This window comes from Streptomyces sp. NPDC057623 (assembly GCF_042800355.1).
In the GTDB taxonomy this organism is placed as follows: domain Bacteria; phylum Actinomycetota; class Actinomycetes; order Streptomycetales; family Streptomycetaceae; genus Streptomyces.
On record NZ_JBHVGZ010000011.1, the window covers coordinates 68,545 to 126,215 of the forward strand.

Consider the following 57,671-nt stretch of genomic DNA (forward strand, 5'->3'; position numbering starts at 1 on the left):
GCAGCGAGTCGTCATCGGTGATCACCACTGCCTGCGAACGGTCGGCCGCCTCCCTCCACTCGTCACCGCGGACGCTACCGGGGGATGCCTCGACGGCCACGGCGACCGGCGCGGTCACCTCCTCCATGACCTGCTCGTACGGGACCTGGTCGCGCAGCCGCAGCAACACCTCGCCCGTGTGCCGTGGGGCGTACTCGGCGAGTCCGAGCAGTTCGTCGTCCGTGGTGAGCTTGAGGACAATCGGGATCAGGGGCTCGGCCACGCCCAGGTCGGCCAGTTGCCCCGCGGTGTACGCGGCGAACAGCGGGGCGTCGGGGGCGATGGCTTCCGGAACGGATGGTTCAGGACGTGCCCCGGGTGACGCCGTGCCCAGGACGTCGTCCTCCACCACCTGGAGGTCCACGTACTCGATCGCACCCGTGACCTGGTTGATGCCGTACGCGAGCCGGTCGAGGTTGCGGTGGACGTGGCCACGGTGCTTGACCGAGACCAGCAGCCAGTCATTGCCGCCGAGGCGGACCAGCAGGGCCCGGTACTCACGGTTGACGCGCGCCGACCACAGCCGCTCGTGTCCCTTGAGCGGCTTGAGGTCGAACCCGGGCGCTTCCGGGTTCTTACGGAACTCGTGCTGGAACTTGTAGACCGCCCCGACGATCGCCCGGTCCAGCTTGACGATCTCCTTGTCCGCCTTGTCGAGCAGGCGGAGGGTCGCGCCTGCGGTCGGCGCGCCGGTGCTGGTCATCGGTCCTGCTCCTCGTCGTCGGCGTTGTCGGCGTGGTGGCCATCTGCTTCGGCGTCGTCGTTGCCGGCCGGGCGACCGTCTGATTCGGCGGGCCCGGTCAGGGTGGCCGCGAGTTCCCGCGCGTCCCACTCCACCGCGGTCCGTACGGTCCACCCCGCCGCCGCGTACGCGTGGTCACGGTCCCGCACTTCGGCAAGGGCGGCTTCGTCTTCCTGCGCGGGGGCGAGAACGACACCGATGCGGTGGGTGGGCCAGGCCAGTTCGGCGGGCCAGGCTGCGTCGCCGAGTTCGAACCCGGCCACGGGAGCGGGCACCGCGGACCGGACCAGTACGTCGACGAGTTCCGCGAGTCCGGGCTCTTCGACGAGGTAGTCGACGACCTCGTCCCAGGCAGGATCACTCGCGGCGCCCGTCGCCGGCTCCGCAGGCAGGGGTGCCTCCACGGGCGGTACCCCGGTCTCGGCAGCCTCGGTGGAGAGCCCTTCCGTCTGCGGTTGCCGACGGGACTCCAGCCAGCCCACTCCCCCTGTCACGGCCAGCTCCACCGGGTCGAAGCCCGGCAGTTGGCTCGCCGCCAGCTGGACGCCGTCGCCCTCGCCCTCGTTGAGGAACTGAAGCAGATTGGTCCAGTACAGCCAGGCCTGCCACCGCCTGCGATGGGCGTTCTCGTCGCGGGCCGCCGCTTCCGGGCTGTCGTCGAGCACGGTCAGAGCGGTCCACACCGCGCCCGCCTGCCCCTTGCGCAGGTCGAGGGCGACCGTCAGCGGGCATCCGCTGCCGTCCTGGGTGGCCATGACCTGGACGGCACCCTGACCACCGGAGAGCCGCTTGCCCTGCAGCGCTTCGGCGATACGGTGCCCCACCTCGGGCCCGTCCGCCAGGGCACGGCTGGTCGCGGACACCGCGGCGAACCCCGCCAGCGCACTCTGGGTACGCCGCCGCCATACCCCTTGGTCCGGGGTGGTCAGGTAGCCGATCAGGGTGTTGACCGGGTTGGTCCACACGAAGTTGTTCAGGTCGCGCGGGTCGTCGCCGTGCAGCCGCCGGTGGATGTCCGAGGCGGTCTTCTGCGCCGTGTTCTGGTACGGCACCCATACGGGATCGGTGGGGGCCTTCGCGTTGCCGGTCCAGGCGCGTACGTCGTCCCAGGTCAGCTGGAAGACCTGCCAGCCGTGTCCGGCGCGCAGCCGCGTCCGTTTGGCGGCGTCTGACGCGATGCGGTTGTGCTCGGGACTCGCGTGGTAGCGGTAGCCGTCCAGGTAGACGGCGACCCGCTTGCGGTCATCGTCCAGGCTGCGGAAGACCACGTCGGGCACGGTGAATCCGAGGTCGGTCTGCGTCTCCATGCGCCAGCCGCTGACCTTGCCGTCGGGCGCGGTGAACCGCAGTGTCGTGTCGCGCTCACCGTCGGGTGTCTGCGCGGAGCGCACGCTCACCCCGTCGTCGCCTTCGGCCCAGGCGAGGAGCCCTCGGCGGAACAGTGCCTCCAGCTCGCTCTCGACCTGCTTGTCGAGACTGATGGCCCCGGTCGTCCCGGCTTCCTCGATGTCCCAGGCGTCACCGGTGCGGCCGAGGAGTTCACCGAGCATGTCGAGGGCGTGTTCGCGTGAGACCAGTTCGTACTCTCTGTCATCGACGTACCGCAGCAGGCACCGGTGGCAGGCGGGCCGCTCCTCACCTACGCACGGGCAGCGCTCGATGACCTGGCGGGCCCGGGTCAGCACGTCGTGCAGCCCGTCGGGTCCCGCGAGCCGGTGCAGATAGCCGGTGCCTCCGGGCAGCGAGTCGTACAGCACGAGGAAGTGCCTGCGGACGTCGCCGCCGGGCTCGGGCATCGAGTCGGTGACGACGGCCAGGTGGTCGGGGTCGCCGCCGTAGCTTTGGGCGATTCCCGCGAGGAGCAGCGCCTTGAACGTGGCCAAGCGCTCCTCGGTGTACGCGGTGACCGCGGGGATCAGAATGCGCAGCGCCTCGCTGCGCAACTCGTGGGCGAGCAGCAGTTTCACGCCCTGCTGCGCGGTTTTCGTCTCGTCGAGTCCGTCGCGCAGCCGGGGGCACCACGGGCGGTGGTACTTCGTGGCCTTGGAGGTGGCGAAAGCGCTCTGCTGTCCGGCCTGGGCGGCGGCGGGTCCGCCGTCGGGGTCCGCGTGTCCGCAGGAGTCGCAGACCCAGAAGGGGTTGAGCCGTACCTGGCGTCCCGCGAAGGCGTCCTCGACTCCGGTGTCCACCCGGGAGGCGCCGACGTTGAGGTGGCGGATCATGGCGTGCCGAGTGAGCTCCCAGCCGAAGGTGGCCTTCCTGTGCTTCCACCCCGCCTCGATGTGCTCGCGCGAAATGTCCACGGCCGGGACCACGGTGTAGAGGCGCCGTTCCCGCTCGTCGGTGTCGTCTCGTACCCGGATGTCGTCCCGCTGGTCGCGGGCCGTCACGCGATGCGGCACCAGTACCTTGTGCAGGCAGCCGACGTCGCCGATGGCCGGTGACGTGCAGCGCGGGCATGCGGTGGAGTCCTGGCGTGCCTGCTGCGTGCGGATGTGCCCGCAGTCGGGGCAGACCCGCCACCACAGCCACGCCGGGCGGTTCGGGCTGCCGATGTCGAGCCCGGTGACGCGGTGCTTGTAGCCCTGTACGTAGAAGTGGTTGCCGGGCGCGAAGTCGACGAGTGCCAGGCGCGCCGACCGCCCGTACCTGAGTACTTTGCTGTGGTGCTCGGGCTGTCCGTCCTTGCCGTCCTCACGCCAGGTGAGGGTGGCTTCGAGTTCGGTGAGCGAGTCGACGAGGCTGTAGTTGGGCAGCAGCCCGAGGTCGACGAGCGCGCCGTGCGCGGTGGTGCGGCTGATCTCGCCGGCGTGCCGGGACACGGCTCGCCGTTCGGCCCGCAGTTCCCTGCCCTGCCGTTCGTGTTCGGGGTCACCAGCCACCAGGGCCCGCAGCGCCGCGTCGATGGACGTGATGCGGCGCTGCATCTCGCCGCGCCGCTCCTCCCACTGGCCGCGGGCGTCCCTGAGGGCGTCGGCGAGACCCCCGGTCGCGTACGTGCGCAGCGCCTCGGCGGCCTGGGGGCTGACGCCCGTGCCCTTCTTCTCGTCGTACGGCGGGAACAGCTGCAGGAAGGTCTCGACGAGGCGGGGGCCCGCGGCCAGTGCCGCCTCCTCGAACTCGGTCAGCCACGCCGAGGCACCGAACAGGTCGTTGGCCAGGTGGGTCATCGGCCGGAGCGCGTCCCCGTCCTCGTCGGGCACGGGCAGGCGTCCGGCACCGGCCAGGTCGAGGAGGTGCGCGAGGTACTGGCGGCGCAGGATCTCGCTCGCGGAGAGGAAACAGCCGGGGGGCTGGATGTCCCCGGCGATCATCTGCCGGGGGTCGTCCAGGTAGTAGCGGTCGCGGGGGCCGCGATCGACCATGGTCAGCAGGTAGGCGTTGCCGGTGGCACGGCCGGCCCGGCCCACCCGCTGTACGTAGTTCGCGGGTCCCTTGGGCAGCGAGGCGAGGACCACGGCCGACAGGTCGCCGATGTCGATGCCGAGTTCGAGCGTGGGGGTACAGGACAGGACCTGCGGGTTGGCGTAGTGGGCCCGGGTGCCTTCGCGGAACGCCTTCTCCACGGCTTCGCGCTTGGGGCGGGTGAGGGTGCCGGTGTGCTCCGCCGTGTTGATGGTGAAGACGCCCGCGTCGCGGTACATCCGACGGTAGAAGTCCTGGGTGAAGTCCCGGCGCCGTACGCCGCTCTCCAGGTCCTGGCCGGTGCGCAGCAGTCCGCCGCAGCGGTAGCGGGGGCACGGCTGTCCGTGCCACTGGTCGGCCAGGGCGGGGTGGACGGTCTGCTCCCAGAAGCAGACCGGGCAGTGCGCGGAGGCGTCGGCCACCTGGTCGTCGGCCAGCTTGCGGACCTGTACGTGACCGGGCTGGAGGCCGTAGACGCGGGTCGCCCCGTCCTTGGCGGTGCGGGCGGACAGGACGCCCGCGTCGACGAGCGCGGGCAGCAGCCGTACGAGGAAGGCGTTGGCGGAGTCGGGGCGCAGGCCGAGGCTGCGCCGGGTCCAGTCCTGGTACCAGCCGAGGCGTCCGGTGACCACGTCGAAGTCGTCGCTGCCCTGCTTGGGGCTGCCGAGCAGGAACGCCGGGGCGGACACGCCGGGCGGGAACGCCGGCATCCCGGTCCTGCGCCCGCCCCAGACCAGCCAGCGCCGTACACCCGCCTCGTCCAGCCAGCCGTCGAGCCAGGCGTGCCGGATGGCGCCGCGTGTGCGCAGTCGTTCGAGGAGGCCGCGCACATGCCCGATCCAGCGGTCGGGGCCGGGCAGCGAGCCGTCCGGCAGCGCGATGTCCCCGGGGGTGGTGTGCAGGAGTTCGCGCACGATCTCGGCGACCGCGTCCGGGTCCTGGAGCGGGACGTCCGCGGCGACCGTGCGTGTCAGCTCCAGGGTGCGGCCCTGCCGGGACCTGAGCCCGAACTCCAGGACCGCCGCGAAGGCGAGACGCTGGGCGATGAGTTCCCAGGTGGCGCGGGAGCCGTGGCCGCGCCCGGAGAGCAGGGTGTCGACACCGCGCACGACGTGCAGGTCGGGCGGGATCACCGCGGTCTGGACGGCCTTGCTGTCCACGACGTCCGTGATGAGGTCGGCGGCCAGGTCGCTCAGCGCGATCGGCTCGTCCTCGTCGATGCGGCTGGCGAGCAGGGAGCGCAGCGAGAAGGTGTACGAGCGGTTGGCGACGTATCCGGCGCGGTGGGCGGCGTCCTGCACGGAGTCGTTGAAGAGGAGCGTCTTGTCCTCGTTCAGGTTCTTGTCGAGTTCGCCGCCCGTGAACAGCTGGGTGATGGAGGCGGCGGCGAGCGCGGCGAGCCCGGTTCCGAGGTAGCGGATGGCGTTGTAGGTGCGGCAGGCCGGGCACTGGTCGCCCCGCGCCGCCCGGTCGTCGCCGATGTCCGCCCAGACGAACGCCGCGTCGTGCAACGGCTTGGCGGTGTGGGGGCCTTCGCCGCCGCGCGGGGGGTCGAAGTCCGTTGCGCGGGACAACGGCCGTACCCTCCCCAGTGCTCCGTCGAGCACCATCACGGTCGGTCCGCTGCGCTGTTTCTCGGCCACGAACGCCGTGTCGTAGGCCTGCTGCGGGGTCGCCGCGATCATGTTGCGGACGCGGCTCTTGTCGCGGCCGACGGACGCCCGGCGGATCTTATGGGCGTTCATGTCCAGCTCCGCCGGGTCTGCCTCCGGGGAGAGCGCGGCCCAGCCGGAACGGCCGCACTCCCGGCAGAAGACGGCGGGCAGGAACACCTGGGCGGGCGGGGGCGCGCTGTCACCCGCGGGCGCGACGGGGCCGCCCGTATCGCCATCGGGGGTGAGGGCTTCCGTGTTCCTGCCACCGGTCTTGCGCGCGGTGAGCCTGCCGCCTCCGGTGACCCGTTCGTCGTCCCAGCGGAACTCCGCCCTCGCCGCGCTGACGCCACGCAGCACCCGGGAGACGGAGCGTACCCAGTGGTGCACCTCGATCGACAGGAGCGGGCGGGTGGGGTGTTCGGGGTCGCGGGCCGTGGAGAGCAGGGCGACATAGCGCGCGAGGGCCTGGGCGGCGACGGCCGGGCTCTGCTGGACCGCCATGCCCCAGTGGTAGGCGTAGCGCGGCAGGACATCCATGATCTCGGGTGTGGTGCGCGGCCGGCCGTCGAGGACCTCCAAGACGGCGGCGGTCAGCCGGTGGCGGCGCAGTTGTCTGCCGAGCTGTACGGCGTCGAGACCGCTTCTGCCGGTGAAGGCGGCGGCCAGTTGATCCAGCGCTTCGGGGTCGCGGGTGGGATCGCCCAGCTCCGCCACTTCGTGCGGGGAGGGGAAGGGCAGCCCGAAGTCGCTCTTCCCCGCGAAGTCCTGGGTGCTGCGCCGCTCCTCCCCCACCACCGCGTCCGGCGGGAAGGGCACCCCGAACACCTGCTCCGCCACATCCAGCATCGACGCGCCCGCCGTGCCCGGAGTTCCCTCGCCGAGGGTGGCAGAGGTGGCGACGGGACAGACCGGGCCCAGGGGCCTCCCCGGCTCGTTCAGGTCGGCGACGGAGCCGAGCCGGCGCAGCAGCATGGCCACGTCGGTGCCCTGGGCACCGTCGTACGTGTGGAACTCGTCGAGGACGACGTAGGCGAGCGCGGAGCCGTCCGGCTCCCGCCACAGCCGTTGGTCCTCGGGCCGCTGGAGCATCAGGTCGAGCATCTTGTAGTTGGTGATGAGGATGTCGGGCCGGGTGCGCCGGATCTCGTCCCGGTCGACCGCGATACGCGGGTTGGCCTGCTTGAACTCCTTGGACGCCTTGTCGCCGATGTAGAGCGCCGCGCGCACCCCGGCATCCCTGAGCCGGGCGTCCCGGGGGCTGTCGAGGTAGTCGTTGATGCGGTGGGCCTGGTCGGTGGCGAGCGCGTTCATCGGGTAGAGGAGAACGGCCTTGACGCCTTCCCTTCCTGCCTCCCGCTCTCGTCGGCAGTGGTCGAGGATCGGCACGAGGAACGACTCGGTCTTGCCGGATCCGGTACCGGTGGTGACCAGCGTGGGCCGGGCGGAGCCGTGCAGCGTCGAGAGGCGTTCCCAGGCCCGCTCCTGGTGACGGTGGGGGGTGAAGCCCTTGATCCGCGGCCACCAGGTGAGATGCCGCTGCCAGTCGTCGTTCTCGGCCGAGCGGAAGGGGGTGCGGATGCGCAGGTACGGGCCGCGGAAGATGCCGTCGTCGGCGTCGCCGAGGAACTGCTCCAGGGCGCTGCGGGTGCCTTCGTCCGCCAGGGCGTACGTCGTCGACAGGTACTGGCTCAGGCTGTCGCGTACCTGCTCGGCGGCGAGGGTCGGTCGCACCCTGCTTCTCCTTCGTTGCGATGTCTCGTCGGTGCCGCTGCCTGCCCGGCTCCGGGCCCCACCGTAATGGGCGGTGCCGACATCCGGCCCGGCGGTGGTGGCCCGGGCCTGTGCGTCCGGTCCGGTCAGACGCCGAGTTTGCGGCCGACGTGCGCGATGCGTACGGCCTTGTTCTCCGGCACGAGCCGGAAGTGCACCCGGCCGGGTCCCGGGGTGAAGCGGGCATGCGTGTCGAAGATCCGCGTCCGGCCGTCGAGGTCGGTGAACGCGCAGAGTTCCCGGGCGCGCTGCTCGCCCTCGCCCGTCACCCAGGAGTGCCACTGCGGTCCTGCGGGTTCGGTGTCCGGGTTCCAGGAGGAGACCGCCTGGTCGAACTCGGCCAGCCGTTTCGCCACCGGACGTACCCAGGCTTGCAGGAGACCCCGGAGTTGTTCCTCGACCCCGGGAAGGAACTCCAGGTGGGGGAAGAGGCTCGCGCGCCGCTCCCACAGGTCTGCCCCATGGGCCACCGCGTCGAGTCCGCCCCTGCGAACCAGCTCGACCTGTTGGGCGATCCATCGCAGATGCTCGTCGACGTGCGTCCCGCTCGACGCGTGACGAAGCTCCACGTCGCTGGTATGCGACGTGAACCCGCCGTCCTGTTCCTCGACCAGTTGCTCACGTTCCAGTGAGACCCGGTCGTCGCCCCAGCACGGCTCGACGGCTAAGGACACCCCGAGCCCGTCCATGAGGTGGGCCGCGCCGAGCCCTTCCACCGTCTCGCCCCGGTGCCGGTATTCGACGTCGTAGTAACCCTCTCCCTCGGGGAAGACGACGCGGTGCGGCCACTTGCTCTGCATCTGGAGCAGCCGCCGCCAGGCGTCACGGTTCCTCGGGTTGCCGTGCCACTTGCCGATCGGATGCCCGGCGGCGATCTGGAGCCCGGTGATCGGGTCGTTGCTGACCAGTACGGTGCCCGGCCGGTCGACCCGGAGTACCGCGAGCACCGCCCGCGCCAGTTCCGTCATGGCCCGCTCCGCGTGTGCCGGATCGCACCCGGTCCCGCATGATCTCTCGTTCAGGAACAGCAGCGGCACGTTTCCCCCTCCGTGTTGTCGTCCGCGCCCGTCGCCAGGCCCCCCGGCCGGTGCTCAGGCCAGCAGTTCGTCGAGCGTGTTCTCCAGCTCGTCGAAGAACCCCGCGGGCCACTGGTCGAGCAGCCCGTCGGCGTCGATGCGGGGACTGGCCACCTCGCTGCCCGTGGAACCGCCCCGGAAGTAGTGGAGTACGGCCTTGTCCGGTGCCAGCACCCCACGCTTGGCGGCGAGCCGCACCCCGTTGAGTACGTGATCGCTGTGCGTCTCCACGACGAGCTGCGCCCCTTGTGCGGCCGCCGCCGACACGAGGGCGGCCATCCGGGTCTGGCCACGCGGGTGCAGATGCGCCTCGGGGTTCTCCAGCAGGACCAGGGAGCCGGGCATGGCCGTCAGACAGGCCACGACGATCGGCAGGGCGTACGTGAGGCCGAAGCCGACGTTCGTGGGGCGCCGCCGGGTGCCGCGGGGGCCGTCGAAGCCGTACGAAAGGCGCACCGAGTCTGTGCCTTCGATGGTCTCGGCCTGGAGGTCCACGCCGGGGCACAGCTCCCCCATCCAGGCTGCCGCCTGGTCGAGCAGCCGGGCCGACTCCGCGCGCGTGTGTCGCAGCGGCCCTTCGGGGACCTCGTCCCTGGCGTGATGGCGCAGGAAGTTGACGGTGTGCTCGCCTCGCACGCCGAGGAAACCCCGCCCGATGGACACGTGGTGGTCGCGTGGGTAGAACTCGGCGGGCGAGATGCGGTCGGCGTGCAGATACTGGAACCCGGCGCTGAAGTACCCGGGGACCACGGCGGCGGCTCCGACCGGGGACTTCTCGGTCCCCTCGCTCGTCAGCGGGATGTCGACACGGGTCAGCGGAAGCAGATTCTGTTCGGCGTCGTAGGCCACGGTCCAGGAGTAGCGGTACGCGCCTTCACTCACCGCGAGGGTGATCTCCGGCTCGTCGCCCACGAAGTCCTCGTGCAGGACGTCGTGGCCGGTGCCGAGGGAGACGAGTTCACCGTTGAGGAGGAAGCCGTTGTCCACTGCCATGACCTCGCCGGAGCCCACCTCTTCCACAAGGTCCCGTACGTCGTCGAAGTCGCCCGCGGTGTACGACTGTTGGAGGAGGCCGAGGGCCTGTAGGACGCTGCTCTTGCCGGAGGAGTTGAGGCCGGTCAGCAGGGTGAGGGGCCCGAGCGGCAGGTCCACGTGCTGGAACGCCTTGTAGTTCCTCAGCGTCAGCTGGTCAATCACTGCCCACTACCCCCTGGAAGAGCTCCGCCATCGCGGTGAACCTCTTGCGCACCTTCTTCGTGTCGCCGGTGGCGACGGAGATGGCCCGGTCGAAGTCCCAGTCCTTCATCAGCCCGAAGAACCCTTCGAGCACCCTGTCACTCGACGTTACCAGCGTCTCACGCGCGTGATCGTCCAGGATGGCGAGATTGACCGCGACCGTCTCGAACAGGGCTTTGTTGATGGGCGACTTGGCCCCCTTTCCACCCCTCCATTTCCGGAACGCGTGATCGCCGAAGATGTCCGAAGCACAGCGCATGGCCTTGCGGAACTCCAGGGCCAGCAGCTCCCGTTGCGCTTCGCTCAGCCGGTTGATGTGGTGCATGGAGGTGACGAGGAACTGGTCGAAGTCGCGCTGTGTGTGCTCGGCGGGTTTGCTCAGCCGGAACGCCAGGAAGCGCAGCACCATCTCCCGGTCGGCCATCCGCTCGTTGGACACGCTGTGCCCGGTGGCGTCGCCGAAGGCCGGGTCCTCGGCGAGGTCGGCGAGGTAGCCGCGCACCGGCCCGTCGACCAGGGCGTGCCGGATCTCCTGCGGTGTGAGCGGCAGCCCTCCGGTGTTGATCCGCGAGAAGACGTTGAACTTCACGGCCTCCGGCGTGCCCTGCTGGATGATGTGCACCACCAGCTGGGTCTCGCGCAGCCTGATCTTCAGCCGCCCGCTCAGGCCCTCGTACCCCTTGCCGTGGTGGTCACGCAGATAGTCGAGGCCGCGCAGGGTCAGCGGCGGCATGTTCACCGCCTCCGGCGCCATGAACCGGGCGATGGCCGTGAGCCGCTGGATGCCGTCGACCACGGCCCAGTCGTCGTTCTCGTCCTGCGCCATGTGGAAGGACGAGATGGGGATGCGCAGCAGCAGCGATTCGATGAGCCGGCTCTGCTGTACGTCGGTCCAGATGCCGGCCCTGCGCTGGAAGTCGGGCGCGAGGTCGATCATGCCCTCCTTCAGCCGCGAGAGGAGCAGGTCGACGGTGGTCGACTGGGTCTCGATCTTGATGCTCTCGGGCCGGAAGGGTGCGGAGATCTCGTCGGGGTCCCGCGTGCTCGCGCTGGACTCTGTGCCCTCCTCGTCGGCGGGCTGCTCCAGCTCCACCCCGGTCGGCAGCCCGTCGCCGCCGACCTCGACGGGGCCGTGCAGCGAGGGGAACAGCCCGGGCTGGAGCAGTTCGGTGTCCTCCGGCGGGAACTCGTAGCGCCGGAATCCGACGTCCCGCCCGCGCCCGGTCGCCCGCCCGCTGCCACTGTCCTCAAGCCCTGCCATGACTCCCCGTCGCCTCCGCCGTCCGCCGTCACTGACCTTGATCCGTGGCCGGCTGCCAGTCTATGGACGGCGGGCGCGCCCGTCAGTGCGGCAGGTCCAGTTCGGCGCGGACCGTCTTGCCGACGGGCAGACGGTCGAGTACGGCCCACCGGTCGGCCAGCGCCTCGACGAGCAGCAGGCCCCGGCCGCCGTCGGCCAGGGCTGCGGTGGCGGCCTGGGCGGCCGGGGCAATGATTCCGCCCGGCCCGGCGGGACGGCGCTCTCCGCGCGGGTCCGCGACGTCGATCCGGAGGGCGTACGGGTCGAGGCTGAGCCGTACCTCGAAGTCACGGCCGGGAACGCGGCCGTGGGTGACGGCGTTCGCCGCCAGCTCGGCGACGAGGAGCGCGGCGGTGTCCGAGACGTCGGAGCCGTACGGGATGCCCCAGGCGTTCAGCCGGTGCACGGCGAGGTGACGGGCGAGGCGGGCGCCGCGCGGAGTGGAGCTGAAACGCTGCGCGAACACACGTACGGTAGCCGGCAGTTGGGGGGGCTGGACTTGGCGTCATGCTCCCAAACTGGCCGCGCGAGAACCCTGCACACCAGGTCAGCGACTCGCACTCTGTGTGAGAGTACGAGTACGGAGGGTGGACAGGGGTGGCAACTGACCGTAACCATGGCCCGTTGGAAGTGGTTCGCGGGGCAGGCGTACGGGAGGTGTCCTCGCATGACGGACGGTACGGGCGGGTCGGGCGGTACGAGCGGGTCGCCGGGCGGCGGTGAGCCGGAGGTGTCGGACAGTCTCAGGACGTTCGGCGAGGTCTTCAAGGCTTTCCGCAAACGAGCGGGCCTCACGCAGGAGGAGTTCGCCGATCTGGTCCCGTACTCGGTGCAGACGGTCGCCAAGATCGAGCAGGGCCGCCGGTTCCCGCAGCCGGACTTCGTGGGGCGGGCGGAGGAGGTCCTGGACGCGTTCGGGACGTTGCGGGGTGCGGCACTGCATCTGTCACGGCAGCCGGGGTTGGCCAGTTGGTTCCGGCAGTGGGCGAAGTTCGAGGCGGAGGCGGTGAGTCTGTACACGTACGAATGCCGGGTGGTGCCGGGCCTGTTGCAGACGGAGGCGTACGCGCGGACGCTGTTCGTGAACCAACTGCCGCCACTGGGCGACGACCAGATCGAGGCCCAGTGGATGGCGCGGAAGGAACGGCAACGGCTGCTCAGGGAGCGGCCGAACACGGCGTTCAGCTTCATCCTGGAAGAGCACCTGTTCCTTCGGCGGACAGGTGGGACGGAGGTGACGCGAGAGTTGATTGACCATGTGCTGGCGCTTGCGGAGTTGCGGAACGTGGAGGTGCAGGTGATGCCGCAGGTACGGGAGAACCACGCCGGGCTCGACGGCCCTATGCAACTGCTGGAGACCCCGGAGAACCGGTGGCTCGCCTACACCGAAGGCCAGGAAAGTGGACAGTTCATCCACCACCCCAAGGTCGTCAGCATGCTCCAGATGCGGTATGCCAGGATGCGATCACAGGCACTCTCCCTGGAAGACTCCCTGGGCCTGTTGCAGGAGATGCGAGGAGCGGTATGAACACGTCCGAACTGGCCTGGTTCACGAGCAGTTACAGCGGCTCCGATGGCGACAGCTGCGTCGAAGTGGCGTTGGCCTGGCACAAGTCCAGCTACAGCAGTGGCGGCAGTGGCGACTGCGTCGAGGTGGCCACGTGCCCCGACGCTGTACACATCCGGGACTCGAAGGTGCGGCGGGGCCCGCAGTTCGTCGTCTCCACAGAGACGTGGACGCTTTTCCTGTCGTACGCGAGGCAAGTCTGACGCCCCTGCAGCAGTGAGCGCCCCGCCAGGAGTCAAGTCCCGTGCGGGGCACTCTCGTTACGCCTGTTTCTCCTGCGCCTTCCGCAGCCGCCCCTCGAAGACAGCGTGCGCGGCCCGCATCTCCTTCTCACGGTTGGCTTTGTAGAAGGGGGCGGTGTAGCCCACCGGGGGGTCGGTGCGCTCGCCCTGGTCGTAGGCCACGAACTGCTCGTAGTGCTCCTTGGTCTGGCCGTGGCCGTGGGCGTATGGGTCCTTGGCTAGCTGACGTCCGCTCGCGTCGAACCACATCTGTGATTCACGGTCCGCAAGAATCGCGTACCTGGCTTTATGGATGGCGATCAACTCGTCGGCACTCATGCCAAGCCAAACCGCGACCAAGGCGTCAATCTCGACGAGTGCTGCACGCCTCTCGTACTCGGTACGCAAAGGTGTGGCGTGCCCCCAGGCCGACTTGAGGTGTCCGGCGAGCGGCGTGAGCCCAGGCCACTGCACGGCCCAGTCCTCATAACCAGGCCACGTCGCATCATAAAGATTCCTCCAGAGGGGAGCATAGGCGTCGGTGAGGCTGTTAAGACGGAGAGCACGGAGAAGAAGGGCGCTCGCGAGTGGGTGGGATGGATCGGCGTATGGCATCTTCTTAGCTTCGGCGACCTGGAGATGCGAACGCCCCGTGATTCGTAGCAGATAGTCGAATGGCAAGGAAGCCCAGAAACCTGAATTGAGTACCGTCACCCGGTCATTCCGCAGCGCCATCGATTGCACCGTATGGACGTGTGCCGCGCCTGGCGGGATAAGGGCTGCGAACAGGCTTCGCTCCGTGTTGAACGGGACCATAGCACGCCATGCAATTCTATAGAAATAGGTGTATGGACGGAAAAGCCACATACGCCGACGCAACAACTCCCTCTGCTCATCCTCAGGGACTAGCAATTCATCCCCTGTCAGCACGTCGCTTCGCTTTTCCCAATCCCCTTCCGTAGGACTCCAATTCAATTCAACGCGAGAATAATCCAGCCATCGATCTTGAATACCTTCATATCGCTTCACATCACAGTCACGCACGTAGTTTGTGTTCGGAACCGCCGAAGCAGACAGATCCGTCAGATCCCATCTAGACCAGTCCTGCCGTGAACGAAATGGAATGTTCGGCGCTTTGCTGAACGAGGTAGCGATACCCAAATGCGACCCTTGAAGGATCACCTCATCCCAACGGCTCGGCGCAGTCGTGTCCCAGCGGTAGAGCCCCAGTTTCTTGGTCGCCAAATTCTCAAACATGCCGATGGTGATGCGCGGATCGTGCTGACCAAGTCGCTCTTCCACAGCGGACAGGGCCGCAATGGCTCCCTGCTCCTCTGTAGTCAAGGGATGTAGCAGCGCCGCCTGCCGATACGGAACCTCCGTGTCCCCAGTCAAGAGTCGCCACTCAGCCAATGTGTCATCATTGACCGTAATTACCCGAGCTCGGTGTGGGCGAAGATCCCATCCCCCTGAATACTTCATGCCAGGCACTTCTCCCTCCCCGTCGTGGCTGAGGGATGCCAAAAGCGGTTCCACACCATACAGGCCGTTCAACGTGTAAAAGGAGATCTCCTCCTGAGGCGAACCATAGATATGCACGCCGAACTCAGCGGTGCGACTCGCCTCAAACGCCCAGTTGCCGACATTCACAAATCCAGCATGCAGTCGCAGGTGCCGATAAGCAGATTCCCGAATTCTCCCCTCCTTAACACCTCCAAAATGAGTGTCCGGGTGAATCAGACCTGCCGCACCTCCGGCGCCTAGATGCCGCCACACTCGGCACATAAACGCCCGGTAGAGATCTGGTCGCGTCCCGGCAATCAGCGGGTAGGTCGCCGACTCACTTAGGAACGTCGCAACGCCAACGACCGACACCATATCCGCAAAATAGGAAACACGCAGTTCACTGGAACTCAATACCACTTCCTTGCGATCTCGCCAGTTTTCCGCTGATGGTTTATCCGACAACTTGAACCACGGATCGAACTCGGCCAACGCTACGGCCTCATCCCAGTCCGGCCTTACCCAAGGCGGATTCCCCACCTGCAGATCAAACCCGCCCCGCTCCCCCCGAAACACATGCGCGAAGTGCAGCTCCCAGTGGAAGAACCCGTGCCCGTCCTCCGCCTTTATGTCCCGCTCGGTCGTGCCGGCGATGTCCTCGACCACGTCCAGCCACGGGAACCGCTCGGCCAGCTTGAACGGGCTGTCCATGCCCAGGACGCCGTCCAGGCTGCGCTCGTACGTCTCCAGGAGCGGCAGCGCCTCGTCCACCGGGAGATCGTCCAGGCCGTTCAAGAACGAGATGTTGCCCTCGGCGTCGCCCTCGGCGTCCCTCGTTCCGAGTGTCAGCTCCAGGAAGTCCAGCCAGTCGGCGAACGTCTTCAGGGGGATCACTCGGCGCCGCAGGTCATCGACGATCTCGGCCTGCCGGCCGGTCGCGCGCCGCCCCTTGATCTTCAGGCCCTTGATCTCCAGGCCCTTGTCGCTCTCCGCGCCGGCGGCGCCCAGTTCGTCCTGTTCGCCGTCCGGGTCGTCGAAGAGTCCGGCGGCCCGCCAGGCGAGGTCACCGGGCGCGGGGCCGGTCGGGACAGCGGCGGCCTCCGGTTCTGGTGCCGCCGGGGCAGGCGCCGTCCCCAACACCCCTTCCCCCGGCGCGTACTTCGCGTCGGTGCCGTCGATCAGCCCCACCTGGTCCAGCGGCCAGAACCACAGCGCGCACCACGCGTCCATGACCGTCTTCAGCCGCCAGTACGGGGTACCGGCCGCCGTCAGGTCGTCAAGGACGCGCTGCTTGTCAGCTGCCTCAGCCGCCGGCTCCAGCCAGTCCGCGCCCCAGACGTCGATCCGGCGTGACACCTTCCGCTCGGAGAGTTCGAGGCGCTTGGCGACCAGGCTCCACAGGAACTCCGCCCGGCGGGCCACCGCCTGCAACCGGCCCAGCTCGGTCTTGGCAGCCGCCTTGGCCCACCTGTCGTAGCGGGCCTGTCGCTTGTCGTGCGGCTCGCCGTCCCGCTCCTCGAACGGCTTGCACTTGGGGGCCTTCTGCACCCCCCGGCGCCACTGCCCGAGCGCCTTCGCCTCGTCCTCCGCCAGCTTCTTCGCCTCGGGCTCCCCCGCGACCGCGCCCCAGCCGAGCGCAGGGAGGAGGAAGTGGTGCACGGCACCGTCGGGCAACTCGCCGTCTCGGAAGGGGAGTTCGGTGGGCGGCAGCGGGACCTTCTTCGACAGCCACTGGCCGTGCGGCAGCGCGTCCGCGCCGTACACCTTGCGGCCCGCGCCGATGAGGGAGTTGCCGCGCCTGAGGTGCAGGCCGAACCAGGGTGCGCGCATGCCGGGGTGCATGGAGTTCAGCCAGAGGGAGACCTCGGCCAGCTCCACGGCGGTGGCGTTCAGGTCGACGCCGTACGCGTTGTGCAGGGCGATGTACGCCTTGGCCTTCTGGAGTTCGACCGGCCGGGCCTCCGGATCTACGCGGCGGCCCAACTCCCTTTCCCTGCGCCGCAGATACTCGGCCGCCACCTGGTCGATGGCCTCGTTGAGGAACGCGCCCGAACCGAGCGCGGGCTCGCAGATCTTCCAGCCGAGCAGCTCCTCGGCCGACGTGTCGGTGCCGTCCTGGTCGAGGCGGTGCTTGAGGGCGAGTTCGACGGTGACCTCGGTCAGGGACTTCGGCGTGTAGTACGAGGCGGACGTCTGACGGTCGCGGCCCGCCAGCCGGTACACGAACGAGCCCCTGGGGTGGACGACCCGCAGCGGGCGGCCGGTCTCCTCGTGGGGGCGCTCGACGAACACCTCGTCCGGGTAGTCCTGGACCCGGCCGGCGGGGATCATCCAGCTGCCGCCGGACGCGTCACCGCCCTTGGCCACCTCGTACAGGTCCTCGTCGGCGATGAAACCGGTGTAGGACATCAACCCCTCGTAGACCGCGCCGAGTTGGTTGATGCCGAGCTGGGCGTACGAGATGAAGCCGCCGCGTTCGCGTCCCTTGCCCTTGGTGAGCATCAGGCGGCGCAGCACCTTGTGCAGGGTCTCGTTGCGCAGCCGGGTGTCCAGGAACTCGGGCAGGTCCGAGCCCTCCTCGTACGCCGGGTTCTCGACCTGGTCGGCCGAGATGAGACGTACCGCGTCACTCTTGAACAGGTCGGAACGCAGCGGCTCGAAGCGCAGGCCGACATCGGCGCTCCGGGCGGCGACCTTGCGTGCACGGTCGGCCTCACGGATCCGTTCCGTGTACTCGTCCCGGGTGATGGCGTCTGCAGCGAGCAGTTCGGCGGCCTCCCGCTCGGCCTCGGTGGCGGCCCGGTCGGCGGCCTGGGCCTCCAGGTCCTCGGGCTCGCTGCCGAACTCCCGGTGGCCCTTCTGGACCTGCTGGAAGAGCAGGTCGAGGGACTCGTACAGATGGAACCCGCCCCGGGACCGCTCGCCCACGAGGTCGCGGACGACGAGGTCGCCGAGGCGCTGGAGGCCGTAGCCCCGGGCGTACTCGGGATCGTCGGCCGGCAGGATCCCGAGCGTCGGCTGGGCCTCGGCGTACAGCAGGAACAGGATGCGGTAGAGGTAGCGCAGCGACTCGCGTCCGAGTTCCTTGGCGAGGCGCGCCGGTTCGTCGATCTGTTCCGGGGTGACGCCTTGGTCCCGCAGCCGGGCGAGGACCTCGTTGGCGATCCACTCGACGGACAGGCGCAGCCCCTCGCGCAGTTCGGTGGACACACCGACCGCGTGCTTGCCCGACTTGTCGACGAACCCGGCCAGCGGTGCGGTGCCGCCCTCCTCGGGGACGCGCAGCGAGTCCGCGCCGAACAGCGCGGCCACCGTGTCGAGTTCACCGCCGTTGCGGACGTCGCGCCGGTTGAGCGCGGCGTCCAGGCCGACGGCGAGGTAGCGGCCCTCGTGCCAGGCGAGGCGGTCGGCGAGGACGACGACACCGCCGACCAGAATGAGGACGTAGCGCGGCGGCTCGTCGCACTCGAAGAGGAAGTCCGCCAGGGCCTTGGCGTCGGTCAGACGTGCCGACGCCTCCAACGCCACCGGGTGCAGCAGGCGGCCCGCGCCGTCCGGGTCGAGGGCGGCGTCCGGCTCGTCGGTCCAGCCGCAGGAGACGGCGATCAGACCGGGCTCGGTGTGCAGGACCTGGACCGGGTGGTCGTGGCCCGAGCGGTGGACCGTGACGGGCTGCTCGTGGGCCTCGGCGAAGCCGAGCGCGTGCAGGGTGTCCAGGTGCAGCTCGGTGAGACGCTTGGCCCAGTCGGAGGGAACCGGGGCGTCAGGTACGGCGAGGGCCTCCGCGTCCCGGGCGAAGTCGGCGCGGGACGCGAAGTAGGGGCCGTGCAGGGCCCGCAGACCCTCGCGAGGGGTGCGGACACGCGGCGGAACGGTCGCCGGATCCCGCCCTTCGGACTTGGCCTCGGCGACAGCGGCGGCATGGGCGCGCCGCTCCCGCTCCTCGGTCTCGGCCCACCGGGCCAGGAGACCGTCCTTGGCCTTGAGATCCTTGGGGAGAACCTCGGCAAGATAGTGCGCCGAGAGGTAGTCACCATGGTTGACCAGCGAGTCGTACGTCACGTCAGTTCTCCGCCGGGTCGAAGGCGTGGTCGGGGGTCCCGTGATCGGGGGCTTCGTCCGGGGCGGGCCTGTCCAGGACGGCGAGGACCCGCAGCAGGGGAAGCCCGGTGGTGTTCAACTGGTCGAGGAGGTCGGCCTGGTCGCCCGCGGTCTTCTCGACCTGCCGCTTGCGCCGGGCACTCTCACCGGACAGCGAGTCCAGGGACTCCTGACGCCAGTCGGCCAGCCGCTCACGGTAGTCGGCGAGCGGGCCGCTGATCTGGCGCGCCCAGTCGTCCTTGGACGTCTCCAGATGCTCGCGGGCCCGCGCCACCGCGGCGGGCACCAGCGACTGGAGGTGCGCGAGATCGCGCGGATCGCCGGTACGGGCCAGGTCGGGGCGGACCTTCGCCGCGCGCAGGGCGTCGGTCATCTCGCCCACGGGGGCTTCGGGGTCGGTGCTGACGGCCATCCACCTCACGACCGTGGGACGGCCGAGCGCGTTGGAGTAGATGCCCTGGATCAGGAAGGTGGGGTGCTCCACGTGCGGGGAGGTGATCACCGGCGCCTCCTGCCGCCCGAACTGCACGAGCACCTTGTCGGTGAGCCACTCCACGACCGGGTGGATGTCGCTCAGATACGAGACCGTGGGCCAGATCGTGTCCGTGGCCTCACGGGCCTCGGTCAGCTTGTCCTGGGCGAGGCCGCGGTCGAAGGAGAGGATCATCCGCTCGGCCACGCCCTGCTCCTTCAGATAGGAGGGCGGCAGGGCCTTCAGACGGCGCAGCAGGTCGGGGGCCAGGTCCGGGGAGAGGGAGAAGTACGGGCGCTGCTTGGCGTCCTTGCTGCGGGACAGGCCGATGACGTCCTCGGCGTGGTCCTCGTACAGCTCCGCGAGCGCCGTGTCGACGAACGCGGCCGTGTCACCGTCGAACAGCGAGGGGACCTCGGCGCGCTCCGGCAGCTCCTCCTCGGTGATGGTGTCGACCTGGCCGAACAGTCCCGCCAGGTCGGCGTCGTCCGCGGCGGGCGTGCCGGCGAGGAAGTCCTCGACCGTGCCGCCCTCCATCAACTCCCTGATGAGACGCCGCTCTTCCTCGTCGGCACGGTAGTAACCGGTCTCCGCCTCCGCCGTACCGCTCAGCTTGTGGGCCTCCTCCTCGCGGACGAGCAGCTTCTCGGCGACGGTCCGGTCGTCCTTGGCGCCCGGCTGTTCGGAGGTGAGGATCAGCGCCCGGAACTCCGGCTCGTGGCGCTGCCCGTACCGGTCGATGCGTCCGTTGCGCTGCTCGATGCGGATCAGCGACCAGGGAATGTCGTAGTGGATCAGGTGGTGGCACTGGCGGTGCAGGTTGACGCCCTCGGAGGCGACGTCACCGGCGAAGAGCAGTCGCACCGGAGCACCGGCGAGGCTGAACTCCTCACGGATCACGCGCTGTTGCTCCTCGACGATGCCGCCGTGCATGATGCGAACCGCCTCGTGGCCACCGTCCTTGCCGGGGGTGAAGCCCAGGCGCTGGGGGACCTTCTCGGCCAGCCACTTGAGGGTTTCGACGCGCTCGGAGAAGACCACCGCGCGCGTGGTGCTGCCCGGTCCGACGCCGATCTGCTCCAACTGCTCGACGAGGGCGTCCAGTTTGGTGGAGTCCCCCCGTGCGCTGCCGTCGCCCATCGAGTCGACGAGGGCGCGCAGCCGGAGCAGGGCGGCCTGCTCGCCCTCGATCGCCGGGTCCGGTCGCCTGCCGTCCTTCACCATCCTCTGTACTCGATCGCCAAGCGCGATGACGCGTCGGTCGACCATCTCTCCCAGCGCCTTGTGTGAGGAGAGGAACGTCTTGAGGACGTTGTACGCGAAGAGCGGGTCGGTGCTCACCGAGGCCCGCTCCTGATCCGCCGTGCCGAACTCGGTGCTGGTGGACGGCGTGGGCAGCCAGTACTCGGCGAGCTCCGCGAAGATCCGCTCCTCGGCCTCGTTGGCCGGACAGCGCAGCGAGCGGGTGGGGCCGCGGTCCGCCCACTCCTTGCCGATGCCGTTGCGGACCTCGGGGCTGATCTTCGTACGCCTGATGAAGAGGTGCCCGAGGTCCTTCGCCGGGTCGTAGTGGTCTCGGTCCACGATGGCAGCGGGGTCGAGCAACGAGACCAGGTCGGCGAAGGAACGCTTGTCGCCGTTGTGCGGGGTCGCGCTGGCCAGGAGCAGGGCGTCGGTGCGCGGGGTGAGCGTCTCGGCCAGGGCCCGGCGCTGGCTGCCCTGGTTGATGAGGTTGTGGGACTCGTCGATGACGACCGCGTCCCACTGGATGCGCTCCAGGTGGTGCCGGTACTGGCCGATGTTCTTGAGCGTATCGACTGAGATGATGACGCGCTTGTAGTGCGTGAACGGATTGCGGCCCGCGGGGATCTCGCGCTGGATGCGCTGGATGCCCAGCGAGTCGAGCCGCACCAGCGGAATCGAGAACCGCGTCCACAACTCGTGCTGGAACTGCTCCAGGACACTCTGCGGGGTCACCACGAGAATCCGCTCACCGCGGCCCCGGCGGATCAACTCGGCGAGGGTGAGGCCTATTTCGAGGGTCTTGCCGAGGCCGACGACATCGGCGATCAGGATGCGGGGGCGGAGGTTGCGCATGGACAGGGCGAGTTCCGCGGGACGCTGCTGGTAGGGCAGCGGGTCGAGAAGAAAGCGGTCGGCGAGGGCGAGCCCGCGCTCGGTCTGCGGCAACGGCGTCTTGCGCAGGACCGCTTCGAGGAAGAGCCGCCCGCGCCGGAAGTAGGAGGAGGTGTCGGGGACCAGCCGCGTCTTCTCCGGTTCGAGAAGCTCGACCGTGTCGATACCGGTGAAGAACACGGCCTCCTCGTCCCGGACCAACTCCGAAACACCGATGGCCTCGATACGGTCACCGTCGTGCTCGGTCCGGCGCGCGTTCCTGACCAGCCACTCCTCGTCCCGGACGAGGACCTGGGCCCCGGGTGGAAACCGATTCTGCCCCTGCTCTGTCACCCGTGGTCACTCCGTTGTCCATACCGGTTTACGTACCGGTGTCCATACCGGGAAATGTGGTCTGCTCGGTCCGCCCCGAGTCTTTCACGAGGCGTATGCGGGGCATGAGGGGATCCCGGTGACGAAGAGGCTTTCACCGGATGGGGTGGGCGACTCCTCAGAAACGGGCGTCGCTCGCGTAGGCGGCCCTCAGCGCCTCGGCGATCCGCAGCGGCGTGGAGAACCGGACACCCGGGCGGGCGGGACGGCTTCCCTCAGGCCTCTCCGACCTAGTAAACGGAGCGGTGGGGGCGAATTCGCCGGAGGGCGTATAGCCGCCTGGGGCATCGTCCCCATCCCCGTCCCACGAAGCGTCCTCCTGCTCGTGGTCCTGCGGCGGCGCCTCGTCATCCTCTTGTACGGCGATGTCCACCACGGTCGGGGTGTAGGTGGTCCGGGTCTCCGGAAGCTCCGGGGGCTCGGGCGGCAGCGGTAGCTCGGGCAGTGCGGTCTCGGGGGTCAGGGCCGTGAGCCGGCGCTTGGCCCGGACCGCGGTCAGACCCTGGCCTGCGATGACCCTCACGAGCTGCTCGGTGACATGGGTCAGCGTCGGCCGGTCGGCGAGGTCGAGGGCGAGCATCGCGGAGATCAGCGGTACCAGTTGGGGCGGCAGCCCGCTGAGGTCCGGCGGGACGGCCGGGTCCTCGATCCGGCGCGCGATCGCCTGCCAGCTGCTGCCGGTGTAGGGGTAGTGGCCGGTCGCCGCGTACAGCAGGACCGCGCCCAGGGCGTAGACGTCCGCGGCCGGATCGAGGTGCTGCCCGCCCTGGGTCTGCTCCGGCGACATGCACAGCACGGAACCCACCACCACACCGGTCGCGGTCAGCGTCGAACGCCGCTCGGCCAGCACCGCCAGGCCGAAGTCGATCACCTTGGGTCCCGAGGGGGCGAGCAGGATGTTCTGCGGCTTGAGGTCACGGTGCAGCAGCCCTGCCTCGTGCACGGTCCCGAGCCCCTCTGCGAGAAGCGCCCCGAGACTGGCGGTCTCCACGAGCGGCAGCGGCCCCCGCTCGGTGACGTGGGCCAGGAGATCGGGCCCGGGGACGAACTCGACGGCGAGCCAAGGGCGTTCCGCGTGGGCGTCCGCAGCGACGAAGGACGCGATGAACGGGCCGTACACCGTCCTGAGACTGTCCACTTCGAGCAGGAACCGAGCCCTGCTGTCCTCGTCGAGCACCGACGGCTTGATCACCTTCACGGCGACCAGCTGACCGGCCGGTGACTCCCCGAGGTAGACCTGCCCCATGCCTCCGGCACCCAGTCGGCACGCGAGCCTGTACACACCGATGGTCCGCGGATCGTCGTCCCTCAAGGGCTCCACTGCTTGCGGGCCTCCCCCTGCGCTCTGTCGGTCGCCTGATCCCCCACGCCCCCCGAGACGGTCGCCGGCCCGGTCGGCGCTCCAACAGTGTAGGTGAGCGGCCACATACAGCTCCCGTACACACAGAGGCTGACTGTCCCAGGTCGGGTTACGCCGCAGCCAGTCTCCGCCCCTCGATCCATGGCTACTTTCATGGCTACCTTGGTGGCTACGTTCCCAGCCGCGTGTACCGGTTTAAACCGGTACGGACCGGGGCCTGACGAAGCCCTTCCACCTGCGAGAAAAGGGCCCCTGACCAGCATGTTCCCTGGCCATGGGCCCTGAGCGGCAGACGAGTCGGGCTATACGCCGGGTTCTGCCCCGCTCAGGGAGTGATCACGCTCTGACCTGCATGTTTGCGGGCATCCGGCGGCTGGCTTCGCCCTCTGGGACTTCTCAGGGACTTTCGGCCGAGTCCGTGAACCACGCCTCGATGGCGGACAGCCCACGCGCGCCGGCCTGCGGCATGAAGTGCGTGTACGTCCGGAGCGTGAACGCCGGGTCGGAATGGCCCAGCCACTTCGCGAGCGACACGATCGACTCACCGGCTTCGAGCATCACCGAGGCGTACGTATGACGCAAGACGTGGAAGCCGTGCTCGCGGCTCGGCTCCCATACACGCGACGGCTTCTCGCCCGGCTGCCGTTTGGGCAGCGGCGGGATGACTCCCGCTGTCGCGAGCGCGGGCTTCCACGCCTTGGTGTTCCAGGTGGTGCGGTTGATCGCGCCGCGCCGGCCGGTGTACACGAGCAACGGGACGGTCACCTTGCGCCGGTCCTCGCGGGCGAGGTCGGGCTCCTCGGGGTCCAGCCACGGCAGGGTCACGTTGATCGGTTCGAAGTGCTCCTGGTACGCGAGGAGCCGCTTCGCGAGCACCTTCGGCAGGGGCGCGTCGCGTTCCTTGCCACCTTTGGGCGGGCCGAAGTACAACTGCGACTTGCACATGAGGACCTGCCGCTCTATGTGCACGGAGTCGCCTCGGATATCGCCCGGGCTGAAGCCGAACGTCTCACCCTGCCGGAGTCCACACCCGACCCCGAGGTCGAGCGCGATCCTGTACCGGTCGGCCAGCGCCTCCCGTACGGCGTCAACACGATCCTGCTGCCAGGCGCGAGCCTTGCGCTCCGGCTTCTTCGGCGGCTTGATCGAGCTGCTGCCCTTGCACGGGTTGCGGTACAGCCGCTTGTCCTCGACCGCGGCCTGCATGATCGCCTTGAGGTACACCCACGCGACATAGGCCGTGCTCGACGCCACCGCCCTCTGCACATCGGCCGACCACTTGCGCAGCTCCGCAACGCCGATGTCCCTGAGCGCCAGGTCTCCGAGCTGCGGCAGCACCTGCCCCCAGATCCGGTGCCTCATGCTTTCCAGCGTCTGAGCGGGGTGCACCTGGGAGGGCCACCAGTGCTTCTCGACGTACTCACGAAGGCTGATCGCACCATCGCGCGCGTCGACGAATTCCCCTCGACGCGAGTCGGTCTGCGTCTCGGCCAGCCACGCCTTGGCGTCCGCGACCGTATCGAAGGACCGGTCGCGGACCCCCGGTATCCCCTTGACGCGGTAACGCGTGCACTTGCCCCACAGCGCCGTGCGTTCACGCTTGCCCGTCTCCTTGTTCGGCCGCTTCTTGAGCCACCGGTCCTCGATGTAACCCGCCATACGCGACTTCTCCTTGGCCTGGTCATGGTTCTCTCCGCGCGACCTACGTCGCGATCAGACACACAGACGATCTCCGTGTGCATGAAATTCCGAGTGCTGCTGAACTCCGCGAAACCGTTCCCCCAGGTCAAGCAGCCGGGTGTCGTTCGCGCTGCTGCGGCGCTTTGTTCAGCGGGTTGAGAGCCGGGTTCGACCGCGAGTCCGCCTGCTGCTGTTCGTTAAGCCACGCATCGAGCAGGTCCCGGCGGTACATGACCCTTCCGCCAGGCCCCATCCGGAAGCTGGGCGGCCCTTGCCGGCGGTGGCGCCAGACGTAGAGGGTGTTCACGGAAATACCCATGTACTTCGCGGCATTCTGAACATTCAGGAAGGAAGCCTCGTCGGCAGGCTTGGACTGGTTACGCATCGCGTGTCTCCGGGATAGGCGCCGCCAAGGCAGCGGATGTTCCGTCCTCCCGCCTACCGCGCGGTGAAACCGCACGGAAAACTGCTGGCGAGCAGGATCAGAATCCGGAGAATCACCGATTTGGCACAGCTGTCCCGCGGTGATAGAGCAAAGTATGCGGCCGTCATCTGCTCACGTTCGAGACGTCGGGACTTGCGCCAGCAGACGTACGTACCGTCTCAGTGAAGCTGCTCAGTCCGCCTTGGCGCTGGAGGGCTGCGGCCAGCCTGCCTCGACGATGCTCCAGAGCATGGCAAGCCGAGGCCAGATGTGCATGGCCAAGGCTCCGGCCAGAGGCGCCGTCGGCACTCGAATCCGAGACCTACGCATTACGAGGGCCTGCAAGATCGTGACGGTCGCTGCCCCGTGATCACGCTCGATCCGCTTTTCCCTGGTCAGAGACTTGCAGAGCTCGGTGGCATGATGCTTGATCCAGTGGATGCTGAACCGTCCGCACACGCATCGCTCACGCATTCGGAGTGTCTGGCCGGGACTCCGGAGGCGACTTCCGCGGCAGCGGCCAACTCGCCGTGGGCGGCTGACCGCAGACTCGGTTGGGGACGAGAAGCAGATCGAGAACCAGGTCGAGCGCTGCCGCCCCGGGACCGCCGGCCGCCTGATTATGAGGGCCGAGGCTCAGTCGTCGTAGCACTCGGTGACGACGAACCGCGTCCCCTCAAGCACCCCTCCGACACGCGTCTCGGCCCACTTGGCAAGCAGGTCCGGCTGAACTTCGACCCGGTTCAACAGATCGGCGATCTCATCAGCGCCCGGCGATGTGGCGAGCACACAGCGAACTACCGCGCTACCTGTTGCGCTGCTGTAGTCCTCGTAGTCCTCGTAGTCCTCGTCGGGGTCATCGGGTACCCAGCGGCCGATCTCGACGTGCCAGGAATCGGCGCCGTCGTCACCGGGCTCCGGCGCATGGACAGACAAGTAGTACCCGTCTGAATCGTACGGCTCAGCGAAGATCGCAAGGTTGGCCTCTTCCAGCCCCCCAAGCATGTCAGGGAACCGAGAGCAGGCGGTGACCAGCACCCGCAGGTTCGCGACGGCCTCCTCACGCTCCTCGGGAGTGATCCCTTCTTCGAGACGATCCAGCTGCTCACGTGCCTCACGGCTCAGCATGTCCACGCCGCCGTCATACGTCACGAACGGCTGGCCGAAGTCCCAGGAACGCCGACCCTCCGTCTCGGGCACGGAAGTTCCCTCTGAGTACTCGGTGAGCGCCTCGGACAACTGCCGTGCTTCCGTTTCCAGTTCCGCGTTGATCGCGATGTGGATGGGCTCAGGCACCACCGTCAGGGCTTCGTCCAAATCGGCGAGCGCCTGGTGGAGTTCCAGACAGGTGTACTCGTACCACAGGCTGTGCGCACCGCTCAGAAGGTCAGCGCGCGAAGCCCGGTCGGTCAGCGCTGCAAGGTGCTTCGTCGGATAGTGCGCCACCCCGCGGTCGCGACGATCGTGAACGCTCACCGGGACGGTGGTGAGGGCGGAGATCCGATTGAGCGCGTCAACGATCGGTGCCGCAAGGGCGGATGTGGCGAGGCTCGTTACAGTCGACGACTCGACCCCGCCCGGCCCCTGGTAGGTCGCCAGGATCTGCGTCTTCCCGCGGTTCGCGTGCTGAGAATAAACGGTCATGGGAACGCCTTTCGACCACCGAGCCGAGACAGCATGGTGGTCACGGAAGAATGCGGAGAGAGGCGGTGGCGAGGGCGCGTTCCGACGCTCCGTACCTCGAAGAGACCGGCGGTGGCCCAGGTACTGTCCCGAGCTCCTTGCCTGCGTGCACCTTAGGTGTACGTGTCGCGTGCCACAACCAGATTGGCTGGGTTTGCGGGAGCAGGGGGCTGCCGGCTGGTCGGCGTGGTCGGTGGAGAGACCGGAACGCTGCATTCGGGCCTCCGCAAGGGCGAGTCTGTGGCGGGCTCGCTAACCCCTCGGGCAGCGCGGCCCGGCGACTTGGTAGTAACGCTGGGGCGGCGCCTCCTCGCGGAGATCGTGGTGCTTCCCTCCGGCGAGGTAAGCGAGTTCGGCAACGGCGCCGGGGGCGGCCTGCTGTAAGGCTCCGTTCGGGAAGCGGACGCGGAGCATGGAGGCGGCAGTGTCGGCAAGGTAGGCGGTGAGAGTGGTCAGGCCGTGGCCGCCACCGAGGCGCTCGTCGGCCGCGCTGAAGGCTGCGGTGATCCGACCACGAATGCTCGCAGAGCTCGCAGCACGAGTACCTCTGCTGCCGCCTGCGACCAGAACGGTTGACACGCCAGGCTCCCATGCCGCACTCCACCCGTGGCACCCTCACACCACACACAAGAACCGCACAACTGCACAACCCACGCCGCGATCCCAAGGGGGGACTCTTGCGCACCACAACGGCGGCAATCATGATCGCTTCCCTTACGCTCACTGGCTGCGGAATCGTCGACAGCAGCGACTCTGTCGAGCCCACCGACAGCATGACGTTCTGCGCCCAGCTCGGCGCCCGCATGATGACCATCGTCAACACCGATGAGAGCAACCCTCCGGACCCTGCACGCGTGGCCCAGACGGACCAGACGATGCAGGAGACCGCTGACCGCATTGCAGCCACCGAGGACGAATGGGGCGGCCTCGGCAACCTCACTCGCTCGTTCCTCGCCGCCGACGACCCGCAGACCATGCAGACCTCCCACGCGGGACTACAGCTTTACTGCAACAAGCACAGCCTGTCGCCCTTCCCGCAGAGCTGATCCGCTTCGCGCGCAGTAGAGGCCCCCGGCACGGACAACACGACCACGCAGGGGGCCTTTCGCATGTCCTGGCCCAGCGGTCACCCGCAGGAAGCAATCCGTCCGGGAACTCCTGACAAACTCACGCAACGCCAGCACACTGCTCCACACGCCATCACACCAACGGGAGCGCGCATGGCCAGCAACCCCTACTTCAACCAGCCCTTAACGCCGGCCCGGCCGCGCATGTTCAACTCCACCCTCGCCAAGGTCGTGTGGACGCTCGTGCCGATCGTCACGCTCGGCCTGGCCGCCGCCGTCCCATTCGTCGTCGCCGCGGTCAAGGGCGTCGTCAAGCCGTGGCTGGCGGTTGGCTACGTGGTCGGCGAGATCGTGATCATCGGCGTGGCGATGGCGATCTCTCCGTCGCCCGACGACAGCAACCCGTTCGCGGGGTTCCTGTTGGTGCTCCTGATCATCACGGCGGCGACACACACGGCGCTCCTCGACAACGAGAAGATCGCCATCGGGAAATAGGACGGGCCGAAACCGTCCGCCTGCCGGTGTCGAGCAGGCGGGCAAGTCGCCTGAATGAGACGCCCATTCCTCCCCGAGTGCCTACCGAGTGCCAGCACCGCCTGGAGCCCGCAGGTCGCAGCCCGCAAACCACCCGACCACGCAGGAAGCGCCGATCACACTGGGGCTCCCCCCAACTGGTCGACGCCGCTGGCTGACTGCAAGGTGTGCGCGGGCCCTCGTCCGGCAACGCGACCAGGCCGGGCAGAAGCAGGATCACTCACGCGCTACGTACCCCCGAACGTCAAGCCGTGACCGCGCTGCACTTGCGCCGGTACTGCGACGGCCTGATAACCGACCTGGATGTTGCCGTGGCGGTCAGCCACGAGTTGGGAATGTCTGGACCTGGCTGGACGGTGCGGGCGCACCGCGAGCACGCGGACCTTGTTGACGTGGACTCCGCGCGGTCCGCATCCTGGCTCGCGTTCTGATCACTCGCGCCCTACAACGCGACGACTGACCTCCCCGTAGATCCCCGCTCCCGGCGGCGGCGACCGTCGCACGAGTGCCCGCCCGTCCTCTCAACACCTCAGGCGACACTAGAGGGCGGGGCGGGTACAGCCCGGCCGGTTCGCGTCTTCCTGCCAGGGCCTCGACGCTTCGAAGGCCCCGCGCCAGCGCGGACCCCTTGGCGGAGACGGGCAATCGGACCATCACCTATTCAAGGTCACAATAAAGACACATATCCTCCACTCGGGGCGCACACGGCAGGAGGATGCCGATCACGCACTAACCGTCCCTGGGGGACTCATGAGTGACGCCACGCCACCACCCATGCCCGACTTCCCGCCCCCGCCGCCGACACCGAAGAAGTCCCGCACCAACGCCGTCATCATCGGCTCAGCCGCCGCCGTGATCGCCGCTGTCGTAGCGACCGGCATCATCGTCGTGCAGTCCGGAAACGACAACAGCAAGCCAGCAGCCACCGCCGCGCCGAACACCACGGACGAGGACGTCACGGCCGCTGACGCCGACGAACCGACCCCGGAGCCGACTTACGAAGAGGTCGGTGTCGACAGCTTCACGATCGAGCTGCGCACCACCGAACGGCAGTGCTTCGGGTCGGCGGGCTGCAACGTGACGGTCGAGCCGGAACTGACCTACTTGGGCGACAGCGGGGCCATCGACCCGGATGCCGTGTACGAGATCACCTACGAGGTCCGGGGCGACCAGTCAGGCCCGGTCATTGAGACGGCCGAGCTGTCGGACCAGACGAGTCTGAACTACACGCCGTCAATGATCAGCACTGCTTCGGCGGGGACGAAAGTGTCAGTGAAGATCACTGACGTGTTGGAGCGAGGGTACTGAGGCGCCGCAGGCCAAGTGTGAAGCGACCCCGCCCGGTTTCCCGGGCGGGGGGTCGTCATGCGGTGGGCTACTTCCCACGCGGCTTACGCGCCTTCCTGAAGCTCACCGGCCCTACTGCCCCAACGAGTCAGTCACAGGCTCCAGAAGACCCGCCAGGCCCCCTCCCGGCTGCCAGTCCCGGGCCGGGCGTGACTCTAGATAGGCCCTCTTGGACTCGAACCCATCAACCAATGGATTGAAAGTCCTGGCCAAAGCATGACGGATGGTTTCGGAGACTCTCTCAGTGTCCGGAACCACCTGGCCAGGAGGACTTCGCCGTGTATCGGGGTTTACCGCCTGATGGCTCCTGCCGGACCGTCCGCTCACGCATCGCTCACGCAGAGCACCCCACACGAGCTGCACGGAACGCCCGGACGGGCCACGCTTGCGGATCCATCCAAGATCACAAAAAGTAGGCTCGACCCTACAGACACCGGCCCGTTCGACGGGCAGCCTGGGTGCATCGGCTCAGCCTCATTCCCTTGACGCGGGATCTCCGAGATCAGCAAATGCATCAGCTCTGATTCTGACCCGCCCCCTCACGGCGGCGAGTCTTGTACGCGGTGCCTCAATGAGGCTCGGCTCGTTGGATTCAGCCGCGTGTCCGTCTGATGGCGTGGGTAAAGCCGGGGGTGATCACGAAATGTACCTCGCGTGGTACAGACTTCGCGGTGTGAGACGGAGAGGCTGGTACCCGAGGTGGGGAGCAGCCGATGAGCGGGTTGGCGGTGGAATTCGAAGTCGTTACTGCCATTTGTGCTGTGCGGGTTCTGATTCGCCAACTTTGTGAGCTGTTGGTGGACGTCGAAACGCAATCCGCGCCTGGCGCTCCGTGCGTGACGCCTTGCGGGACGAGCAGGAGGAACACCAGGGCTGACCTCGGCGCTCACTCCGACTTGGCGGCGAGCGGTCGGCACCAGGCCAGGGCGCTCGGCAGCCGAGACCGCTGGGCTGGATCTCTGCGGCCGGCCTGGTGGCGGAAGGGCGCAGCGTTCCGTTCCGGAACAACCGCAGGTACTGGTCAGTTCTAAACAGGCACTGCTGATCATTTGCTACGCGTCTCTGTCGGCAGCGAGTGACGGCGCACGATCATCAAGGGCGTGCGGACAACGGCGACAGCTCGGACTCAACCCAAGCGTCGCCGGGACGCTGCAGAAAATCCATGAGAGCGGCGCACGGAGCAATCTATGATCGTTCGTCATGGGCGTCTACATAAGCCGACATCGGACAGATGCGACACCGAAGCGAGCATCGGAGTCGGATGCCGAATTCTTCGAACGGATCGCTGGCCCGTTCTGGGACCAGGTTCGAGATGTGATCAACGAGTGGTGGTCACGCCTGCCCCCCGATGCTCAGGCCGGCCTGCGCAGTCGGCTACGCGATCGAAATTCCGACGCGAACGTCTTCTCCGCGTTGTGGGAGCTGTACGTGCACGAGATGCTGCTCGGCTCCGGTTGCACCGTGGAGATCGAGCAGCAAATAGGCACAGGGGGAAAGTACCCAGACTTCCTGGTCACCCGTGGCGATGAGCAATTCGTTGTCGAGGCGATCTGGACGGCCGAGAATCTGGACGCAACCGGGAGCCGCTCGCTCCCGCCTCAGGTGGTGGACGCGATTGACCGTGTTCCGAGCCCAAACTTCTACGTGGCGTACAAGGTTGACAGCGTTGGCTCGACCACACCGCAGCAACGGCGGTTGAAGAACGAGCTGACACGATGGCTGGCCAGCTTGGACCCCGACCAGGTCACTGCCGAGTATGAACAGAAGGTGCCGCTACCCAGGCATTCCTGGCAGGAGGCGGGTTGGCGCCTCAGCTTCGAGGCGATCCCCCGCAGCCCCGGCAGGCGAGGCGATCCGACGAGCAGGACAATCGGCTTCCATCCCTCGGTGTGGGTCGCCGATGACTCAGATCGGGTACTCAAAGCCGTGAGAAGGAAGGGCAGGAAGTACGGCGACTTGGGGCTACCATTCATCGTGGCAGTTGGCAATTCTGCGGTCTTTCCCGAGGATGAGGACACCGAAAGCGCGTTGTACGGGACCTCGGTCGAGTACGCCCACCACACCGGATCAACGTTCGGTCGCAATGCCGACGGCTACTGGACTGCTGCGCAAGATCAGACCCATAGCCGGGTCAGCGGCGTACTGACCGTCGACAATCCGGCACCTTGGACCTGGGCGAAGAAGGTCCCAGTCCTCTGGCAAAGCCCCGCACCTGACTCGCTCCCGGCTCCCGTTCTCCCCACCTGGGAAACTGCACAGTTGGTCGATATTCGCATCGAACGCCAGCCAGCGGCTCGCCCCATCCACACGTCTCTCGGTCTGTCTGAGGACTGGCCGATCGGAGATGCTTTTCCCCGGCGTCGGCCAAGCGCCGAAAGCTGAGATCGGACACCAAACGGGCGGATGCCCCACGTATGGAGAGTGCCCGGGGACCAGAGCAGGTCCCCCAGTAACCGGCTGCCCTGTGAGCGCGCGGGCGACCTGCCAGATGGCAGCATGCCCCTGCACTTCACGTGGGATCGCGGACTTGTCGACTGGCTACTGCTCACCGTCGTACGTGACTCAAGCGCAAGTCCGCCGATGCGTAACGACTGATCAGCCCCGTTCTGCCGCAGGAGGTGAGCGCATGCCCATCTCCCTCAACTCGTCGAAGACCACGCTGGCGTCACCCTTGGTCTGTACACGGACACCAGGAACTGGCTCCTGCAGCCCAACGCGCGGCAGCGCGGCGAGGTCGCCGCCACCACGGTCTCCGACCACTGCGGAAGACCGGTGTTGTCGAGTTCTCCGTGTACGGCGCCGTCGGCAACCTCGCGCTGCACGAGCGCGGCGACTTCCCCGGTCAGCAACACGCGCGAACGCATCAGGCAGCATCACGGCCAGTAGCGGGACTTCGTGATCATCGAGCGCCGCATCCCTGCCATCAACTGAACAGCGGAGACCGCGCTCAGGAAGCTTCGGCGGGCTGGGGATTCCAGAGCTCGGTGTATCGCTCCACTTCCTCGGAGCTCAGTTCATTGTCGCCCTCGGTGCGCAGCAAGGTGGTGTCCCATGGCCGGCTGCCATCGTTGCGCGGGGTAAGCAGCACGCCGAGGGTGGAGCTTTGTTCGGCCAGGCCGGTCTGCTGGTGGAGTTGGTGGTGGCGTAGCAGTACGTACGACTGGAAGGCGGCTTCCACCTCGGGACCGAAGCGCGTGGCGCATCCGAAGATGAGCTGGCGGGTGCCCGACGGGTCGATGGAACGGCGCCAGCGCCACTTGGATTCGTGGTCGGGCACCCCGCGCACGTCGGCCAGCATGTCCAGCAGCAGTTGTCCCCACTCAGCGCGCGCTCCGACCGGCAGCTTGTCCAGGTCGGAGAGCAGGAGCTGCCGGTTGGGCTCGCTCATCTGCGATCGGATGGCGCTGGTGGCGACGTCCTCCATGATGATTCGCATAACCCGGTGAGCATGATCCGACCCCACTGGGGCCTGCGGGAGCAATGGGGTGGAGAAATGGGTCCCGCCGAGTCCAGCGACATCGGGGTTAAGGGGGCCGGGGGGTGCCTCGGCGTCGGCCGCGGCGAACTCGTAGTACCGCACGGGCTCTTCGCCCAGGGCTACGGGAGGCTCGACGGCGGCGCGGAAGAGGTAGTCCAGGACGGCGGTGGTGGAGCGCAGCTGGTCGAAAAGGAAGTCCCAGTCCCGCCGCGTCAGGGCGATCGTGGGCATGCCGATCGGCTCCAGCAGGCAGATCGTGCCCTCGGGTACTTGCTCGTGATCCAGCAGAAACACCCCGATCCACTCGTAGGCGTTGCCGTCGACAGACAGCGTGCGATCGCGGCCGTTGGCCATGTCAGCGGGCAGCATCCGCAACTGACGCACGGTGCCCTTGGCCTGACGTAGAGCCTTGGTCGCCACCTTCTGTATCCAGGCCACCTCGCTGTCCGCATCCTTGGGCTGGATCGTGCGCGCCTTGACCTGGATCACCGCGCCACGTCCTCCGGCAAGCAACAGCCTGTCGCCGAGCTCGCGTCGACCGGAGCCCTTGCTAGTGTAGGCGGACCGGAAGACGAAATCGGACAGACCCCAGGTGGCAGCGGCGGTATGTGCCGCCGCCTCGGCACCCGGGCCGTGCTCCACGCCGGACGGCAGCGGTAGCGCCGGACGTATGCGCCGCACGCACTGCCCGTTCGCGGTTTCCACAATGAGCGTGAACGCGTCGGGGTCGTCGTCCTGGATGAACCGCCACAGCGCGGAAGAAGCCTGATCAGTCACGCCCTCCATTAGACGCAACGCACGGCCGCCGGCACCTGCCCTTTTCTCGTAGCACTTGTCGCTCGGCAGCCTTCCGGCCCGGCACGAAAATGAGGGCCACCCTGCAGGACGGTCGTGCGGGCGTCCCAGGCACGCCGAGCAAGGCCGGTGCCCACGGACCCGAAACACGATATGCCCCAGCTGGGCGGCACCTCTATCCTGGTTCGTTGCCCACCTGGAGATAGACGCCATGACCGCCCTGACAGACCCGCTCACCGAGGAGCAACGGCTCCTCCTCGACATCGTGTGGACGACGTTCGTCGAACACGAGCGCTTCCCGAACTTTTTCCACGTCGCTTACCGCATGCGAAAGCACGGCCACGACGCCGCGAGGGTCCTCTACAGCTTCCCCGTGATCGGCCAAGACCAGGTCTCAACCGGCTACCGGGCCGTCGGGTGGTGGGGGCACGGCTTCACCCCGCAGTCCGACGGGCCGGTGTACCTGACCATGGCGGGGCTCTACCACCTGCAGCATAACCAGATGGCCCGCGATCTTGCCCGTGGCCTGCTGGCGTATAGGCAGCAGATGACCTGGGAGCAGGACAAGATCCTCGACAGCCCCTTCGACCTGCCCGATATCGACGTGAACCTCGGCGACGTCCTGAAGGAGATCGACGGCACCAGTCCCCTGTTACAGCGCATGACGGAGATCGCCGACCGCGAGTGGCCGGGCATGCGCTTCAACAAGACATCCCTCACTGGCCGACTCGGCGCGCTGCCATCCGCGGACTGCGACACCCTCGACCTCTACCTCGCCGATATCGCCGCCCACCTGTCGCCCCCTGCGCCGCCGGAGGCGCTGTCCTTCACCGAGCCGCGCGCCTTGTTGCGCGCGCTGAACTTCCTCGACGTCACCTACGAGCTGGTCTTCGGCGAAGCCCTAGTTATCCCGCCGCCCATGGATCGCTCCAGCCTCCTCGCCTTGGACGTCGACGACGAAGCGGCCTACAACTCCGGGCTGGTCGTCTTGACCGACATCCTGCGCGACTTCAAGGTGCCCGGCCGCAGTCCAGGCTCGGGCCTGCTGCGACTAGAGGAACATCTCGCCGACAAGCTACCCGCGCTCGACCGCGACGCGGTCCACCAGGCCGTACAGCTCCTGGACCAGATCCGTGTCATCCGCAACTCCGCCGTCCACCCCAAGCCACGGCCGGAACTCGCCACCGCCCACCACGCGCTTGGGCTGGGCTTCCCGGTCCGCGACTTCACCGCTGCCTGGGACAGCGTCCGCGCGCACGCTGAGCGGGCCGTGAGCAACCTGCAGGAGGCGATCCAGTCCGCTAGGCCCTGAGACCAGTCGCCGCGGAGGGTGTTTCTATCTGTTCGGTCAAGGTCTGTGGGCTTGGTCAGGAGAAATAAGGTAACCAGAAGGGGCACGATCTTGATGGGTGGTTCCGGACGCTTCTTCGGTGTCCGGAACCACCTCGTCAGGTCAGGTTCGATGTGACCTTCGATCCGATCCCTCGCGGCCGCCGCTGCATCGTCCGCTCACGCATCACTCAAGCACCCAACGCGTTCTACCGTGGTCGAGGGGCCGACTCCGATCACGCCTCGCTGCTTGGGCCAAGGGGGGCCTCCTCTCGCAGAGCCACTCCGAAGGGACCATTACTCGCCAAGTCCGTATCACCCTGGGCAAACTGCTGATCCGATGGGAAAGCCGCTGGCAAGATGGCCGCTTGGGAGGACTGCGCGGCAGTCGGGGGAGCAAGGAGCAGTGGGTGGGGACGACGATTAACGGCCGGTTTCTGTTGCTCCCTCAGGAAGCCCGCCCGGGGGGTTTGTCCGAGGTCCGCAAGGCCGTGGACATCAAGAGCGCTGGCGGTGACCACGTCGCCGTGAAGCTGCTCAAGCAGCGCGAGGACGACGCGATCACCCGGATCTTCCTGGAGCGGGAGACCTCGGCGCTCAAGGCACTGAACCACCCCCATATCGTGCGGATGCTCGACTCCGGCTGGGATCAAGGGCTGGAGCGGTACTTCATCGCCCTGGAGTGGATTGACCGCAGCCTCAAGGACGAGATGGCAGATGGCCGTCCCCTTGACTGGCCGGCCTACTTCACACGCATAGGCGGACCGTTGGCTTCCGCTCTCGCGTATGCCCACGAGAAGGAGATCGAGCACCGCGATCTGAAACCGGGAAATGTCCTGCTGACCGGCGACGGCATGGTCAAGCTCGCCGACTTCGGGATCGCCAAGATCTTGTCCAAGGCCGTAGCCGTGACCGACGAGACGGTCGCGGACTTCCGGTCCGCTCTGTACTCGCCGCCCGAGCAGAGTGAGGCAATCCCGTACGTCCGTGACGTGTACGCCTACGCGGTCCTGGCCATTCAGGTCCTCTCCCGTAGCCAGGCACGTGACTACCACGATCTGGCGACGGTACTCGACGGTCTGGAACTCGACACCGAGATCCGCAACGTCCTCAGAACCTGCATCGACCTCGACCCGAAGAAGCGGCCAGCCAACGCCATCGTCCTCGAACACCGGCTCCTGGAGGCCGAGCGGGTCTGCGAAAACCGTGATGCCCGCCAACGCAACGCGCTCTGGCTGAAGATGACCCGTCGCGCGGCCGAAAGCTTGAGCACCATCTCGGCTGGAGAAGAGCTCGACTGGGATGCGGTGAAGAACACGGTGCTGGCGGACATCTCCGGCACCGTTCACGTCGACTACGGCTACAACGCGCAGAGCGACGAAGTCGACACCGGCACGGTGCGGGTGTTCGGCCAGAGTCTGTTCCTGCGCCTGGTCAACGACGAGGATCAAAGCGACCGATGCGTCATCGTTTCGGCCGAGGAACGAGCAGAGGAATGGATGGCCAAGCGCCGTGCGTCCGCCCTCAAACTCGGCCCCATCCTCACCTGGACGTTCAACGACCCGGGCGAGGACCCGGCGTACGACGGCCTCAACCTGCTGCTGGACAGCCTCAATGAAGAACTTGACGCACGCGAGGCACAGGCCAAGGAGGGTAAGCGCCAGCAGCTCGGCGACCTGTTCGACGGCTGGCGCCGCGTCCTGGAAGCCCGCGAGGAAGCGGCGGCCAACGGGCGGCAGCCGATCCAGTATGAACGGTTGGAAGGCGGCGGCCGCACCCGAGTCTTCCATCTCGCCGCGCCCGACACCACCGCCGAAATCGGTGAAGAGTGGTCCGTCGCAGAGTACCCCTACAGTCGGCCCATCGACCGTGGCGAGATCACCAACCGCACTGACGACACCGTCGTCCTGCGAATGACGCGTCCCCAGGCCGTCCTGCCCGCCCGGGGGGTGCTGCTCCCCTTCCTCGGGCCCAGCCAGAACGCGATCAACCGGCAGCGCGACGCTCTTACCGCGGTCGCCGCCGGCCAGACCGCAAATCTCGACCTACGGCAGATCATCGATAACCCCGGAGCCCTTGAGGTCGGCCCGCCCGCCGAAGTCACCACCTGGGTCCGAGCCGACCTCGACCAGAGCAAACGGGACGTCGTCGCCCACGCCCTGGGCACCCAGGACCTACTGCTCGTCGAGGGACCTCCCGGCACTGGCAAGACGACCGTGATCGCTGAGATCGTCGAGCAGACTCTCAGCCGGCATCCCACCGCCCGCATCCTCATCGTCAGCCAGACCCACATCGCCATCGACAATGCCCTCAAGCGCCTTGAAGACGCAGGCATCACCGAACTCGTCCGCCTCGGCCGCGTCGACGATCCACGCGTCGCTGAAAGCGCACAGTCGCTGCTACTCGACCGGCAAGTCAAGAAGTGGACCCAGGGTGTCCGGACGCGCGCAGAACGGCATCTGGAGAGCGTGGCCGCCAACAGCGGCCAGCAGCCCAGCCACCTCAAAGCGGCCCTGGTGCTGGAAGAACTCGCCGCCGTGGCCGCCGACCTCGGCCATGTGACGGCCCGCCTCGACGAGCTGGCGAACCAGCCTGTGCCTGAGCGCACCACCTCCGCCAGAGAGCTCGGCGAGGAAGTCGTCACCACCCGAGCCCGTCGAGAACAGCTCCTCGAACAGCGGGCAGAGCTGTTCGCCGAAGTGCAGACCATGCTCGACGGCGAACTCACCCTCCGCGAGGAAATGAGCGCCGCAGACGCCCGCGACGTGGTCGAGGCGCTCCTCGGCCCGGCCGGGACCGGCAGGGAACTGATGCACCTGTTGCGCCTCCAGGGCGAATGGCTGCAGCGAATCGGCACCGACCAGAACCTGATCGCGAGCTTCCTGCGCACCCGGCGCGTCATCGGCGGGACCGCGCTCGGCTTCCTCGGCCACCCGGCGGCCCGGGATCTCGAATTCGACCTGTGCATCTTCGACGAGGCGTCCAAGGCGACCGCGACCGAGGCGTTGGTGCCAATGGCCAGGGCCAAGCGGTGGGTGCTGGTCGGCGACACCAACCAGCTGCCTCCCATCGATGAGGATCTGCTGCGCGATGAAAAGATCATGGCCGATCACCAGCTCATCCCCGAGCTGGTGAAGACCACCCTGTTCCAGTACTTCGCCAACTCCACCAAGGCACCCGTCAAGCACCTGCTGCGCGAGCAGTACCGGATGACCCCGGCGATCGGCAACATGATCAGCAGCTGCTTCTACGACAACAAGCTGATCTCGCCCAATGACCATGTCCTTCCCGGCTACAGCACGGTCAACAAACCCGTCCTGTGGCTGGACACCAGCGCCCTGCCGAACCGCCGCGAGGACGAGCAGTCCGCCGCACAAACCAGCGTTTCCAACCGCCTTGAGGGCCAACTCGCGATGCGACGCCTGGAAGTCATCGACCGGGCCATCGACAAGGGGGTGATCAAGACTCCCGACGGCAAGCGCCTCGACGTCCTGCTGATCGCCCCCTACGGCCGCCAGGTCGAAGAACTCACCAAACGACTAGCCTCCCTGAGACTCAAGCACATCGCTCCAGAAGTACTCTCCGTCGACGCGGTACAGGGGCGAGAATGCGATCTCGTCGTGTTCTCCGTGACCCGCAGCAACATCAGCGGCCGCTTCGGATTCCTTGGCCAGCCCTACTGGCGCCGCATCAACGTCGCACTCTCCCGCGCCCGCTACGGCTTGATCATCGTCGGCGACGCTGGCTTCTGTCGCAGCAAGCCCGGCGCCCTGCGCGACGTCCTCGACTACATGAGCGGCCACCCGGAAGACTGCGAGATCCGCAATGCCTACCTCTAGCCCCGCCTTCGGCGACGACAGCCTCCTGGCCCTCCGCTTCCACAACACCCGTCCCGGACTCGAACTCATCCAGATCGCCGACGCCGCACTGCCTGTCGCCCGGATCACCGCCGAGGTCCTCGCCCAGGACAGCAAAGACCTCCCGCTTATGGAGGAATTCGTACTGCGGCTGGTCGACCACAACGTGAGCAACGCGCGTGGTATCGCCGGCCTACTCGGCCTGCCCGAAAACATGGTCGACCGGACCGTCGCCGTGCTGTTCGGCTCAGACGACCTCAAATGGGCCCGCCCCACCCCCGCAGCCGCAGGCCGGGCCCCCGGACTGCGGCTCACAGACAAGGGACACCTCACTGCCCAGAAGGCCGCCGCGGTAGCACCCGTGCGGGTCAACCAGCCGCTCGTCTACGACCAAATGCTGTGGAAAGTAGCCCCCTACGACCGCCGCACCACCATCCCGCGCGGGCAGGCCGAGGAAATCGGCATGATCATGCTGCCCGCCGCAAGGTCCGGGCCCGTCAACGACGGAGACATCACCGCAGCGGAAATCACCGCTCTGCTGCGCGAGAATGGCAACAACAAACGCGAAGTCCTCCAGGTCAAAGGCATCTCCCAGGCCCCGGCCCGCCGTGTCCTGCCGGTCAAGCTCCTGGTGTATGCCGACGCGGACCGCACCGACGTCGAAGTCGGCATCGTCGTCGACGGCGAACTCAGTCAGGCCCACGAACTCGCTCTCATCGGCCACGGTGGTGCCAAGGCCCTCGGCATCACTGTCGCGCCGCCCCCCGAACGCCCTCTTCTGGACCCCGACCTCGAAAAGGCCCGCGTACCGCTGCAAGAGGTCACCCAGCACCGTGCAGAACAGGCCGCATTCCAGCTCGGCGCTCACGCCCCCATGCCCGGTCCGCCGGCAGTTCAGCAGCCACAGGCAGACGAGATCCGAGCCATCGGAGTCTTCGAGCATCCGGACGTCCTCGACGACGCACTCACCAACGCCCGCCGCCGACTCTTGATCATCTCCCCGTGGATCAAGAACGCGATCATCACCACCGACTTCCTTAGCAAACTCGAACGCCGGGTCAAACAAGGCGTCAAAGTGGACATTGCCTACGGCTACGAGGAAAACGACACCAAGACCGACCCTGCCTCCGTCCGTAAACTCACCAACCTCGCCGACCGTTACCGCGACAAACTCAGCTTCACGCGTCTGAAGAGCACCCACGCCAAGGTCCTCGTCTACGACGACGTTTGGGTGACCACGTCCTTCAACTGGCTCTCTTTCAAAGGTGATCCCGAACGCACCTACCGCATGGAGGAAGGAAGCCTCGTCCGTAACCGCCAGATCGCCGACACCCAGTACTCCCGCTACCTTGAGTTGATCGCCGACCAGCGCCGATAACTGTCAGCGGTGGTGCCTACCGCATGCCGCTGCACGTTTACACCGGGTCTCGTGAGTGTCGGTCAGTGGCTGGCTGGGATCATTACGGTGAGGCCAGTGACGGCTGGCTCTGTCCGAGGTCCTCGTACCCCCACGACTCGTAGAGCGCATGGACCTTTCCGTCCCCAGCAGCCGGGTTGACCATGAGCGCGACGTACGGCTCCTCGCGTGTGGCCAGCAGGGCGTCATGGATACGGCGGGCGGTGCCGGTCTTCCGCCAGGTTGGCCGGACGCCGATCTCCTTCAGGGCCACGGCTGGACGCTCGGTGTACTTCTCGGACGGCGTCGGGGGTGCGCTGCCAGTAGCGGTCGCCGTGCTCGATGGTGTTGCCGTAGGCGTAGCCGACTGGGTGCCCGTCTGCGTACGCGAGGACGGCTGTGAACCCTGGCTCGGTGCTGTGCCGGTCCAGGCGCTTGCCGAACGCGGTGATCGCGTAGTTCGGCAGGTGGAGGAGCAGGGCGCGGACTTCGGCGTACACGTCGAGGAGGTCGCCGCGGGCGGTGTCGAGGGTGGTGAACGTGCGCAGTTCGATGGCGGGCGCCGTGGTCATGCGGCCATCCTCCAGGCGGCGGTGTGCTCGGTCCAGGTCTGCGCGGTGGAGCTGCCCGGTGCGATGGCGCGCAGTGCGGCGCCGAACTCCTGCAGCATGCGCGTGACCCGGGCGTGCTGGGTGGCGGCTTCGGCGGGGACCTTCATCGCGGTGGCTGTGGCGGCGTCGGGTGCGCCCTGGGCGAGCTGGGCGTGGGCGAGCCGGGTGGTGGTGATGGCCCTGGATCGGATCATGTGGGGCCGGAGGGCGGACAGGCAGCGGTGGGCGTGATACTCGGCGGTCGAGTAGTCGCCGAGCGCCAAGTGCGCCGAGAGGGCCAGGGAGTCCAGTTCGGCTTGGTCGTAGAAGGCGACCATCCACACCGGCCGGTAGCCGGTGGGGTCGGCGCGCAGCATGGCGTCTTGCGCCTGCTCGAAGGCCCGGCGGGTGCCGGTGCGGTCCTGTGCTGCGCCCGTGGATGGCGCCCTGGCGGGTCAGGCCGAGGGAGGCGAACAGGGGGTCGCGGCGGGTGAGGTGCAGGTTGCGGGCGACGTCGTTGGCGGCGAACGCGTCGGCGGGTCGGCCCATGTGGCGGTACATGGTGCCGGCGTGGCTCCAGATGCGGAACTTGATCGCTTGGTCGCCGGACATCTCGGCGAGGGCCTGGGCTTCGCGCATGTGCGCCTTGGCGATGTCGTAGCGCCGGCCGTCGATGGCGGCCCACATCGCGGAGGAGCGGAAGGCGGCTGCGGAGGCGTAGAGGTTGCTTCGTACGCGCTGGGTGGCGCTGCCGGCGTTCTGGAGATTGAGCGCCTCGTCGGCGAGGGCGGCGGCCCGTTGCTCGATGCCGAGTTGTCCGCCGTGGCGGTGGTCGCTGGCGATGATCTCGGCGAAGCGCTTGTTCAGGCGGTTGACGTCACTCATGCCGATACGGCGCGCCGATGCGGTGCCGGGTGCGGCTACTGCGGCGGCAGCCGCCGCGATGCTGCCGACGAGGGTGCCGCGCTTCATGTCGGGGTCCTCCTGCTGCGGCGGGGCCGGGGTGGACGAAGGCCGACCCCGTGGCACGAACCCTAAAGCGACAGCGAGTAGTCCTGGCGGGATCTTGGGTGGTTCCGGACGCCGCTCCGGGGTCAGGAATCGCCTGGTCAAGGCAAGTGCTGGGTGCTACACACCCTGCTACGGGCTAGCTTGTGCCACACCGTCCGCTCACGCATCCGACTCTCTGGTCAGAGCGACGCCGCCCAGGTTCAACCGTCCGTCTTCGCCGGGGTGAAGTAAGCGCCGTCATGCGAGTCGCAAGCTTCGTTCGGCATGCAGTACGGATCGAGGCGAAGGGCCCTTGCTTGTCAGTGCGTGCGGGCACAATGAAGGGTGCAAGACCGCGAGGGCTCACCGCCAAGGAGTTTGCATGGACGCCGAGTTAACAACCTTCGCCCAGACGGCAGGGACGGCGTTGGTCGCGCTGATCGCCACAGACGCATACCAGCGTGCCAAACAGGCAGTGGTCGAGCTGTGGCGTCGCGTTCGTCCTGCGGAGACCACAGCGGTCAGTGATCAGATGGAAGAGACCCGCTCTGCTCTGATGCAAGCCCAGGCACAGGGAGACGAAGAGCGCGAGAGGGAACTCGCGGCTTGGTGGCAAGAGCGTCTAACGATGCTGTTCGCTGCCGATCCGTCCGCTATCGGCACACTCCACCAGGCATTGGCTGACGTCGTTGCCGACGAACCCCACCATGATCGGACTCGGATCGACAGCATCCGGATCACAGCCAAGGCGCGCGACAGTGCCCGTGTCTTCCAAGCTGGGCGAGATCAACACATCGTCGACCGTTGATCGCCAGCCTGGCCAGGGACGGAGCCGTCGGCAACGGCCATCCCGGCTAGACAAAGCAGTTATGCCAAAGGATCGGAGCACGCGTTGCTGCCTCGCGACAGTGACATAATCCTCCATATCAGACAGAAGGCAAAGGTCTCTGGTCCCGGTCATGTCTACCAGGCAGGTCGGGACCAAGTGGTGAACGAGTCCAACACCCTCAACGTCTACATGGGCGCGCAGCCTCTATCAGACTCTGCTCCGGTACCCGTCAAACCTCCCCTAAGCCTGCGACCACGACGGCTACACGGGCGCGAGAGCCAGTTTGAGAAACTGGGCGCTGGCGACCTACACCCCCTCCTAGGGAGCATTACCGTACTCCATGGAATGGGTGGGATCGGGAAGACCGCATTGGCCTTGACGATCGCCGGGGTTATGCGCCGCAATGGCGTACGAGTCTTCTGGGTCCAAGCATCACAGGTAGACAGTATTCGGGCTGCGCTACGCCAGATCGCCCTACAGCTGAATGGCTGCGAAACCCAAGCGCGTGAACTCGCTGCAGGCGTCCTCAATGCAGCAGACCTGGCTTGGGAGGCTCTCCACGCAAGCACGAAGCCTTGGTTGCTCGTCTTGGACAGTGCAGACAACCCGACTGAGATCGAAAGCGAGTTAGGGCCAGGATGGCTAGAAGGGTCTGCATCTGGAGCGGTTCTAGTCACAACCCGACAGGGGAGTGCCGACCTCTGGCCAGCCGAAGCCAAGTTGGAAAAACTTGACGCATTGGATTCCTCAGCCGGCGCCGAGATGCTGCTCGACCTGGCTGGAAAATCGGAAGCTCATCCCTCCGAACGTGATGCTGCACGGACCCTATCCGTGCGCCTTGGGGGCATCCCGCTCGCTTTGCGTCTTGCTGGGCTTTGCGTTTCTCAGCCCATCTCTCCTCTACGTGACTTCAAGGCATTCCACAGTGCCTTGGAGAGAGATTTCGAGGCCGTTGTTGACCGCGCCGCTGACGCGTCACTTCGCCCTCAAACGGACGACGACGCTCGCAACCTTGTGATGCAGACCTGGGAGATTTCGCTGGATGCATTGGAACAGCAGGGCATCCCGTATGTGAGATCAATCATGCGCGTCCTATCTTGTTGGGCAGCCAGGCCCGTCCCAGTAGAACTACTCTCTCCGAAGGTTCTATTACGAACACATGGCCAGGGTGGCGGTCCATGGAACGATCTCGTCGTAGAACGCGCATTGAGAGCTCTTAACGCCGTCGGACTAATCGACAGCGTCGACGAGAACCCCGTGGCTCGTCCGGTAGAAGACAACACCTTTTATCACTGGCCCAGCGAGAATCGTGCACATAGGTGCATCGTCGTACACCCGCTGGTGGCTGAAGTGAATGCCGCACATCTGGAGCGATCCCCCGATCGGGCTCGGTCATGGGCCGCAGCAGCTCGGTGCATTGGGGCGCTTCGCGGTATGTGGGAAACGGAGGTCACTGTAGGTCACTGGCAACTCGTGATTCCCCACGTCGCATCCATGGTGGCACGACTCCCTGCAGCACACGGTGAGCTTTTCGAAATCATCGTCGACATACAAAAGTACCTTAGTAAGTATCTCAGCCTATCCGGCCAATACGAAACCGGATACAGGTCTGCGGTGATTCTTTATGAACGGCTCGATAGCTTCCGCCCCAGTGACAAGATTCGCTTTCTGGTCCAATTCGACTACGCAGAATGGGCCTGGCACATGTCACGTCTGGAAGAGGCCGATGCGCTGATCACAGAAGCATGCCGTCTGGCCGACAGCTCAGTGGGATCTGACAGTTTCCTCGGGCTCATGGCTCGCGAGCTGGCCATCGCGATCCACGCAGAGCGCGGATTCCTGGAGTCAGGAGAGAAGTTGGCGCGCGAGCTATGCGACGAACTGGAGAGCAGGCCAAGGTTTTTGCAACTCGCGATGCAGGCACGGCATCACCTCGCGACCATCCTCAGAGAATCTGGGCGGCTCGATGAGGCAGAAGGCAATTCCCGCCGAGCCGTACACCTCATGGAGCAAATGCAAATCCCGCCTTTCACACACGCCGTAGTCCGCCACGAACTGGGCGTCATCCTGTGGCATCGAGGTCACCTTAATCAGGCACTTCAACTGCTCCAAGAGGTCTTGCGACTACAGAAGACGTTCCTTCCTCCCTGGCATCCTTCAACCCTTGTCACTCGATATGACATTGCCTCCATTCATGGAATTCAAGGAAATCAAATTCGGGCACTGGTGGATTTCACGGATATCCACCTAATCGAGCAAGATCTACTTGGCATAGACCACCGCAACACGCTGCAGACAAAACATCAAATAGGTCAAATCCTGGTAGAGTTAAAAGAACTGGACGAGGCAGAAGCCACTCTTCGCGCAGTGGAGAAGGGATATCAATCCGGCGGGCTGCAGGACCGCTCAGCAGATGTCCTTTCTACCGAGCATGAAATAGTCCACATCAAGGCTCAGCGAGGGCATTATGCTGAAGCCCATCGGGATTGGCGACGGATCCTGGAAAAGGAGCGACATGATTTAGGGCCAGACCACCCTTCGACACTAAGAACTCATTACAACTGGGCAATCTGTTGGGCATCTCTGGGATTTCCAGGAATCGCCTGCACAGAAATGAAAAAGGTCCTCGTAGCTCGCCGCCGCGCGCTAGGAACAGACCACTTTGAAACACGACAGGCTGCCCGCATGCTCGCCGACTTGGGTCGTCTTCCTCCGGAGGGCTGGCGCTTCGGCGGATACGGCAGACGCAACCTGCCAACGAACCGTGAAGAGCGCAGGACCAACGGATCTCCCTCGAACTTTCCTCGGGATTAAGGCGACGAGTCTGCGGTTTTGGGTTCGCTGATTCGGAGGGATGTCCCCGCGGGTCTGCGTATTCAGCTCCAGCCGTTGAGTGAGACCTGCGGACCGTTGGCAAGGTACTGATGGAGGGCACTCGCCGTAGTATCGACAAACTCACCTGGGATCACGTCGGCAGCGACCCAGCAGACCTGGGCATGCTTGCGTGGTTCCCGATTTTCGGGTTCGCCCCTCCATTCATGGGCGGCGAAGACCACGGTAAGGAAGCCATTGGGCGCCTCGACGCCCCAGGCACCGTGGATGATGTGGGCCACCTTCAGGGCCTCGGGCTTCACAGCCAGGCCGGTCTCCTCGTACAGCTCGCGTACGGCGGTCTCGGTGATGGGCTCACCGGGTTCGCTCTTGCCGACGGGGAGGTCCCACATACCCTGAGCGAACTTGGCGTTCTGGCTGCGTTGGAGAAGGACGACGCGGTTGGTGTCTTTGTCGTGGACGATGACAGCGGCAACCAGCAGGGTCATGGATTCGAGGGCGGGCGGCAGGGCTTTGGGCTGGTCGTCGGTTGTCCGCTGAGCCACGGCTTGTGTCCCTTCGTCGGCCGGATGGTGGCAGCTTAGGCCAGTGCTTCGCGTGCGCGGCGGGCGAGTTCGGCGGCTCCGGGCACTTTGCGGCGCTGGTAGATGGAGAGTGTGGAGCGGAGCGAGGTGATCGCTTTGCGGGTGCGGTCGGAGGTCATGCCCTCCATGAGGGTCAGGGCCTGTGACCAGGCGGCTACGGCCTCGTCGGCTCGGGCCTGGGGCTGCGAGGCTGTCGCCGAGATCGGCGTGGGTGAGGGCGTGGACGCGCTTGTACTTCTCCGGGTCCCAGCGCACCAGGGCGTCGCGGTGTTGTTGCTCGGTACCGACGTGGTCGGCAAGGTCGGTCAGGGTACGGGCGGTGTGGCTGGCGACGGTGCCGGCGGCCGGGCCGCTGACGCGGGAGTAGCTGGGCTGGGGGCCGTCGTCGCGCAGGAGGGCGTCTTCGGCGGCGAGCAGGGCGCGGGCTGCTGCGGGCACGACCGGGTCGCGGTGAAGCGACTGCGCGAGCGGATCGACCTGGTGCGCTACCGCATCTTCGATGGCGGGCTACTGAGCCTGTTGCTGATCGAGTCCGCACCTGGCTCTCCGAGCCAGGCTCCGGCTCGGCCTCAACATCGGGAGCGGGAGATCACAGCCGGTGCCATCGGCGGGGACGGGAAGCCGTCGTTCCAGGCGGTGCCGGGCGCATCCCCGGCCTGCCTGCGGGACCTGTACGCCGAACTGGACGAGGCTCTGACTGCGTGGGGCGAGGTCGAGGTATCTCCGCTGATGCACTACATCGCCTACCGCCGCATGGTGAACCTCGCCTCGGTAATCTTCCGCCCGAAGCACGAGGTGATCCTCGTCTACCTCAGAATCGACCCGGACACGGTCGAGTTGGAGGAGGGCTTCTCTCGCGACATGCGTGGCATCGGCCACCTCGGTACGGGTGACCTGGAGATGCGCATCGGCTCGGCGTCCGACCTGGAGAAGGCCAGGCCCCTGATCCGGCGGGCATTCGAGGCGGCCTAGCGTTTCTCGAGAACCGTCCGGATGGTGAGCGCGAATCTCCCCTCAGGCAGGCGATGCACGCTTCTTCGATCTGGTGCGTGTCGGTCGCGAGCGAAAGCCCTCTTCCCTCCTACCAGCACAAGGAGCAGCTAGTAGTACTCCCGGATGTATCCCAGTGCCTTCCCGAAGACATCCTGGTCGCGAATCTTGAACTTGATGTAGAGCGCCTTGCGAAGCGCCTGTTGGACGAGGCGATCGCCTTCGTTGGTGTCCTGCCAGCCGTCAAAGCGGACGGTACGGACGACGGAGTCGACCTCGTCGACGACCTTCTCGGCGATGATCGGGGTCTCCTCGCCCTTGAGTGACTCGAAGAGGTCGGTCAAGGCGGCCTTTCCGCGCTCCTCGCGGGGCACCTCAGCGGCGGCTTTCTCCGCTGCGACTGTGTCTCGCGCCAGCGCGAAGAGCTCCTTCAGGAACTCCAGCGATGCCTGCTGGGAGTGGGCGTATTTCTCCCGCAGGGCATTCAACCGCTGGCCAAGTTCGATGAAGGCCGGGTTGCCGACATGCTTGGCGATGCGAGCGGTGATCCACTTCTCGACTTCGACCGGGTCGATGTCCTTGCGATTGCCGGTCATCAGGTCCTCGATAACCTGCGCATCGAGGACGATGGTCTCCAGGTCGGTGCGGGGGACCTCGACGGTGACGTGCTCGTTTATGAGCTCGAGGGTCTTCGCGCCCAGCGTGTGCCAGACCAGTCGGCCGGTGACGTCGGTGGGCTGTACGGACTGGTAGACGTCGGTCAACCAGCGGTAGTCCGACTCGTACTCGGACAGGATCGGGTCCGGGGAGAGGGTCTCCCACAGCTGGGCAACGACGCTGTACGCAGCCCCGAAGGCGTCGCGCGACTCGTCGGAGTCGATCGCGGTCTGCGCCTGGATCAGGCCCTCATAGCCGCCGACGGTGCGGTTGACGCCCGGGAAGAACGCCAGAGCAGCCTCGATCGCGGGGCCGAGTTGCTCGCGGAGTACAGCGATGTTGGAGATGACCTGCTGGACGGACTTGTCGTCGAACTCGAAGGCCTTGGCGACGTCGTCGAAGATGCCGAGGTAGTCCACTATCAGGCCGTGGGTCTTCGCGGGCGGGTAGACCCGATTGGTGCGGCAGATTGCCTGGAGCAGGGTGTGCTCGCGCAGGGGCTTGTCAACGTACTGGGCGTAGAGGATCGGGGCGTCGAAGCCGGTGAGCAGCTTCGCGGTCACAATGATGATCTTCAGCGGGTCGGCCGGGTCGTTGAAGCGGGCGGTGATCCGCTCCAGCTCCTCCCGGCCCGGCGTCCACTGCTTCCACGCTAGCTTGTCACCGCGACCGGCGGACATCACGATCGTGGACACGTCCGGACCGAGCAGGCCGTCAAGCTCTTTCTTGTACGCCACGCAGGTGGCCTTGTCGTAGACCACGACCTGCGCTTTAAAGCCCTGCGGCTCGACCTTGGTGGTGAAGTGCTCGACGATGTCGGCGGCGATCTTGCGGACCCGGTCGGGGGCCTTGATCAGCGCCTCCAGGGAGGCGGCCTTCTTCGACAGGGTGGTGCGGTCCTCCTCGGTGAGCCCGTGACGGTCGGCGAGCTCGGCGAAGGCGGCGACGATCGCCTCCTCGTCCAGGTGGATCTCCGAGAGGCGTGGCTCGAAGTGCAGCGGCAGGGTGGCGCCGTCGCGGATGGAGTCGGAGAAGGAGTAGCGCGAGAGATACCCGTGCTCGTCGGCCTCGGAGCCGAACCACATGAACGTGTTGCGGTCGCGCTTGTTGATCGGCGTCCCGGTCAGCCCGAACAGGAACGCGTTAGGCAGTGCCTCGCGCATCTTGCGGCCGTAGTCGCCCTCTTGGGAGCGGTGGGCCTCGTCGACCATCACGATGATGTTGTCGCGCGCGTCCAGCACCCCGGGTGCTTCGCCGAACTTGTGGATCGTGGTGATGATGATCTTCCGCGCCCCCGCGCCCAGGAGTTCCTGTAGCTCCCTGCGGGACTCGGTGGAGACCAGGTTCGGTACGTCGGAGGCGTTGAATGTCGCGGTGATCTGGGTGTCCAGGTCGATCCGGTCGACCACGATGATCACCGTCGGCGAGGTCAGCCCCGCCATCGCGCGCAGCTTCTGCGCGGTGAACACCATCAGCAGCGACTTCCCCGACCCCTGGAAGTGCCAGATCAGCCCCTGCTTGATCCGCCCGTGCAGCACCCGCTCCACGATCAGGTTGGTTGCCTGGAACTGCTGGAACCGCGCGATCATCTTGATCTTGCGGTGCTTCTTGTCGGTCGCGAACAGCGTGAAGAACCGCAGGAAGTCCAAGATCGCATCCGGATCCAGAACGCCTTCGACCGCCTCCTTGACCGCCGCGAGGCCTACCTTCACCGGCGTGTGGTCGTCACCGGACTCATCCGCCCGCCACGGCCCCCACAACTCCACCGGCATCCCGACCGACCCGTAGCGGAAGTCCTTGCCCTCGGTGGCGAAGTTGAGCACGTTCGGCACGAAGAACGCCGGTACGTTGGCCTCGTAGTCCTCCTTGACCTGCGCGGCCGCGTCGATCCAGGAGTACGCCGGCCGTACCGGCGACTTCGCCTCCCCCACGACCAGCGGGAAGCCGTTGCACCAGATCACCAGGTCGAAGCGCCGCTCCAGCCGTCCGACCCCGTAGGTCACCTCGGTGGAGACGATCCAGTTGTTCGTACTGTGCTCGCCGGGGTGGTCGAAGTCGATCAGTTTGATGGTCACATGCTGGCCATCGGGCCCGAACGGCCTCGACTTCTGCCCTGTGAGCCATGCCGCGAACTCCTCGTTCGCCACCACCGGATTCGGCGTGTTGCGCGCGGAGACCAGGATCGCCCGCAACTGGTAGATCACTTCATCAGCCAGACGCGGATCCGCCTCAATGGTCGGGTTGAGGCGGATTAACGCTTCCCGCACCTGCTGCTCCAGCATGACCTCATCGGTGCGCCGCGGCAGATGGCTCCCCGGCACGAACCGCACATCCACCGACTCCACCAGATCCCGGACGAAGTCGCGGACGGTGTTCGCCTCGTTGAAGGTCACTCGGCACCTCCGAAGATCTGGGCCAACACGGTGCCTCGTGAGGTATCCAGTGCGAGGAGATCGGACTGCGCCAACTCCGCCGCTTCATCGAATCGCGCAAGCCTGTCAAGGAACTTGTCCTGTTCCTCAGCGGTTGCCGTCGGGAACGCCAAGCGAGACAGCGACTGACGGTTGATCTTGACCATGCTTGTCGCACTCCCGGCGGCGTTTCTCCTCATGTGCTTGCGCCCATGGGGGCTCGCGATGACTGCCTCTGCAAATGCGGGCTGAACGTCGTCAACGAGATGCAGACGCATCATCGTGTCCGGGAACGAGACGTCTGACCGATCCTCCGTGAAAATGCAGGGGCGGCCGACGGCCTCGACTGTGTTCGCTCTCGAGATCAACAGGTCTCCCTGACTGAGTCTGGCCGCCCTCACCTCGGGACTGTCCGGAACGTTCTTCAGTTGGCCAGCGCGGTAGCCAAACTGGCCGATGGCTGCCAGCGACAGCACATAGTGGTCTGTCACCTCGTCGACAGGTGCAGCGGACCATCCGCTCTCGGGGGACCGAGCCCATACACGCTCGAACGGCACAGCTTCTCTGTCCACGAGACTGCCGATCGAAGTGCCCAGCCATGCGTACCTAGCACTGAGGCCTGCCGCTATCGCGCTCACGACCGAACGCCGGTGCCCCTCGATGGCCCAGAGGAGGTCGGCGAGGCGCTGCTGTTCGTCGAGGGGTGGGAGGTCGAACTCGTAGTTCGCCAGCTCTGTCCAGTTGATGTACGGGTTGACCGAACCGCGGGAGTTGGCAACCGCGTACGAGTGGAACACCTCAGCACTGAGGATGAACGGCAAGAACCGCTGGAGCAGGACAGACTCATCACGGCTCTCCAGCACGAAGGTCTTTTCTCCAGTGATGCCCTCAAACTCCGGGACGGCTGTCTTACGCAGGTAGGAGCGCCGTGAGACGTAGAGGACGTGGCCAGGCTTGAACCGCTTGTAAAACATCGGCCCGATCGGGTCGCGCCCGATGACGCCCCACTGGGTGATTGCGAGGTCGTTGCTAGGGATGTGCTCACCCGCGAGGAAGCGCTCGAGTCCAGACGTCTCGGCATCGACGCGATCGGTGACGTGCTTGGCAACGTCGCCGAGGGCGACGCGTTTCCAGGCGGACTTGTCCAGGTTGAGGCTCACTGAGACACCTCCTCGCCGAGCATGGCCAGGACTTTTTCGACCGCCCGGTCGGACTCCGCTGAGGCCGCACGCCACTTCCTCAGTGCGACATCGAGCGACTCACCAGCAGCGCTAGCGCTGCTGCCCGTCCCTGAGGTGACGTACGAGGAGATGGCCAGCGAGTACCTACGCTCGCGGACCTCATCAATGGTCGCCACGGCTGCGAAGCCGTCGACGGCCTCGAAAGCCTGGTAGGCATCGAGGATCCTCGTCTGGTTCGCTGCGCGGAGGAATGACTGCGCCCGCTCGCGCGCAACCTCCTTGCTCGCATCGATCAGCAGAATCCTGCCTCGCCTCTTGCGTGGCTTCTGCGTGCGCAGGATGACAACAGCTGCTGGCATCGGCGAGTTGTAGAACAACCCTTCGCCAAGCCCGAGCACGCATTCGACCATGTCGGATTCGACCAAGCCCTCCCGCACGACAACCTCATCGCGACGGAACAGCACACCGTGCGGCAGGAGGATCGCAGCACGGCCAGTCCTCGGATCGAGGCTCTTCGCGATGTGCTGCAGGAAGGCGTAGTCAGCCCGGTTCTGTGGCGGGACGCCCCACATGTTGCGGCCGTAGGGGTCCTTCATGAACGCGGCCCGGTTCCAGGTCTTGATGGAGTACGGCGGGTTGGCCAGGACGACGTCGAAGGTCTGCAGCCGGCCGTGGGTGTCGAGGAAGGCCGGCTTGGCGAGGATGTCGCCGTGGGCAATGTGGCCGTCTGCGATGCCGTGGAGGAAGAGGTTCATCTTGGCGATCGCCGAGGTGCCGTAGTTGAGCTCCTGGCCGTACAAGCGCAGGTTGCGCCACTCCTTGCCCTGGCGCTTGAGCTCGGCGACGGTGGAGATCAGCATGCCGCCGGTGCCGCAGGTGGGGTCGTAGACCGACTCCCCTGGCTGGGGTTCCAGCATCATGGTCATCAGGTGCACGAGGGTGCGGTTGGTGTAGAACTCCTGGGCAGTGTGGCCGGAGTCGTCGGCGAACTTCTTGATCAGGTACTCATAGCCCTGCCCGAGCTCGTCCTCGGGCAGGTTCGCCACCGACAGCGTCTTGGTCGAGAAGTGCTCGATCAGATCGGACAGGGTCGGGTCGGGGAGAAGGTCCTTGTTGGTCCACTCGCCGTCGCCGAAAACGCCGGTGAGGGTGTCGGGGTTGGCGGACTCGATGGCCCGCATCGCGGCCTTGAGTGCGGTGCCGATGTTGCTGGTGACCTTTCGCAGGTCGGCCCAGTGGGCGCCGTCGGGGATGGCGAAGCGGTGGTTCTCCGGGAGGTCGGCGAGCTCCTCGTCGCCGTACACCTCTAGGGCGGCGGCGTGTTCCTCGTCGTAGACGTCAGAGAGGCGCTTGAGGAAGACCAGGGGGAAGATGTACTGCTTGTAGTCGCCGGCATCGATCAGGCCGCGCAGCAGCACTGCGGCGCCCCACAGGTAGGACTCCAGTTCCCGCTGGGTGATCCGCTTCGGGCTCGTCGTGGTCATACGCCCAGCCCCCACTTCGCCAGCTCGGTCTCCAGCGCTGCGCGGGTCTCGCGGGTCTTCGCTTGCGCGGTCTCCAGGTCGGCCAAGGCCTGCTCCAGGGTAATCTGCTCGCCGACTTCGGCCGGCTCGACGTACAGCGGGATGTTCAGGTTCCAGCCGTTGGCCTTGATGTCGTCCAGGGTCGCGACCGCGGCCAGGCCAGGCTGGTCGGCGTACTGCTGATACGCCTCCAGGAGGGTCTCGGCGTGGTCGGGCTCGAGGGTGTTCTGGTTGCGGCCGCGCTTGAAGAGCAACTCTCCGTTGATGAAGAGCACCTTCTCCTGCTGCTCGACGGGGCGCTGGCGACGCAGGATCAGCACGCAGGCAGCCAGGCCGGCACCGTAGAACAGGTTGGGCGCCAAGCCGATGACGGCCTCCACGAAACCAGCTTTGAGGATGTGCTCGCGGATGCGGCCCTCGGCGTTCTGACGGAACAGTGCGCCCTGTGGGAGGACGACTGCGACCTTTCCTCCGGTAGGCGCGGCGGAGGTGAGCATGTGCTGGACCCAGGCCCAGTCGGCGTATCCCTTCGGCGGCACCCCGCCCAACTTATTGCGACCCCACGGATCGGAGGCCCACTGCTCGTGGCCCCAGTTCTTCAACGAGAACGGCGGGTTGGCGATCACGCAGTCGAACCGCGCCAACCGGCCGTGGTCGAAGTAGGCCGGGTCACGCAGCGTGTCGCCGCGCTCGACGTGGAAGTCCTCCATGCCGTGCAGCAGCAGGTTCATCCGGGCGATCGCGGAGGTGGTGAGCACCTTCTCCTGGCCGTACAGCTTGCCCAGCACGGTCTTCGGGTCACCGCCGCGGGCCTTGATGTGCTGGATGACCTCGATCAGCATGCCGCCGGTGCCACACGCCGGGTCGTAGACCGTCTCACCCTCCTGGGGATCGAGGATGTTGACCAGCAGCGCGACCACCTCGCGGGGCGTGTAGTACTCACCAGCCTTCTTGTTGGACTGGTCGGCGAACCGCTTGATCAAATACTCGTACGCCTGCCCCAGCACGTCAGGGGCGGCCAGGGAGATCGAAAGAATCTTGGTCGAGAAGTGCTCGATCAGGTCGATCAGCTTGCTATCCGGGAGCTTGTCCTTGTTAGTCCAGGTCGCGCCGCCGAAGATGCCGTACAGCGTGCCCTGGTTGGCTTGTTCGATCCCGCGGAACGCGGTCTTGAGCGCCTCACCGACGCTCTCGGTACGCTCGCGCACATCTGCCCAGTGGCATCCATCGGGGATGGTGAACCGGTGGTTCTCCTCGAACGCCGCATACGTGTGGTCGCCACCGGACTCGTCCAGCGCGCGGGCGTACTCCTCGTCGTACACATCGCTGATCCGCTTGAAGAACATCAACGGGAAGATGTACGCCTTAAAGTCCGCCTGATCGATGCTGCCCCGCAGCAGATCAGCCGCCTTCGCCAGATACGACTCCAGTTCCCCCAGCGTCAATGGCACGGGAAGCTCCTGCTCCCCAACACCAACCGCACTCGACCGCACTAGATCACTGCCCGCTTCCTCGGCTTGCTCGGCTCGCCGTCCTGGCGAGGACGTGTCGGAGTAGCGGGATCCACCAGGGCTGTACCAGATAAGTGCCTTCTGCGGAACCGCTGTCCCGAGCCCATAGCGTACCGACCCACCTGCGGGCGATCACCCAATCCTGTCATTCCAGCTTGTCGGCGGCCAACTCTGCATAAATGCGATTGGTCTCATCACGCAGTCCGTCGACGCGACTCGCTCGGCAAGGAAGGGCAGCAGCTTCTTGCGCTGCACGAGATGGCAAATACAGCGATGGCCAACCGGAGCATCAGTGGGTCCAATGCTCCGACCGACCATCGGCAAGCGCTCTGCCCAACCCGTTCTTCTGGATCTCATGCTCACGCCTCCGGTCCTGCCAGGACGAAGTCGTCCTGGGTCAGCTCCGCTCGGAGCCTTCGCTCAGCGACGTCGGCGTAATGCGAGGACAGCTCGGCCCCCACGAACTGCCGGCCCTCACGCAAGGCGGCGACGCCCGTGGAGCCGCTGCCCGTGAAGGGGTCGAGGACGGTGCCGCCTTCAGGGCAGATCTGGACGAGCTGCTGCATGATCTCGACGGGCTTCTGGGTGATGTGGACGCGGTCCTTGCGGGGCTGGGAGGCGATGAAGTGGCCGGGCAGGTAGAGGTCCCGGTTCTTGTCGAGGCTGCCCTTGACGCCCCAGATGATGAACTCGGCCGACTGCTTGAACCCGCCCTTGCGGGGCCGGCTGGCGGGCTTGATCCAGGGGATCGTGCCGCTCCAGGTCCAGCCCGCCATCTGCAGGGCGTCGGACGTGGTCGGCTCCTGACGCCAGTCGGAGAAGACCATGGCGACGGAGTGCTCGGTCGCGGCCCGGTACGCCTCGGTGAGCAGCGCGGTCAGCCAGCTTCGATAGCTCCGCTGGTCGCGGTTCTCGCCGGGGAAGTTCTGCAGGTCGTGCGCCGATCCGGCCGTGACGTACTTGGCGCGGGCGGTGCGGCCGGTGCGGTCCGAGCTGGTGCGTCCGCCGGAGTTGTACGGGGGATCGGTGATGACGGCATTGACGCTCTCGTCCGGGAGGGTCTTCAGCACGGTGAGGGCGTCGCCTCGGTGCAGCGTGTAGCTCATGTGCGGGGCCTCTTTCAGGGCACGACGGGACTGGGCCCGCTCCGGACGTCGGTCAACAGCGGCCGTTCGGAGCGGGATTGCGCCGGAGGTTAGCTGCGATTTCCGGCCGCACCTAACGAGCCTGTGCCGTGCTTCGGGCCTGGGTTCGGCGGTCGTTTGGTGCGGCCGGAATCCCGGTCTACTGTCTCGCCGTGTCACCGAGGCGGAGCCCAGCTCCACCCTCGCTGACCTGTGCTGATCCGTGTTGCCACGTCCAAGAACGTGAGCCGGAAGGCACGTTGATCCCCGTTCCCGAAGCCGTGAGGAGACCCGGTGCACCGCCTGAGATTACGAGCGCGGCTGGCTGCCGCGCATGACCTGAATCCGGCGTCCGGGAGCTACCAACTCCCCTGACCCGGGCCCGCCCTGAGAGGCGGATTCACATCGGCGCGGTGCCGGCGGCTTTGCACGAGAAGTCGGCACCGCGCCTCCTACGAACCGCGAGGAGCCGCTGCGATGCAGCACGCCCTGATACGCCCACGCCCTGACCCAACCCTGTTGCCCGGCCAGGCTGTCCGCCCCGGCGAACGGCGGCGGCGATGAAGAAGACCACCGGAGCAGTCGTCGGTCTCTTCGCCTCCGGTCCGCTTCTGCTGGCCGTTCCGATCCTCGCCATCGGGGCCGGGACTGCTTCGGCCTCCTGCTCGACCAGCGGTCCACAGGCTGTGGATACCTCGGCCGTTGCCGCTCAGGTGAAGGCGATCCTGGACGACGGCAAGGGCACGGTCTCCGTGTCGGGCCTGGACGACCCGGCCGAGCAGATCCCCAACGCCAAGACCATCCAGGCCACCGGCGTCGCGATGAACATCCCGGCCCGGGGTCAGATCGTGGCCCTGGCGACCGCCCTGCAGGAAAGCGGCCTGCGCAACCTCACCTATGGCGACCGCGATTCACTGGGCTTGTTCCAGCAGCGGCCGTCGCAGGGCTGGGGCACCGCGAACGAGATCCTCGACCCTGTGCACGCCTCGACGATGTTCTACGAGGCGCTGGAGAAGGTCTCGGGCTGGCAGTCCCTGTCCGTCACCGAGGCCGCCCAGGCGGTGCAGAAGTCTGGCTTCCCCGAGGCTTACGCGAAGTGGGAGCCCCTGGCCACCGCCTTGCAGCAGGCGATCGAGCCGTTGCTGTCGAAGGCCGGCGGCACCTCGCCGAGCCCCGCGCCATCCGGCTCGGACAGCACGGCCAGCGCTCCGCCGAGTACCGCGGGCGGCTGTACGGCCGAGGGGGACGGCACCGACTTCGGAACCATCCGGCCCGGCGCGGTGCCGGCCGGATACAAGATCCCGGCAGACGCTCCGCCCAAGGTCCAGACGGCGATCCGATGGGCGCTCGGCCAACTCGACACCCCGTACCAGTGGGGCGGGAGCTGCACCGACTCCCACGGGCCCGAACCCATGGGCCGCTGCGACTGCTCCTCCCTGATGCAGCAGTCGTACAAGGCCGCCGGGGTCGCCCTCACTCGGACGACGTACACGCAGGTCAAGGAGGGCAAGCCGGTATCGGTCGACGCCCTCCAGCCCGGTGACCTCGTCTTCACCGAGGGGACTGCCGAAGTCCCGGAACACGTCGGGATGGTCGTCGGCCAGGGCTTGATCGTGCACGCCCCGCACACCGGCGACGTGGTCCGCCTCGCGACCCTCGCGTCCTGGAAGCCGCAGATTCTCGCGGCCCGCCGAGTCGTCTGACCGGCGCTTCTCTCCCTCTCTCCTTCTCTCCTTCCTGCACTGGCGCTTCGCCCCCTCGGGCTTTGGCGTGCGCTAAATCGAACTGGAGTTCACAATCATGTACCTCGCCGACAAGGTCGTCCAGCTCGCCTACAACCCCGGGATCAAGCCGAACGAGGGCGGGCTGCCGGGCCTGGCGGTCCTCAAGCAGGTGATGGGCTC

Annotated in this window: 35 protein-coding genes and 3 pseudogenes (2 of these 38 only partly in view); 15 read left to right on the forward strand and 23 right to left on the reverse strand. The window is 66.8% G+C overall.

The window, feature by feature from the left end:
* From ACFU95_RS14355 to ACFU95_RS14380, 6 genes are all read right to left on the reverse strand, one after another.
* Window positions 1-742, reverse strand: partial view of a UvrD-helicase domain-containing protein gene (locus tag ACFU95_RS14355; RefSeq protein WP_383826746.1) — the 5' end (the start) only. The gene continues 1,529 nt to the left of window position 1, outside the view; the window shows 742 of its 2,271 coding nt (coding positions 1-742); its start codon is at window positions 740-742; its stop codon lies beyond the left edge, outside the window.
* Window positions 739-7,572 carry a DEAD/DEAH box helicase gene (locus tag ACFU95_RS14360; RefSeq protein WP_383826749.1) on the reverse strand — a complete coding sequence of 2,278 codons (6,834 nt, stop codon included), beginning with the start codon at window positions 7,570-7,572 and terminating at the stop codon, window positions 739-741. Before ACFU95_RS14360 ends, ACFU95_RS14355 begins: the two co-directional genes overlap by 4 nt.
* Before the next feature lie 125 nt (window positions 7,573-7,697).
* Window positions 7,698-8,579 carry a hypothetical protein gene (locus ACFU95_RS14365; protein WP_383826752.1) on the reverse strand — a complete coding sequence of 294 codons (882 nt, stop codon included), beginning with the start codon at window positions 8,577-8,579 and terminating at the stop codon, window positions 7,698-7,700.
* A 123-nt stretch (window positions 8,580-8,702) separates the two neighbouring features.
* A complete protein-coding gene (locus tag ACFU95_RS14370) occupies window positions 8,703-9,884 on the reverse strand; it encodes a DUF3696 domain-containing protein (RefSeq protein WP_383826754.1) in 1,182 nt (393 codons plus the stop codon).
* Window positions 9,877-11,184, reverse strand: coding sequence for a DUF262 domain-containing protein (locus tag ACFU95_RS14375; protein WP_383826757.1), 1,308 nt, complete (start codon window positions 11,182-11,184; stop codon window positions 9,877-9,879). The genes ACFU95_RS14370 and ACFU95_RS14375 overlap by 8 nt, the downstream gene beginning before the upstream one ends.
* Window positions 11,185-11,266: 82 nt before the next feature.
* On the reverse strand, window positions 11,267-11,689 hold the full coding sequence (locus ACFU95_RS14380) for an ATP-binding protein (RefSeq protein ID WP_383826760.1): 423 nt from the start codon (window positions 11,687-11,689) through the stop codon (window positions 11,267-11,269).
* A gap of 201 nt (window positions 11,690-11,890) precedes the next feature.
* Here ACFU95_RS14380 and ACFU95_RS14385 point away from each other — a divergent pair, with 201 nt between their 5' ends.
* Both ACFU95_RS14385 and ACFU95_RS14390 read left to right on the forward strand, forming a co-directional pair.
* The gene (locus ACFU95_RS14385; RefSeq protein ID WP_383826763.1) at window positions 11,891-12,751 is read left to right on the forward strand and encodes a helix-turn-helix domain-containing protein; all 861 of its coding nucleotides are present in this window, start codon (window positions 11,891-11,893) and stop codon (window positions 12,749-12,751) included.
* On the forward strand, window positions 12,748-12,993 hold the full coding sequence (locus ACFU95_RS14390) for a DUF397 domain-containing protein (protein WP_383826766.1): 246 nt from the start codon (window positions 12,748-12,750) through the stop codon (window positions 12,991-12,993). The genes ACFU95_RS14385 and ACFU95_RS14390 overlap by 4 nt, the downstream gene beginning before the upstream one ends.
* Window positions 12,994-13,050: 57 nt before the next feature.
* Here the strand turns inward: ACFU95_RS14390 and ACFU95_RS14395 are convergent, their stop codons facing one another.
* The 7 genes and pseudogenes from ACFU95_RS14395 to ACFU95_RS14425 form a co-directional block, all read right to left on the reverse strand.
* Window positions 13,051-18,576: a class I SAM-dependent DNA methyltransferase gene (locus tag ACFU95_RS14395; RefSeq protein WP_383826769.1), complete on the reverse strand. Its 5,526-nt coding sequence runs from the start codon at window positions 18,574-18,576 to the stop codon at window positions 13,051-13,053.
* 1 nt (window position 18,577) lies between these two features.
* Window positions 18,578-21,556: an SNF2-related protein gene (locus ACFU95_RS14400; protein WP_383826772.1), complete on the reverse strand. Its 2,979-nt coding sequence runs from the start codon at window positions 21,554-21,556 to the stop codon at window positions 18,578-18,580.
* A gap of 157 nt (window positions 21,557-21,713) precedes the next feature.
* The gene (locus tag ACFU95_RS14405; protein ID WP_383826775.1) at window positions 21,714-22,841 is read right to left on the reverse strand and encodes a serine/threonine-protein kinase; all 1,128 of its coding nucleotides are present in this window, start codon (window positions 22,839-22,841) and stop codon (window positions 21,714-21,716) included.
* Window positions 22,842-23,351: 510 nt separating this feature from the next.
* A complete protein-coding gene (locus tag ACFU95_RS14410; RefSeq protein WP_383826778.1) occupies window positions 23,352-24,614 on the reverse strand; it encodes a tyrosine-type recombinase/integrase in 1,263 nt (420 codons plus the stop codon).
* 127 nt (window positions 24,615-24,741) lie between these two features.
* Entirely contained in the window at window positions 24,742-25,020 is a 279-nt protein-coding gene (locus tag ACFU95_RS14415; RefSeq protein WP_383826781.1) for a helix-turn-helix domain-containing protein, read from the reverse strand.
* A gap of 675 nt (window positions 25,021-25,695) precedes the next feature.
* Window positions 25,696-26,703: a hypothetical protein gene (locus ACFU95_RS14420; protein WP_383826784.1), complete on the reverse strand. Its 1,008-nt coding sequence runs from the start codon at window positions 26,701-26,703 to the stop codon at window positions 25,696-25,698.
* A 318-nt stretch (window positions 26,704-27,021) separates the two neighbouring features.
* A pseudogene (locus ACFU95_RS14425) lies at window positions 27,022-27,252 on the reverse strand (tetratricopeptide repeat protein); the annotation flags it as partial.
* A gap of 167 nt (window positions 27,253-27,419) precedes the next feature.
* On the opposite strand from ACFU95_RS14425, the gene ACFU95_RS14430 reads away from it, so the two are divergent.
* The 5 genes from ACFU95_RS14430 to ACFU95_RS14450 all read left to right on the forward strand — a co-directional run bounded on the left by ACFU95_RS14430 (window position 27,420) and on the right by ACFU95_RS14450 (window position 32,072).
* Window positions 27,420-27,788, forward strand: a complete 369-nt coding sequence (locus ACFU95_RS14430; protein WP_383826787.1) for a hypothetical protein — start codon at window positions 27,420-27,422, stop codon at window positions 27,786-27,788.
* A gap of 174 nt (window positions 27,789-27,962) precedes the next feature.
* Window positions 27,963-28,304, forward strand: a complete 342-nt coding sequence (locus ACFU95_RS14435) for a hypothetical protein (RefSeq protein WP_383826790.1) — start codon at window positions 27,963-27,965, stop codon at window positions 28,302-28,304.
* Between the two features lie 290 nt (window positions 28,305-28,594).
* Window positions 28,595-28,774: a hypothetical protein gene (locus ACFU95_RS14440; RefSeq protein ID WP_383826793.1), complete on the forward strand. Its 180-nt coding sequence runs from the start codon at window positions 28,595-28,597 to the stop codon at window positions 28,772-28,774.
* Between the two features lie 319 nt (window positions 28,775-29,093).
* A complete protein-coding gene (locus tag ACFU95_RS14445) occupies window positions 29,094-29,651 on the forward strand; it encodes a hypothetical protein (RefSeq protein WP_383826796.1) in 558 nt (185 codons plus the stop codon).
* A gap of 1,239 nt (window positions 29,652-30,890) precedes the next feature.
* Window positions 30,891-32,072 (forward strand): hypothetical protein, encoded by a 1,182-nt coding sequence (locus tag ACFU95_RS14450; protein ID WP_383826799.1) that lies wholly within the window; start codon window positions 30,891-30,893, stop codon window positions 32,070-32,072.
* 565 nt (window positions 32,073-32,637) lie between these two features.
* On the opposite strand, the gene ACFU95_RS14455 is transcribed toward ACFU95_RS14450, so the two are convergent.
* Complete coding sequence (locus ACFU95_RS14455; RefSeq protein ID WP_383826803.1) at window positions 32,638-33,945, reverse strand: hypothetical protein; 1,308 nt, start codon at window positions 33,943-33,945, stop codon at window positions 32,638-32,640.
* A gap of 229 nt (window positions 33,946-34,174) precedes the next feature.
* Between ACFU95_RS14455 and ACFU95_RS14460 the strand changes: the two genes are divergently transcribed.
* The 3 genes from ACFU95_RS14460 (at window position 34,175) to ACFU95_RS14470 (ending at window position 40,527) form a co-directional block, all read left to right on the forward strand.
* Window positions 34,175-35,275 (forward strand): hypothetical protein, encoded by a 1,101-nt coding sequence (locus ACFU95_RS14460; RefSeq protein ID WP_383826806.1) that lies wholly within the window; start codon window positions 34,175-34,177, stop codon window positions 35,273-35,275.
* Window positions 35,276-35,702: 427 nt separating this feature from the next.
* A complete protein-coding gene (locus tag ACFU95_RS14465; RefSeq protein ID WP_383826809.1) occupies window positions 35,703-39,131 on the forward strand; it encodes an AAA domain-containing protein in 3,429 nt (1,142 codons plus the stop codon).
* Window positions 39,132-39,279: 148 nt separating this feature from the next.
* Entirely contained in the window at window positions 39,280-40,527 is a 1,248-nt protein-coding gene (locus tag ACFU95_RS14470) for a hypothetical protein (protein ID WP_383826812.1), read from the forward strand.
* An 82-nt stretch (window positions 40,528-40,609) separates the two neighbouring features.
* Here the strand turns inward: ACFU95_RS14470 and ACFU95_RS14475 are convergent.
* Both ACFU95_RS14475 and ACFU95_RS14480 read right to left on the reverse strand, forming a co-directional pair.
* Window positions 40,610-41,117 (reverse strand): annotated as a pseudogene (locus ACFU95_RS14475) (GNAT family N-acetyltransferase).
* A pseudogene (locus ACFU95_RS14480) lies at window positions 41,114-42,020 on the reverse strand (hypothetical protein). Before ACFU95_RS14480 ends, ACFU95_RS14475 begins: the two co-directional pseudogenes overlap by 4 nt.
* A gap of 487 nt (window positions 42,021-42,507) precedes the next feature.
* Here ACFU95_RS14480 and ACFU95_RS14485 point away from each other — a divergent pair.
* Both ACFU95_RS14485 and ACFU95_RS14490 read left to right on the forward strand, forming a co-directional pair.
* A complete protein-coding gene (locus tag ACFU95_RS14485; protein WP_383826814.1) occupies window positions 42,508-42,933 on the forward strand; it encodes a hypothetical protein in 426 nt (141 codons plus the stop codon).
* Window positions 42,934-43,143: 210 nt separating this feature from the next.
* Window positions 43,144-45,768 carry a tetratricopeptide repeat protein gene (locus tag ACFU95_RS14490; RefSeq protein ID WP_383827053.1) on the forward strand — a complete coding sequence of 875 codons (2,625 nt, stop codon included), beginning with the start codon at window positions 43,144-43,146 and terminating at the stop codon, window positions 45,766-45,768.
* Between the two features lie 62 nt (window positions 45,769-45,830).
* On the opposite strand, the gene ACFU95_RS14495 is transcribed toward ACFU95_RS14490, so the two are convergent.
* Window positions 45,831-46,331, reverse strand: coding sequence for an NUDIX domain-containing protein (locus ACFU95_RS14495; protein WP_383826817.1), 501 nt, complete (start codon window positions 46,329-46,331; stop codon window positions 45,831-45,833).
* A 35-nt stretch (window positions 46,332-46,366) separates the two neighbouring features.
* Window positions 46,367-46,489, reverse strand: a complete 123-nt coding sequence (locus ACFU95_RS14500; RefSeq protein WP_365987852.1) for a hypothetical protein — start codon at window positions 46,487-46,489, stop codon at window positions 46,367-46,369.
* On the opposite strand from ACFU95_RS14500, the gene ACFU95_RS14505 reads away from it, so the two are divergent.
* The gene (locus ACFU95_RS14505) at window positions 46,488-47,342 is read left to right on the forward strand and encodes a DUF5655 domain-containing protein (protein ID WP_383826820.1); all 855 of its coding nucleotides are present in this window, start codon (window positions 46,488-46,490) and stop codon (window positions 47,340-47,342) included. The two genes, ACFU95_RS14500 and ACFU95_RS14505, sit on opposite strands and share 2 nt — an antisense overlap.
* A 128-nt stretch (window positions 47,343-47,470) precedes the next feature.
* On the opposite strand, the gene ACFU95_RS14510 is transcribed toward ACFU95_RS14505, so the two are convergent.
* The 5 genes from ACFU95_RS14510 to ACFU95_RS14530 form a co-directional block, all read right to left on the reverse strand.
* Window positions 47,471-50,410 carry a type I restriction endonuclease subunit R gene (locus ACFU95_RS14510; protein ID WP_383826823.1) on the reverse strand — a complete coding sequence of 980 codons (2,940 nt, stop codon included), beginning with the start codon at window positions 50,408-50,410 and terminating at the stop codon, window positions 47,471-47,473.
* Entirely contained in the window at window positions 50,407-51,588 is a 1,182-nt protein-coding gene (locus tag ACFU95_RS14515; protein ID WP_383826825.1) for a restriction endonuclease subunit S, read from the reverse strand. The genes ACFU95_RS14510 and ACFU95_RS14515 overlap by 4 nt, the downstream gene beginning before the upstream one ends.
* Window positions 51,585-53,093, reverse strand: a complete 1,509-nt coding sequence (locus ACFU95_RS14520; protein WP_383826828.1) for an N-6 DNA methylase — start codon at window positions 53,091-53,093, stop codon at window positions 51,585-51,587. Before ACFU95_RS14520 ends, ACFU95_RS14515 begins: the two co-directional genes overlap by 4 nt.
* Window positions 53,090-54,583, reverse strand: coding sequence for an N-6 DNA methylase (locus ACFU95_RS14525; protein ID WP_383826831.1), 1,494 nt, complete (start codon window positions 54,581-54,583; stop codon window positions 53,090-53,092). The genes ACFU95_RS14520 and ACFU95_RS14525 overlap by 4 nt, the downstream gene beginning before the upstream one ends.
* 419 nt (window positions 54,584-55,002) lie before the next feature.
* A complete protein-coding gene (locus tag ACFU95_RS14530) occupies window positions 55,003-55,749 on the reverse strand; it encodes a DNA-methyltransferase (RefSeq protein ID WP_383826834.1) in 747 nt (248 codons plus the stop codon).
* A 578-nt stretch (window positions 55,750-56,327) separates the two neighbouring features.
* On the opposite strand from ACFU95_RS14530, the gene ACFU95_RS14535 reads away from it, so the two are divergent.
* Together ACFU95_RS14535 and ACFU95_RS14540 are read left to right on the forward strand one after the other, a co-directional pair.
* Window positions 56,328-57,470, forward strand: coding sequence for a C40 family peptidase (locus tag ACFU95_RS14535; RefSeq protein WP_383826836.1), 1,143 nt, complete (start codon window positions 56,328-56,330; stop codon window positions 57,468-57,470).
* 97 nt (window positions 57,471-57,567) lie between these two features.
* Window positions 57,568-57,671 carry the 5' end (the start) of a DUF6112 family protein gene (locus ACFU95_RS14540; RefSeq protein ID WP_383826839.1) on the forward strand. It continues 205 nt past the right edge of the window, so only the first 104 of its 309 coding nucleotides appear in the window; the start codon lies at window positions 57,568-57,570; the stop codon falls past the right edge of the window.

What these genes read in the sequence shown, in the direction of transcription:
- ACFU95_RS14410 (WP_383826778.1), bottom strand. Translation starts at nt 24,614, where the DNA reads ATGGCGGGTTACATCGAGGACCGGTGGCTCAAGAAGCGGCCGAACAAG.
- ACFU95_RS14375 (WP_383826757.1), bottom strand. Translation starts at nt 11,184, where the DNA reads ATGGCAGGGCTTGAGGACAGTGGCAGCGGGCGGGCGACCGGGCGCGGG.
- ACFU95_RS14520 (WP_383826828.1), bottom strand. Translation starts at nt 53,093, where the DNA reads ATGACCACGACGAGCCCGAAGCGGATCACCCAGCGGGAACTGGAGTCC.
- ACFU95_RS14420 (WP_383826784.1), bottom strand. Translation starts at nt 26,703, where the DNA reads ATGACCGTTTATTCTCAGCACGCGAACCGCGGGAAGACGCAGATCCTG.
- ACFU95_RS14490 (WP_383827053.1), top strand. Translation starts at nt 43,144, where the DNA reads ATGGGCGCGCAGCCTCTATCAGACTCTGCTCCGGTACCCGTCAAACCT.
- ACFU95_RS14505 (WP_383826820.1), top strand. Translation starts at nt 46,488, where the DNA reads ATGCCCTCCATGAGGGTCAGGGCCTGTGACCAGGCGGCTACGGCCTCG.
- ACFU95_RS14530 (WP_383826834.1), bottom strand. Translation starts at nt 55,749, where the DNA reads ATGAGCTACACGCTGCACCGAGGCGACGCCCTCACCGTGCTGAAGACC.
- ACFU95_RS14485 (WP_383826814.1), top strand. Translation starts at nt 42,508, where the DNA reads ATGGACGCCGAGTTAACAACCTTCGCCCAGACGGCAGGGACGGCGTTG.
- ACFU95_RS14470 (WP_383826812.1), top strand. Translation starts at nt 39,280, where the DNA reads ATGGAGGAATTCGTACTGCGGCTGGTCGACCACAACGTGAGCAACGCG.
- ACFU95_RS14365 (WP_383826752.1), bottom strand. Translation starts at nt 8,579, where the DNA reads ATGACGGAACTGGCGCGGGCGGTGCTCGCGGTACTCCGGGTCGACCGG.
- ACFU95_RS14500 (WP_365987852.1), bottom strand. Translation starts at nt 46,489, where the DNA reads ATGACCTCCGACCGCACCCGCAAAGCGATCACCTCGCTCCGCTCCACA.
- ACFU95_RS14405 (WP_383826775.1), bottom strand. Translation starts at nt 22,841, where the DNA reads ATGGGGCAGGTCTACCTCGGGGAGTCACCGGCCGGTCAGCTGGTCGCC.
- ACFU95_RS14450 (WP_383826799.1), top strand. Translation starts at nt 30,891, where the DNA reads ATGGGCGTCTACATAAGCCGACATCGGACAGATGCGACACCGAAGCGA.
- ACFU95_RS14435 (WP_383826790.1), top strand. Translation starts at nt 27,963, where the DNA reads ATGGCCAGCAACCCCTACTTCAACCAGCCCTTAACGCCGGCCCGGCCG.
- ACFU95_RS14390 (WP_383826766.1), top strand. Translation starts at nt 12,748, where the DNA reads ATGAACACGTCCGAACTGGCCTGGTTCACGAGCAGTTACAGCGGCTCC.
- ACFU95_RS14415 (WP_383826781.1), bottom strand. Translation starts at nt 25,020, where the DNA reads ATGCGTAACCAGTCCAAGCCTGCCGACGAGGCTTCCTTCCTGAATGTT.
- ACFU95_RS14535 (WP_383826836.1), top strand. Translation starts at nt 56,328, where the DNA reads ATGAAGAAGACCACCGGAGCAGTCGTCGGTCTCTTCGCCTCCGGTCCG.
- ACFU95_RS14460 (WP_383826806.1), top strand. Translation starts at nt 34,175, where the DNA reads ATGACCGCCCTGACAGACCCGCTCACCGAGGAGCAACGGCTCCTCCTC.
- ACFU95_RS14385 (WP_383826763.1), top strand. Translation starts at nt 11,891, where the DNA reads ATGACGGACGGTACGGGCGGGTCGGGCGGTACGAGCGGGTCGCCGGGC.
- ACFU95_RS14445 (WP_383826796.1), top strand. Translation starts at nt 29,094, where the DNA reads ATGAGTGACGCCACGCCACCACCCATGCCCGACTTCCCGCCCCCGCCG.